Annotated in this window: 33 protein-coding genes; 4 read left to right on the plus strand and 29 right to left on the minus strand. The window is 64.4% G+C overall.

Features of this window, described 5'->3' with window-relative positions:
- The 5 genes from Q8N40_RS05015 to Q8N40_RS05035 all read right to left on the minus strand — a co-directional run.
- On the minus strand, window positions 1-391 hold a 391-nt coding region (locus tag Q8N40_RS05015; RefSeq protein WP_371135618.1), incomplete at its 3' end, for a branched-chain amino acid ABC transporter permease.
- Window positions 392-616: 225 nt separating this feature from the next.
- Window positions 617-1,822 carry an ABC transporter substrate-binding protein gene (locus Q8N40_RS05020; protein WP_305711035.1) on the minus strand — a complete coding sequence of 402 codons (1,206 nt, stop codon included), beginning with the start codon at window positions 1,820-1,822 and terminating at the stop codon, window positions 617-619.
- Between the two features lie 27 nt (window positions 1,823-1,849).
- Window positions 1,850-2,434 carry an amino acid synthesis family protein gene (locus tag Q8N40_RS05025; protein WP_305711036.1) on the minus strand — a complete coding sequence of 195 codons (585 nt, stop codon included), beginning with the start codon at window positions 2,432-2,434 and terminating at the stop codon, window positions 1,850-1,852.
- A 27-nt stretch (window positions 2,435-2,461) separates the two neighbouring features.
- On the minus strand, window positions 2,462-3,382 hold the full coding sequence (locus tag Q8N40_RS05030) for a UPF0280 family protein (protein WP_305711037.1): 921 nt from the start codon (window positions 3,380-3,382) through the stop codon (window positions 2,462-2,464).
- Window positions 3,379-4,836 (minus strand): 6-hydroxynicotinate reductase, encoded by a 1,458-nt coding sequence (locus Q8N40_RS05035; protein WP_305711038.1) that lies wholly within the window; start codon window positions 4,834-4,836, stop codon window positions 3,379-3,381. The genes Q8N40_RS05030 and Q8N40_RS05035 overlap by 4 nt, the downstream gene beginning before the upstream one ends.
- A gap of 338 nt (window positions 4,837-5,174) precedes the next feature.
- On the opposite strand from Q8N40_RS05035, the gene Q8N40_RS05040 reads away from it, so the two are divergent.
- From Q8N40_RS05040 to pncB, 3 genes are all read left to right on the plus strand, one after another.
- Complete coding sequence (locus Q8N40_RS05040; protein WP_305321217.1) at window positions 5,175-5,657, plus strand: (2Fe-2S)-binding protein; 483 nt, start codon at window positions 5,175-5,177, stop codon at window positions 5,655-5,657.
- Window positions 5,657-9,214: a molybdopterin cofactor-binding domain-containing protein gene (locus tag Q8N40_RS05045; protein WP_305711039.1), complete on the plus strand. Its 3,558-nt coding sequence runs from the start codon at window positions 5,657-5,659 to the stop codon at window positions 9,212-9,214. The genes Q8N40_RS05040 and Q8N40_RS05045 overlap by 1 nt, the downstream gene beginning before the upstream one ends.
- Window positions 9,215-9,275: 61 nt before the next feature.
- On the plus strand, window positions 9,276-10,580 hold the full coding sequence (pncB, locus tag Q8N40_RS05050; protein WP_305711040.1) for a nicotinate phosphoribosyltransferase: 1,305 nt from the start codon (window positions 9,276-9,278) through the stop codon (window positions 10,578-10,580).
- 24 nt (window positions 10,581-10,604) lie between these two features.
- On the opposite strand, the gene Q8N40_RS05055 is transcribed toward pncB, so the two are convergent.
- The 22 genes from Q8N40_RS05055 to Q8N40_RS05160 form a co-directional block, all read right to left on the minus strand.
- Window positions 10,605-11,672 carry a YeiH family protein gene (locus tag Q8N40_RS05055; RefSeq protein WP_370870905.1) on the minus strand — a complete coding sequence of 356 codons (1,068 nt, stop codon included), beginning with the start codon at window positions 11,670-11,672 and terminating at the stop codon, window positions 10,605-10,607.
- A 131-nt stretch (window positions 11,673-11,803) separates the two neighbouring features.
- Window positions 11,804-12,025, minus strand: a complete 222-nt coding sequence (locus tag Q8N40_RS05060) for a hypothetical protein (RefSeq protein WP_305321214.1) — start codon at window positions 12,023-12,025, stop codon at window positions 11,804-11,806.
- A 254-nt stretch (window positions 12,026-12,279) separates the two neighbouring features.
- Window positions 12,280-13,878 carry an isochorismatase family protein gene (locus Q8N40_RS05065; RefSeq protein WP_305711041.1) on the minus strand — a complete coding sequence of 533 codons (1,599 nt, stop codon included), beginning with the start codon at window positions 13,876-13,878 and terminating at the stop codon, window positions 12,280-12,282.
- Window positions 13,879-13,900: 22 nt separating this feature from the next.
- Window positions 13,901-14,749 carry an MBL fold metallo-hydrolase gene (locus tag Q8N40_RS05070; protein ID WP_305321211.1) on the minus strand — a complete coding sequence of 283 codons (849 nt, stop codon included), beginning with the start codon at window positions 14,747-14,749 and terminating at the stop codon, window positions 13,901-13,903.
- A gap of 30 nt (window positions 14,750-14,779) precedes the next feature.
- Window positions 14,780-15,679, minus strand: coding sequence for an amidohydrolase (locus tag Q8N40_RS05075; protein WP_305711042.1), 900 nt, complete (start codon window positions 15,677-15,679; stop codon window positions 14,780-14,782).
- Window positions 15,676-16,794, minus strand: coding sequence for a VWA domain-containing protein (locus Q8N40_RS05080; protein WP_305711043.1), 1,119 nt, complete (start codon window positions 16,792-16,794; stop codon window positions 15,676-15,678). The genes Q8N40_RS05075 and Q8N40_RS05080 overlap by 4 nt, the downstream gene beginning before the upstream one ends.
- Window positions 16,791-17,672, minus strand: a complete 882-nt coding sequence (locus Q8N40_RS05085; RefSeq protein WP_305321208.1) for a MoxR family ATPase — start codon at window positions 17,670-17,672, stop codon at window positions 16,791-16,793. The genes Q8N40_RS05080 and Q8N40_RS05085 overlap by 4 nt, the downstream gene beginning before the upstream one ends.
- Before the next feature lie 10 nt (window positions 17,673-17,682).
- Entirely contained in the window at window positions 17,683-18,708 is a 1,026-nt protein-coding gene (locus Q8N40_RS05090; RefSeq protein WP_305321207.1) for a xanthine dehydrogenase family protein molybdopterin-binding subunit, read from the minus strand.
- A 1-nt stretch (window position 18,709) separates the two neighbouring features.
- A complete protein-coding gene (locus Q8N40_RS05095) occupies window positions 18,710-20,392 on the minus strand; it encodes a xanthine dehydrogenase family protein molybdopterin-binding subunit (RefSeq protein WP_305711044.1) in 1,683 nt (560 codons plus the stop codon).
- Between the two features lie 10 nt (window positions 20,393-20,402).
- A complete protein-coding gene (locus Q8N40_RS05100; protein WP_305321205.1) occupies window positions 20,403-20,885 on the minus strand; it encodes a (2Fe-2S)-binding protein in 483 nt (160 codons plus the stop codon).
- An 11-nt stretch (window positions 20,886-20,896) separates the two neighbouring features.
- Window positions 20,897-21,721 carry a xanthine dehydrogenase family protein subunit M gene (locus Q8N40_RS05105; protein WP_305711045.1) on the minus strand — a complete coding sequence of 275 codons (825 nt, stop codon included), beginning with the start codon at window positions 21,719-21,721 and terminating at the stop codon, window positions 20,897-20,899.
- Between the two features lie 8 nt (window positions 21,722-21,729).
- Window positions 21,730-22,173, minus strand: a complete 444-nt coding sequence (locus tag Q8N40_RS05110; RefSeq protein ID WP_305711046.1) for an SRPBCC family protein — start codon at window positions 22,171-22,173, stop codon at window positions 21,730-21,732.
- A gap of 3 nt (window positions 22,174-22,176) precedes the next feature.
- On the minus strand, window positions 22,177-22,614 hold the full coding sequence (locus Q8N40_RS05115) for an SRPBCC family protein (protein WP_305321202.1): 438 nt from the start codon (window positions 22,612-22,614) through the stop codon (window positions 22,177-22,179).
- Window positions 22,615-22,618: 4 nt separating this feature from the next.
- Complete coding sequence (locus Q8N40_RS05120; RefSeq protein WP_305321201.1) at window positions 22,619-25,498, minus strand: flotillin family protein; 2,880 nt, start codon at window positions 25,496-25,498, stop codon at window positions 22,619-22,621.
- A gap of 39 nt (window positions 25,499-25,537) precedes the next feature.
- Window positions 25,538-26,371, minus strand: a complete 834-nt coding sequence (locus Q8N40_RS05125) for a phosphoenolpyruvate hydrolase family protein (RefSeq protein WP_305321200.1) — start codon at window positions 26,369-26,371, stop codon at window positions 25,538-25,540.
- An 11-nt stretch (window positions 26,372-26,382) separates the two neighbouring features.
- Window positions 26,383-28,644 (minus strand): ABC transporter permease, encoded by a 2,262-nt coding sequence (locus Q8N40_RS05130; RefSeq protein ID WP_305321199.1) that lies wholly within the window; start codon window positions 28,642-28,644, stop codon window positions 26,383-26,385.
- Complete coding sequence (locus tag Q8N40_RS05135; RefSeq protein ID WP_305711051.1) at window positions 28,631-29,413, minus strand: ABC transporter ATP-binding protein; 783 nt, start codon at window positions 29,411-29,413, stop codon at window positions 28,631-28,633. Before Q8N40_RS05135 ends, Q8N40_RS05130 begins: the two co-directional genes overlap by 14 nt.
- Window positions 29,414-29,436: 23 nt before the next feature.
- The gene (locus Q8N40_RS05140; RefSeq protein ID WP_370870904.1) at window positions 29,437-30,498 is read right to left on the minus strand and encodes a branched-chain amino acid ABC transporter permease; all 1,062 of its coding nucleotides are present in this window, start codon (window positions 30,496-30,498) and stop codon (window positions 29,437-29,439) included.
- A 2-nt stretch (window positions 30,499-30,500) separates the two neighbouring features.
- Entirely contained in the window at window positions 30,501-31,517 is a 1,017-nt protein-coding gene (locus tag Q8N40_RS05145; RefSeq protein WP_305711047.1) for a branched-chain amino acid ABC transporter permease, read from the minus strand.
- Between the two features lie 140 nt (window positions 31,518-31,657).
- Window positions 31,658-32,494 (minus strand): AraC family transcriptional regulator, encoded by an 837-nt coding sequence (locus Q8N40_RS05150; protein WP_305321197.1) that lies wholly within the window; start codon window positions 32,492-32,494, stop codon window positions 31,658-31,660.
- Between the two features lie 136 nt (window positions 32,495-32,630).
- The gene (locus Q8N40_RS05155) at window positions 32,631-33,686 is read right to left on the minus strand and encodes an iron-containing alcohol dehydrogenase (protein WP_305711048.1); all 1,056 of its coding nucleotides are present in this window, start codon (window positions 33,684-33,686) and stop codon (window positions 32,631-32,633) included.
- 112 nt (window positions 33,687-33,798) lie between these two features.
- Window positions 33,799-35,064, minus strand: coding sequence for an ABC transporter substrate-binding protein (locus Q8N40_RS05160; RefSeq protein WP_305711049.1), 1,266 nt, complete (start codon window positions 35,062-35,064; stop codon window positions 33,799-33,801).
- A 562-nt stretch (window positions 35,065-35,626) separates the two neighbouring features.
- On the opposite strand from Q8N40_RS05160, the gene Q8N40_RS05165 reads away from it, so the two are divergent.
- On the plus strand, window positions 35,627-36,814 hold the full coding sequence (locus tag Q8N40_RS05165) for a MalY/PatB family protein (RefSeq protein ID WP_305321194.1): 1,188 nt from the start codon (window positions 35,627-35,629) through the stop codon (window positions 36,812-36,814).
- Between the two features lie 709 nt (window positions 36,815-37,523).
- On the opposite strand, the gene Q8N40_RS05170 is transcribed toward Q8N40_RS05165, so the two are convergent.
- Window positions 37,524-40,634, minus strand: coding sequence for a tetratricopeptide repeat protein (locus tag Q8N40_RS05170; protein WP_305711050.1), 3,111 nt, complete (start codon window positions 40,632-40,634; stop codon window positions 37,524-37,526).
- A gap of 289 nt (window positions 40,635-40,923) precedes the next feature.
- Window positions 40,924-41,052 (minus strand): hypothetical protein, encoded by a 129-nt coding sequence (locus Q8N40_RS05175; RefSeq protein ID WP_305321192.1) that lies wholly within the window; start codon window positions 41,050-41,052, stop codon window positions 40,924-40,926.
- Window positions 41,053-41,334 lie beyond the last annotated feature (282 nt).

Here is a 41,334-nt window from a genome sequence, read left to right on the forward strand (position 1 = left end):
CCTTGAAGCCGGGCGCGCGGCGACCGAGCAGATCGTTCGGTCCCCAGATCATCACCACCAGATCCTGCACCATCAGGGTCAGCCCGAAGGTCGCCAGCAACTGGAACAGTTCGGGCGCGTGATAGATCCGCCGCAGCAGCACCATCTCGACGAGAACGCCGACCACCGCCACGACCAGCGATGCCAGCACAATGCCGGCCCAGAACCCGAGTGCGCCGGAAAAGCGTTCCGTCAGCGTGAACGCAACATAAGCGCCGAGCATGTAGAAGGCGCCATGGGCGAAATTGACGATCCGCGTCACGCCGAAAATGATCGACAGCCCCGACGCCACCAGGAACAGCGACGCCGCGCTGGCAAGACCGGTCAGGAACTGGACGAAGTAAAAGGCCATGGGCGGTCCGGGTCAGCGCATTTTTGTTCGGTGGCTTTCATCTCTCGAGACGCGCCAGAGCGCGCTGCCCAGGATGAGGTCTCTTCACCTCTCCCGCTTGCGGGGGCGGTCGCCGTGCGCAGCACGGCGGGTGGGGGAATTCTATCGGCGAGCCGAATTCGTTGAGAGGCCCCCACCCCGACCCTCCCCCGCAAGAGCGGGAGAGGGCGAAGAAGAAGAAAGTCCTCAGTCCTTCGGGCGCATCTTCGAAACTTCGGCGTCGCTCGGCAGATAATCCTTGCCGTTGCGATAGACGGAATTCACCATGATGCCCTTACCGTCCTTCACCGCGGTCTTGCCGACGTAAGCGCCGAGTGTCGACTGGTGATCGATCTTGCGGAAGGTGATCTCGCCGAACGGTGACGGCATCGACAATCCCTCGGCCGCGGCGATCATCTTCTCCGGATCGTCGGAATTGGCCTTGGCCAGGATGGCCGCGGCCGCCTTGATGGTCTGATATCCGACGATCGAGCCGAGCCTCGGGTAATCGTTGAACTTGGCCTGATAGGCTTTTGCAAATTTGTCGTGGTCAGGGGTCTTGATGTCGTACCAGGGATAGCCCGTCACGATCCAGCCTTCCGGCGTTTCTTCCTTGAGCGGGTCGAGATATTCCGGCTCCCCGGTGAGGAAGGAGACCACCGCGCGGTTCTTGAACAGGCCGCGGGTGTTGCCTTCGCGCACGAACTTGATCAGGTCGGCGCCGAAAGTAACGTTGAGGATGGCTTCCGGATTGGCGGCGGCGACAGCCTGCACCACCGGGCCGGCGTCGATCTTGCCCTGCGGCGGCCACTGCTCATCGACCCACTGAATGTCGGGGCGCTTTTCCGACATCAGTTTCTTGAAGACCGCCACCGCGGACTGGCCATACTCATAGTTCGGCGCAATCGTCGCCCAGCGTTTGGCCGGCAGCTTGGCCGCCTCTTCCACCAGCATCGCCGCCTGCATGTAGTTGGAAGGACGGAGGCGGAAGGTATAGCGGTTGCCCTTCGACCAGGTGATGGCGTCGGTCAGCGGCTCGGCGGCGAGGAAGAACACCTTCTTCTGGTTGGCGAAGTCGGAGACGGCCAGACCGATGTTGGACAGGAACGTGCCCGTCAGCATCACCACCTTTTCGCTCGACACCAGCTCGTTGGCGGCGGTCGTGGCGTCGGCGGGCTTGCCGCCGTCATCCTTGGAGACGACCAAGAGCTTCTTGCCGTTGATGCCCCCGGCGGCATTGACTTCCTCGAGCGCCAGCTGCCAGCCCTTGCGATAGGGCTCGGTGAACGCCGGCAACATCGAGTAGCTGTTGATTTCGCCGATCTTGATCTCGCCGCTCTGGGCCAAAGCGGACTGCGCCATGCCCGCGACCATGATCGCCAATCCCGCGCCTAACAAATATCTGCGTCGCATCCCTTAACCCTCCACTGTGAGAAAAGATTACCGTAGACCGTCTTCGCCCTTGACTTCCGCGACCGTCAATCCGCCGACCCGCGGCAGGGGCCTGCCAGAGTCGGTGACCGCGACCGCGACCATGATCTCGTTGGCACGCGGCGCGTCGTTGATCATGACTTCCATGCCGTCGAAATGGCTGCGCACGAACGCCGCGTCCTTGTGGCCGAGCGGAATGTCCAGCGTCGTGCCGGGCCCGCCGCGCTTCTTCGAGGACGGAATCAGCGCCGCCCCCTTGCCCAGCACCTTGCGCACCGGCGCACCCATCTTGGGATGCAGGATCGCCGCAGCGTGTTCGAGCTCGCCGTTCTCGCCGACCGCCGCCGCCTTGCCGTAACTTTGCGCCGTGGCGCCATCAATGCCGAGTGCGGCAACGGCCTTTTTCGACAGCAGTTCGCCGAGCTCCTCGCCAATCGCAATCAGGGGCGAGAGATCTTCGACGTAGCGGCCGGCAAAGGGATTCTCGATCACGGCAATCGCCGCGGCGCGCCGGGTCGGCGGCGAGACGGTTCGGCCCATTTCCAGAAAGGTCTCCTCGACCACGGTGACGATCTTGCGAATGACCGCGCTCATTGCATCTGGCCTCGTTCTCGAACTCGCCTACGCATGCATCAACCTTTCCATCGCGTCCACCGCGCTCGCAGGGGCCGTTGCGTGCGATCCCGCCGGTTCGACCAGGTCCGTCGACACCACGAGAGTCTCGCCATGCAAGCGCAATATGGCGCCGTCGATCAACCCCATCGCGAGCAGCCTGCGCGCACACGCCGCACCGGCTTCTAGCGCCGCCGCAATCTCGTACCCCGACAAGTTGCCGACGTCGCGGGTGACAGGCCGCGCACCGAGGTCGCTGTCGGGCTGCAAATCCTGCGCCGGGCAGCGGGTGACGGCGGGATGTCCCGGCAGATCGACGGCATTGGCGATGATGGTAGCGGCGGCGTCGGCCTGGGACGCGGTCCGCGCCAGGACGGTTACCGCATCGGCAATCCCGAGCGAGAAACTGCGGCCGTGGCGTCCCGAAGTCGCAATCCCCCGCGAGGGATCATCGGCATCGATGGAAATCGTTCGCAACGTTCCCAAGGCGTCCGGCCGATCCATCAGGCCGACCGAAAAACGTTCGCCGTCGGCGAGATGCAAAGCGATGTCGCCGCCATTGTTGACATAGCCGCGCTCAAGGCGCGCCGCACCGGTCATCGCAGCCAAAATCTCCTCGGCGACGGAGCCCGCGACCGCCGCCATCGGCGTAATGAAATGTGCGCCGGCAAACGGCGCCACCGCCGCATGCATGCGGCGCGCGACCACGCCTTGCAGCAGGCACCGTTCCGGATCGGCCGCCTGCCGCAGCAGCGGCAGCTCGCCGCAGAGTTCGTCGAGCAAGCCGGCGAAGCGTCGCACTGCCGCGTCATAGGCGACGCGGCTGTCGGCCTCGCTGCCGACAGCCTCCACGATCAGGTCGATCGGACCGTCCTGCAAATGCAGCCGCCTGCCATCCGCCAGCCACCGGATCTGCGGAACGCGCGTCATGGGCGCGGCTCTCCATTGGATTGCAGCGAAGGCATCGCGCGCGTTTCCGTGCTGTCCTTCAATGAAGTCAGCGGCCGCACGTGGTCCATATGGCCGCCGAGCGCGGCATAATCCGAGAGTTTCAGGGTAAACTCGATCGGCGCCACCAATGCGGGTGTCGGAACATAGCCGAAGGCCCCGGCCGGCAATCGCGTGACATCCACCATGAAGGTGATGCCGCCGCCGGGCCAGACATAGACCGGCGCGCCGCCGCTGGTGACCCGTGTCAGCGCATCCTTGACCGATCGCGTCAGCCGCACCGGATTGTCGGTGACCCCTGCGCGCAGCGAGCCGCCCGCCCCGCCCATGAACAGCACGGTGCACAGCGCCGGCTCGCAATTCTCCTGGATCCGTTCGACCGACAGCTGCAAATCCATCGGCATCAGCTTCTCAACTGGCTTCAGCGTCGCGTCGAGTTCGTAATAGGCGGCGTGCTCGCCTGTGGTGGAAACCATCAGCATGGTCATGCCCGGGCGCGCCTTCTTCGCATCGAACGGACCGAGCACCGATAACGGATCGGAGATCTTGGTGCCGCCCCAGCCGGTGCCGGGCTCGGCGACTTGAAAATAACGGCCCGGCGTCGAGCGCCGCCCCTTCATCTTGATGCCGCTGTCGGGGATATCCAGCACCTTGCCGGCCTGGTGTTCACTGAGCACGCCGGTGATGTGGTCGTCGACCACGACGACTTCATCGACCTTGCCGTGCCATTGCTTGGCGAACATGCCGATGGTCGCCGAGCCGCATCCCACCCGCATGCGCTCTTCCGGCACGCCATTGACGATCGGCGGATAGCCGGCCTGCACCACCACGGTGGCGCCGCCGTCGATCGTGAGTTCGACAGGCTTGCAGTTGCTGAGGTCCATCAGCGCGTCGCAGGTGACCCGGCCTTCCTTTTTCGAACCGCCGGTGAGGTGGTGCACGCCGCCCAGCGACAGCATCTGCGAGCCGTATTCGCTCGTGGTGACGTGGCCGATCGCTTCGCCCTGTGCGCGGACCGTCGCCGTCTCCGGACCGAGGTAGCGGTCGGTGTCGATCTTCACCTTGACGCCGCAATAGCTGAAGATGCCTTCGGTCACCACGGTGACCATGTCGACGCCGTCGACCTCCGAGGAGACGATGAAGGGCGCGGGCTTGTAGTCGGGGTAAGTGGTGCCGGCGCCGATCGCGGTGACGAAGACATCGGGCTCGTGAACCAGCTTGCCGTCCCAGTCGCCGCCGGCCTGGAACGGCACCAGTCGCCCGCCATGCGACACCGTTCGTTCCAGCACGATGTGGGGATCGACCCGAACCAGCTCGCCATTGTGATTGGCATAGCGATCGCACGCGCCTGCCGCACCGGGCTTGATGTAGCACATGACCGGACAAGCATCGCAGCGGATCTTGTCGTCGGCAGCGCTGGTCGGTTCAGTCAGCATGAACAAGCTCTCGAAGCCAGCGTCAAACTGTCGGAGATCAGGTGCGGCATATCGTCAACGGAGTTGCGGCAGCGATCCTGTCGTGTCTCTCGCCGTCCGGCATCTTGTTCGTATACGAACAATGTTGCGCGCGCCGCCGAAAGCTGTCAAGCGCCTGCGCATGCGAAAACCACCGCTGCCGACAAAAACCGCAGCTTGCCTCGCCGTCTTGTTCATAAACCGGACAACGGATTTGACCGGATGACGGTGCGCTTGCACGTTTGTATGCAAACGGTATCTTTGCCTCGGCTTTCAAGGCGATGTTTTTGCAGCGCAACCGTTGCAGCGGGACCACTGACATGATGCAGAGCACGATCCGCCTGACGGTCAACGGCCGGATCCACGAAGTCGGTGCTGCGCCCGATACCGCGCTGCTTTATGTCCTGCGCAACGACCTCGAACTGAACGGGCCGAAGTACGGCTGCGGGCTAGGCGAATGCGGCGCCTGCGCCGTGCTGATCGATGGTGTTGCGGCGCGATCCTGCGTGATCCCGATCGAGGGCTGCGTCGGGCGCGACATCGTGACGCTCGAAGGTCTCGGCTCGCGCGACCGTCCCGATCCGGTGCAGCAGGCCTTCATCGCCGAACAGGCCGCGCAATGCGGCTATTGCCTCAACGGCATGATCATCAGCACCAAGGCGCTGCTCAATCGCACGCCTGATCCTTCCGAGGCCGAGGTGACGGAAGCGCTGCGCTATCATTTATGCCGGTGCGGCGCGCATATCGAAATCATGCGCGCGGCAATGCGGGCGGCCGGTCACGTCACCGAGGCGGCGGACTGATGACGGATCCGGATGCTCCGATGAATGGTCTGCCCGGATCCTTGTCGGTGGTTCGGCCCGCAGGCTCCGGCGCGAGCGGCGGCTTCGAAACGTTCATAAAAATCACGGCAGACGGTTCAGTCACGGCCTTCAACGGCCATGTCGACCTCGGCACCGGCATTCGCACCGCGCTCGGGCAGATCGTCGCCGAGGAGCTCGATGTGTCATTTGCCCGTGTTGTTGTCGTGCTGGGCGATACCACTCTCGTTCCCAATCAGGGCGCGACTATCGCCAGCGAGACCATCCAGATCACGGCGGTGCCGCTGCGCAAGGCGGCGGCGCAGGCGCGGCATTTCCTGGTGGCGCGCGCCGCCGAGCGGCTGGGACTTGCGATCGAGGATCTCACCATCGAGGATGGATTGATCCGCGGCAGGGATAACCGCAGCGTCTCCTACGGCGAATTGATATCCGGCGAGACCATCCGCCTCGAACTTGCCGACGACGTCGCGGTGAAAGCCGTCGGCACCTACAGCATCGTCGGGCAGTCGGTGCCACGCACGGACCTGCCGGCGAAGGCGACCGGCGAGTTGGTCTATGTCCACGACGTGCGCGTGCCCCTGATGCTGCACGGCCGCGTGGTGCGTCCGCCCTATGCCGGCGTCGATGTCGGCGCGTTCGTCGGCACCAGCCTGATTGCCGTCGATGAAGCGTCGGTTCGCGATATCGCGGGACTGATGGCGGTAGTGCGAATCGGCGATTTCGTCGGCGTGGTCGCCGAACGCGAGGAGAACGCAATCAAGGCCGCTGCCCAGCTCAAGGTGAGCTGGAAGCCGACCCCAACGCTGCCTGACCTGAAAGACATCGAGAAAGCGCTGCGCGCCAATCCATCGGCGCCTCGCGTGCTGATCGACAAGGGCGATGTCGATATGGCGATTGCTTCCGCCATCAAGCCGATGCAACGCACCTACATCTGGCCGTACCAGATGCACGGCTCGATCGGTCCATCCTGCGCGGTCGCGGACTACAAGGACGGCCACATCCGGGTGTGGTCCGGCACACAAAACCCACACATCCTGCGAACCGATTTGGCGCTCCTGCTGCAAAAGCCGGACAGCGAGATCGACGTGATCCGGCTGGAGGCCGCCGGCTGCTACGGCCGCAACTGCGCCGACGACGTGACTGCCGACGCGGTGCTGCTGTCGCGCGCGGTCGGCCGCCCGGTGCGGGTGCAACTGACCCGCGAGCAGGAGCACGCCTGGGAGCCCAAGGGCACCGCGCAACTGATGGACGTCAATGGCGGGCTGAACGCCGACGGCGGCGTCGCCGGCTACGATTTCGCCACGCGCTATCCATCGAACGGTGCGCCGACACTGGCGCTGCTGCTGACGGGTGCCGTCGCGCCGGTCCCGGCGGTATTCGAAATGGGCGATCGCACCGCGATTCCGCCCTACGATTACGACGCCATGCGGGTGGTGGCGCACGACATGCCGCCGATCGTGCGGGCATCATGGTTTCGCGGTGTCTCGGCGCTGCCAAATACCTTCGCCCATGAATCCTACATCGACGAACTCGCCACCGAAGCCGGCGTCGATCCGATCGAATACCGGCTGCGCTATCTCAAAGACAAGCGCGCAATCGACCTGGTCAACGCCGTTGCCGAACGGGCTGGCTGGCCCCCTCGTCCGGTCTGGAAAGAAGCTGAAGCCGAAGGCGATATCGTGCGCGGGCGCGGTTTTGCCTATGCGCTCTATGTCCACAGCAAGTTTCCGGGATATGGCGCGGCGTGGTCGGCCTGGATCGCCGACGTCGCCGTCAACAAGGTCACCGGCGATGTCAGCGTCACCCGCGTGGTGGCCGGGCAGGACTCCGGGTTGATGATCAATCCGGACGGCGTGCGCCACCAGATCCATGGCAATGTGATCCAGTCGACCAGCCGCGCGCTGATGGAAGAAGTCTCGTTCGACCGCCATGCGGTGACGGCGCGCGAATGGGGCGCCTACCCCATCATCAAATTCCCCGACGTGCCCAAAATCGACGTGTTGATGCTGCCGCGGCAGGACCAGCCGCCGCTCGGCGTCGGCGAATCCGCTTCGGTGCCGAGCGCCGCCGCCATCGCCAACGCCATTTTCGACGCGACCGGCGTGCGCTTTCGCGAACTGCCATTCACGCCGGAGCGCATCCTGGCGGGATTACGCGGCGGGCAGAATGTAGCGCCAGCCCCGATGCCGCTGGCGCCGCCGCAACCGCCCGCTGATATCAACCGATGGAAAAATCCGTTTGCCGGACGGCGCGGCACTTTGGCGACAGCCGCGGCATTATGTGTTGCCGTGGTCGGCGTCGCTACGGCAGTGCTGCCATGGCGGGCGATCGCGCCGATCGCGCGGCCGGACCCGTCGACCTATTCGGCCGCCACCATCGCGCGCGGTCAACAACTCGCCGCGCTCGGCGACTGCGCGGTCTGCCACACCGTGGTGAACGGCGTCGTCAATGCCGGCGGCCGGGCGATCGAAACGCCGTTCGGCACCATCTATGCCACCAACATCACGCCCGATGTCGAGACCGGGATCGGCGCGTGGTCGTACCCCGCCTTCGAGCGCGCAATGCGCGAGGGCATCCATCGCGACGGAAGGCATCTCTATCCGGCGTTTCCCTATACCCACTTTGCCAGGACCAGCGATGCCGACCTGCAGGCGCTCTATGCGTACCTGATGGCGCAGCCGGCGGTGCGCGCCGAGACGCCGGAGACCAGACTGGCGTTTCCCTTCAACTGGCGGCCGTTGATGGCGGGATGGAACGCGCTGTTCCATCGACCCGGCACCTTCCAGCCGGACGCGACGAAATCAGCGACATGGAATCGGGGCGCCTATCTGGTTGAGGGCCTCGGCCATTGCGGCGCCTGCCATTCGCCGCGCAACGCGCTGGGCGCGGAAAAGCCAGGCGCCTATCTCGCTGGCGGTTTTGCCGAGGGCTGGGAGGCGCCGCCGCTGACGTCGCTGTCGCAGGCGCCGATCCCGTGGAGCGAAGACGAGCTCTATGCCTATTTGCGGACCGGCGAATCCCGCCTGCACGGCGTGGCCGCGGGGCCGATGGCGCCCGTGGTGAAGGAACTCGCCGCCCTGCCCAACCAGGACATCCGCGCCATGGCGGTTTATCTCGCGTCCTTTAACGAGGCTGCGACCAGCCAAGCGGCGCAGGCCGCGCTCGCCGCCCGGCTGGAAAAGGCGACGCTTTCCAGGATGGCCTCCTCATCGCCGCTCGGCGCGCGGCTCTATGAAGGCGCCTGCGCGGTGTGCCATGCGGTCGGCGGCGCGCCGCTGTTCGGCAGCCGGCCGTCGCTGGCGCTGAACAGCAATCTGCACAGCACGGTCCCCGATAATCTGATCCAGGTGATCCTGCACGGCATCGCAACACCCGCGACCGGCGACCTCGGCTACATGCCGGCCTTCAAGGACAGCATGAATGACGACCAGCTTGCCGAGCTGGTGACCTTCCTGAGGCAGCAATTTGCGCCGGAAAAGCCCGTCTGGACCGGGGTTCGGGCAGCCGTCAGCCAGGCCAGGCTGCGGATTTCGCGCTGAGCTGCCATGCCGGGCCGAAACGGTACTGGTTGCGGGGCTCCCGGCGGGCTAGGGTTCCCCTATGGCAGTTACCGACATTGCATCCCGAACCTACAATCATGGCTGGCGGCTCGATCCGATCGTGCGCAGCCTGCTCGATACCGATTTCTACAAGCTGCTGATGCTGCAGATGATCCGGGAATTTTATCCGGACCAGCAAGTCACCTTTTCGGTGATCAATCGCAGCCGCCACGTCCGGCTTGGCGAAATCATCGACGAGCAGGAATTGCGCGCCCAGCTCGATCATGCCCGCTCGATCCGCTTCGCCAAGAAGGAGCTGATCTGGCTCGCCGGTAATACGTTCTACGGCAAGACCCAGATGTTCTCGCCCGATTTCATCAACTGGCTGGCGGCATTCCGGCTGCCCGAATACGAACTGCGCAAGGTCGACGGCCAGTACGAACTGCACTTCCATGGGCCCTGGACCCACACCACGATGTGGGAGATTCCGGCGCTCGCCATCCTCAACGAGTTGCGCTCGCGCCAGGCGATGAAAGGCCAAGGCCGCTTCGCCCTCGACGTGCTCTATGCCCGCGCCAAGGCCAAGCTGTGGACCAAGGTCGAGCGCCTGCAAAAACTGGACGGCTTGCGGCTGTCCGATTTCGGAACGCGGCGGCGCCACGGCTTCCTGTGGCAGCGCTGGTGCGTCGAGGCGGTCAAGGAAGGCCTGGGATCGTCCTTCACCGGCACCTCGAACGTGCTGCTGGCGATGGACAACGACCTCGAGGCCATCGGCACCAACGCCCATGAATTGCCGATGGTCGCGGCGGCGCTGGCTGACAATGATGACGAATTGCGCTGGGCGCCGTACCGGATTCTCGATCAGTGGCGCCATACCTATGGCGGCAATCTGCTGATCGCCCTGCCCGATGCCTTCGGCACCAAATCGTTCCTGCGCGATGCGCCGGAATGGGTGGCCGACTGGACCGGCTTTCGACCGGACAGCGCGCCGCCGATCGCCGCCGGCGAGGAAATCATCAAATGGTGGAAAGAGAAGGGCCGCGATCCCAGGGAGAAGCTCCTGGTATTCTCCGACGCCATGGACGTCGGATCGATCGAGGAAACCCATCGTCATTTCGCCGGCCGCGTCAGGGTCAGCTTTGGCTGGGGCACCAACCTGACCAATGATTTCACCGGCTGCGCGCCCGACGGTTCGGCCAACCTCGATCCGATCTCGATCGTCTGCAAGGTGACCTCGGTCGACGGCAGGCCGGCGGTGAAACTCTCGGACAATCCGGAAAAGGCCACCGGCAACGCGCCGGAAATCGAGCGCTATCTGCGGGTGTTCGGCAGCGCCGGTCGCGTGCGGAGTCCGGTTCTGGTGTGATCGCTGGGAGCGAGCAGCGCCGGTTTACGCAATGTAGCGAACCAGGCCAAGGCTGGCGACAATCAGAAACAACAAGGACAGCGTCACCGCCGCGGTGACCCTGCCGCCGACCCGGCCGATCACGCGCAGGTCGACGCCAAGGCCAAGTGCGGCCATCGACATGATGGTCAGAACGTTGGCGACCTTCCGGATCGGGAAGATCGCCGCTTCCGGCAACAGCGACAACGAGCGGAATGTCGCCAGCACGAAGAACGCCACGATGAACCACGGCACGGTCTGCAAGAATTTCGTCCGCCACGAACCGTCCGGCGTTCGATCGCCGCGGAGGCTTCGTCCAAATACCGCGATGCATGCGACCAGCGGGCCGAGCATCATCACCCTGATCAATTTGACCAGCGTGCCGATTTGCGTGCTGACAACGCCCGCCGGCACTGTCGCAGCGAGCACCTGCGGAACGGCATAGACCGTCATCCCCGCCAGAATGCCGTATTGCGTTTCCGTCAACTGCAGCAGCGGAATCAGCAGCGGCAAACCCAGCACAACGATGACGCCCAGCACCGCGGTGAACGAAATCGACGAGGCGACATCGTCCCTGCTGGCGCCGATCACCGGGGCGACCGCGGCGATGGCCGAATTGCCGCAGATCGAGTTGCCGCAGGCGACCAGGATCGAAAGACGAACCGGCAGACCGAGCGTCCGACCGATGCCATAGGTGACCGCGAGCGAGAGAATGACCAGCACTGCGACCGAAGTCACCAGGGCAAGGCCGGAGGCGCCGATCGCGGCAAAGGTCAGGGACGCCCCGAGCAGCGCGACCGCAACCTCCAGCATTTGCTTGGCGCTGAAGGCGATCCCGGCATGCCATCGGGGACCCGGCTCCCAAACCGAGCGAATGGCGGTGCCGAGCAGAATGGCGATCACGATGGCTTCGATGTAGGGGTGCCCGAGGAGGCGCTGTTCGACGGCCTGAATTGCCACCGAGGCAACCGTGACCAGGGCGCAGAGCGTTATCCCCCAGAGCAGGGGGACGGCCTTTCGGATCGTTCCGGCGGGGGGCCTGACTTCGTCCGGGGAATCGAACCGATTTGGCACGCGACATCCTTCGAGGAGAAGGAATTATGCGTCAAGCCGGCCTGAATAGACAATATCAATTGCGAAAGGCGCGGATGAAAAAACTTTGCCTCTCAACGGGGCGATCGCGTTCGTTGAGCTTGATCGCACCGTTAGCGCGTGAACGTGTGCTTCACATCGGCCGAGGCGCCGACTTCGAAAGCAGGCGCCGCCGGATAGGAGATGATCCGGACCGACACGATAACGACGACAAGCAGCCAGAACGCGTATTGGCCGACGCGGCCCAGCATCGCAGATGCAGCCGTTGCCGTCTCGGGCTGACCACCCGCGGCATCCGGCAGCACCTGACCATAAGCGTCGAACTTCTCGGTCAACATCGCGGTTCCGGCATCATTCCCATGACAATTTATGTTTATGTCGCAAGACCTGCCGTCAAAACAATGGTCGGAACTTTCAATGTTCGGCCGGGAACGGAAGCTTTGTCTTGTTTATGGCCGCCGGAAGATGGTTTTGATATCCCGGTCCGGGATTCCGGTTCCGGTCCGTCGATTGCTCAACAATGCGAGGCGGTATCGCCGTTGCAAAAAACGACGGCCAAAGACCAGAAGCGAGCTCTCCTGCCACCTGATCACGACAAGGCAGCAATCAGATCGTCGGCGCGGGTCACCATCGCCACGTTCTGGATCGCGTAGTTCACCGCGGCGATGTGCCACTCCGCGTTCATCGTCGAACAGCAATCCTCCGGCACGATCATGTAGAATCCCTTGTCGGCGCCGGTGCGGGCGGTATGTTCGATCGACATGTTGGTCCAGGCGCCGGTGACGATGACGAAGTCGCGCCCTGCCGCCTTCAGCATCGCCTCCAGCCGCGTGCCTTCCCAGGCACTCATCCGCATCTTCTCCACCACCTGGTCGCCGGCGTGCGGCTCCAGCCCCGGCACCGGCGCGGCGCCCCAGGTGCCGCGCACCATGGCCTTGGCATCGATCAACCCCTCGAACAGCGGCGCGTTCGCCGTCACGCCGGGCGCGCCCGGCTCGACCACGAACCATACGTGAATCACCATGACACCGCGGGCACGCGCGGCTTCCGCCAGCCGCTTCGCATTGGCGATGGCGTTCTGCTCGCGGCAATGCGCCGGCGAGCCGGACGAGGCGAAGGCGCCGCCGTCCATCACTACATCGTTCTGCATGTCCTGGATGATGATCGCGCAGCGCGTGGGATCGACCGAGTAGCCCGGCTCGGCGAGCTTTGCGCCAGACCGGCTGACCGTCGCTACCGCTGCCGGCGCCGGCTGCACCGCTGCCGGTGCGTGTTGGCCGGTTCGCATATAGGGCTCGGCGCGCGGCCCGACCTTCACCGGCACGGCATAGACCGAATGAGTCGCCGTAATATAAAGCGTGCGCCAATCCGGCCCGCCCCAAGTCAGGTTGCTCACCAGTTCGGGAAGCCGCAGCTTGCCGATCAAGCGGCCGTCCGGCGCATAGACCCAGATTCCACCCGGCGCAGAAAGCCAGACATTGCCGAGCGCGTCGCATTTCATGCCGTCCGGCACGCCGGGCTCGGTGGCTGAAACGATGTTGGATGCGAACACCCGGCCGTTGCCGAGGCCGCCAAGCGCATCGACGTCGAACACGCGGATCAGGTGCTTGACGGTGTCGTTGACGTAGAGCCGCGTCTCGTCTGGCGAAAAGCACAGCCCGTTCGGCTGATCGAACAGATAGCGGTCGACCAGCAATTGCGGCGCACCGCCGCCGGGCGGCACGCGATAGACGCCCTGGAAGCCGAGCTGGCGCGGCCGCTCGACGCCGAAGACCGGCATTCGGCCGTACCACGGGTCGGAGAAATAAATCGCGCCGTCGGATTTGACGCAGACGTCGTTCGGCGAATTCAGCTCCTGCCCGTCGAAATGCGACGCCACGATCTCACGCCGACCGTCGGGGCGCTCGCGGACCAGCGTTGAGGTCGCGTGCTCGCAGACGATCAGGTTCAGCTCGGCATCGTAGGTCATGCCGTTGCACTTGTTGGCGGGTCGCATCGCCTCGCGAATGCCCTGCCCGTCGAAACGGCGGCGCACATCGCCCGGCATGTCCGAGAACAGGAGATCCTGCGCCTTGGGGTGCCAGATCGGGCCTTCCGTGAACTGGAATCCGGTGCCGACCTGCCGGACCGGCGCCCACAGATCGATCAGTTCGGCGAAAGATGGCCGCAACGCAATATGCGTGGTCATCGCTAATCTCCGCTAGCGCCGTTCACGCCGCAAACCAGTTGCGAGACGGCAACGATTGCACGATCGGTCCCGGCACCGCCATGTCGAGCCGCGCCACCACCTGGCCGTGCTCGATCTTGGCGGGCTTGTCGTGCACCGGCAGCAGGAAGCGCGAACCCGAGAGCAGCCGCTTGATCGCCGCCTTCTCCTCGCGTTTGGTGTTGCCGTGGTTGCCGGTGGTGCGGGGCTCGTTGTGATGCAACTCGTGGAAGGGATTCACGATCTGGTCGTTAAAATCATAGATCACGTCGCCGCATATGGTGGCGCGGCCCTCGGCGGTCTCGACATGGACGTTCATCGATCCTTCGGTGTGGGCGCCCGCTGCATCAATGGTGACGCCGGGGCAGACCTCGATCGGGCCGGACAGTTCGAGATCCTCCAGCCGCAACGCGTGGCGGGTATGCAGCCGGTCGATCAGATGCTTGATGTCGGGCGCCGGATATTGCGGATGCATCAGGCCCGAAACCGAATATTCCAGTTCGCGCCGGTTCAGCAGAACCGTCGTGTTCATCGAGAACAGCTCATCCTTGCCGGCATGGTCGATGTGGAGATGGGTGTGCATGACGTAACGCACATCGCCCATTCGCACGCCATGCTTCGCAAGCTGGTTCTCGATCATATTTTCATGGTGCTGCAGCCCGCGCATTCCGAGGCTCTCCATGATCTGGTTGTGACGATAACCGGTATCGACCACCATCGGCCAGGGACCGCCGAGGATCAGGAAGCCGTAAGTGTAGACCCGCCTGGTGCGCCCGCAATCGCGTCCCAGCACGAGGAAGCTGGATTCCAGTTCGATGTCGCCGTAGTCCAGGATCTTGATCTCAAGCGCCATGTGGTTATTCCTCTCGTTGGATCGTGTTGATCAGGTCAGCCGGTAGATGCCGGCCGCGGTATCGTGAAAAATCGCCTGCCGGTCCGCGGCCGACAGCGTCTGCGTCGCCGTGCGATAGGCTTCGACCAGCGCGTCGTAGCGGGTCCAGAGTTTCTCGATCGGGAAGTTCGAGCCGAACATGCAGCGGCCGGCGCCGAACTGCCGGATGGTTTCGCCGACCACGAAACCGATATGAGCCGCATCGTTGCGATGCAGGAAGGTGCCGAGGCCGGACAACTTCACCACCACGTTAGGCCGCTCCGCCAGCAGCGCCATGCCGGCGCGCCAGGCCTCGAGTCCGGCCGGCGACACATCCTCCAGCATGCCGGCGTGCTGCAGCACGAAGCTGACACCGGGACAGGCATCGGCAAGCTCGGCCGCGCCCGCCATCTGTGGCGCGAATACCTGCAGGTCGAAAGCCCAGTCATACTCGCTCAGTCGCGCGATGTTACGCCGGAGCGTCGGATCGCGCGCCAGATCCGGAGCTGATGCGAAGCGGTATTGCGGATTGTCGTGCCAGTGCAGCTGCATCCTGACGCCGCGCACCAGCGGGAACGCCGCCAACTGCTCGAGCTGCGGCCGCACGTCGGCCGCGGTGAAATCCGCGTAGGCGACAATGGCATGCGGCCAACCGGTTTCCCGCGCGGCATCGCTGACATAGCGGACCTCGTCGAGGAAACGCTCTTTCGCCCAGTTCGCCTGTACGTAAACCGAACGCGTGACGCCGGCCGAAGAGACATCCGCCAGATATTCCGCGATGGTGTAGTCACGGCGGATCGGCTCGTAGGGTCCGAAGATCCGCGGCTGCATCGGCCCAAGCAGCCAGGGCAGGTCCTGCTGGCGCCAGATGTGATGATGCGCATCGACGCAGCCGGGCGCAGGCTGAATCATCGGGCGACCCTCCGTCGTGACAGGTCGAGAACGTGCCGACACAGCCGCTCCGTCGTCGCGCCATTGGTGACGCTGTCGAGCATCGGCAGCACCGCGCGCAACGCCGCGGTTTCCGGGCGATAGTCGGCCGACGCGGCGAGCGGCGTCAGCCAGTCGATCCGCCAGGCGCGCGCGGCGAGATGCCCAACGGCGCGAACCATCTGCGCCGGGTCACCGCGTTCGAGTCCGTCGGACAGCACGAGCACCAGCGCGCCGCGGGCATAGCCGGCGAAGCGCGGCACCGCGAGGAAGGCGGCCAGCGCATCGCCGATCCGCGTGCCGCCGTCCCAGTCGGCCACGAGGTCCGCAGCGACGGCTAACGCCTGCTCGCGGTTCTTCAGCCGCAGGGCGCGGGTCAGCCGCGTCAGCCGCGTGCCGAACGTGAACACCTCGACGCGCGGCGCCGCGTGGACCAGCGCGTGAGCAAAGCGCAGATGCGCGTCGGAGCGCGCCTTCATCGAGCCCGACACGTCGATCAGCAGCAGGATCCCGCGCGGCCGCAACTGGCGTTCGCGGCGGCGCAACAGGATGAGTTCGCCATCGGTGCGGATGGAGTCCCGCAGCGAGCGCTGCAAGTCGAAGCCAGCGCCGCGCTTCGCAGAGCGCATCCGGTAGCCGCGGCGGCGGGGCAGCCGGGCCGGCAGGTGCCGGCTGAATCGCGCCAGTTGCTGGCTGTCGTCATCCGGTCGCAGCGCGCGCCGTGACAGCGCCTCGCGCGCGGTTGCCGCCTGCCCGGTTTCGTTGATGTCATCCGACAGCGGCGCGTCGTATCCGGCGCCTTCGTCCTGAACCTGCAGTTCCTCGTCGATCTCCGTGACCTGATCGGACAGCGCACCGGCAAGGCCGAGAAAATGCATATCAAACAGCATGTCGAAATCGGGTTGCCGCTCGAACGGTGGCGCCAGGGTGGCGACGCCGGCGCGGCGAATGTCCTCGATGTCGCGCGGGCCGAGCAGCTCGATTGCCCGCAGAAACGACAGGCTCTGTTCCGGCGCGACCGAAAAGCCATTACCGCGCAGCAGCGCGATGAAATCCAGCAGCGGCCTGGCCGCGTGTGGCAAAGCGAGCGCCGTCATGCCGCGACCTCCGCGATGATGGCGTCGAGCCGCGGGGCGATGAAGGCGAGATCCTCCTCATCCTTCAGCGCCACGCCAATCGCGCGGCGGAACGCGTCCGGCCACGGCGCGCCGGTTTTCGCCAGCAGCGTCGCGGCTTCCGCCCAATCGATCGCCTCGGCGACACCGGGAGGCTTCGTCAACGGCTCCTGCCGCAGCCGCCCGACCGCCGTCACGATCGCGCGCGCGGTGGACTCGGCAACGGAGGACGCGCGCATCATGATGATCCGCGCCTCGCGCCCCGGATCCGGATAGGCGATGTAGTGATAGACGCAGCGCCGTCGCAGCGCCTCGTGCAGATCGCGGGTGCGGTTCGAGGTCAGGATCACTACCGGGCGTTCATGCGCCCGCAGGGTGCCGCGCTCCGGGATCGAGATCGAGAAGTCCGACAGGAATTCGAGCAGGAACGCCTCGAATTCCGGATCGGAGCGGTCGATTTCGTCGATCAGCAGCACCGTCGACTCCGGCCGGCGCAACGCCGCCAGCATCGGCCGCTCGATCAGGAAATCGTCGCGATAGATGTCGATCGGCTGATCGCCGGCCTGCCGGATCGCCAGCATCTGGCGCGGATAGTTCCACTCGTACAGCGCGGCGGCGGCGTCGATGCCCTCGTAACATTGCAGCCGGATTAGCTGGCGTCCCAAGATCCCGGCGATCGCCTTGGCGGCCTCGGTCTTGCCGACACCCGGCGCGCCTTCCAGCAGTAGCGGCTTGCCCAGCGCGAGCGCGAGATAGCCGGCGGTGGCGAAACCGTCATCGGCGAGGTAATAGGCCGCGCGCAGCGCCTCGGCCAGTTTCTCCGGCCGATCGATCCCCCCGACACTTCCGCGCACCGCCATTCGATGTTCCCTATGCGCGCCGGACTTGCGGCCGCGCGCCGCCCTGCGCCTTCAGCGCGCGCAGGATCTTTTCCGGAGTGATCGGCAGCGTGTCGATCCGCACACCGATTGCGTTGAAGATCGCATTGGCCACCGCCGGCAGCACCGGATTGGCGCACATCTCGCCGGGGCCCTTGCCGCCGAACGGACCGTCCGGCGCCGGTCGCTCCAGCACCGTGATGTCGTGCGGCGCGATGTCGCCGGGGCCGGGCATCAGGTATTCGTTGTAGTCCCGGCCGCCATGTTCGGGATTGGGATAATACGGCTCAGGCGTCTCGTAGAGCGCGTGGCTCATGCCCATCCAGGCGCCGCCCACCAGTTGCTGCTCGACCATTTTCGGATTGAGCGCGCGGCCGAGTTCATAGGCGCTGGTCATCTTGTTGACCTTGACGTCGCCGGTTTCGTCGCAGACCTCCAGATCGACGACGAGGCAGGCATGGGCATAGGCGGTGACCGGCGACATCTCGCCGGTCTCCGGACTGACATTGGACAGCGGGATCAGAAAGATGCCGCGGCCTGCGATCGTCTTGCCCTGCTTGAACTGCGCCGCCTGCGACGCGGCTTTCACGGTGATCGATTTCGACGCCGCGCCGCGGACATGGATGTTGCCTTTGCCGTCGGTGACGAGGTCGTCGGCATTGACCTCGAGTTCCTCAGCCGCCGCCTCGAGCAGAACGCCCCGCGCTTCCTTCGCGGCGACGATCACCGCGTTGCCGACACGGTGCGTACCGCGCGAGGCGAACGAGCCCATGTCGTGCGGACCGGTGTCGCTATCGGCGGTGTCGACGTAGACATCCTCGATCGGCACGCCCAGTGTCTCCGCCGCGATCTGCCGGCTGACCTGCTTCATGCCCTGTCCGAGATCGATCGCCGACAGCGCCACCGTGAATTTGCCGTCTGGATTGGCATGCACCAGCGCCTGGCTGGGATCGCCGCCGAGATTCATGCCGATCGGGTAGTTGATGGAGGCCATTCCGCGCCCCTGGTGCCGTGCCATCTCAGCGCCTCCGTGTGAACACTGATGAGAAACGCGCCGCGCCGTGCTGAGGCGTCGCCGGTGGATTTGGAACCGGTGGTATCGGAGCAGGTGGCGGCGCAACGGCTGCCGGCTGCGATGGATGATTCGGCAGCGGTGCGCCCGGCTGATGCGCCGGAGGCAGCTGATAGATCGGCACCGCCGGTGGAGACTGATAGGCCGGCAGCGGTGCAGCCGCGCCCGGCGCCAGCTGCGGCGGCGCCTGCCGCGTCTCCGGTCGGCCGATCCGGCCGCTCTCATCGGTCACCGTGGGCGGAATCGCCGCGCGTGGACCGCCGCCGCCGCTCAGCGACGAGGCGCGACGCGCCGTCTCGCTCAGCGGCCAGTTCACCTTCTGCGCCGCGACCTGCACGCATTCGATCAGCGCGGTATTGTGGGCGACGCGGCGATGCGCCTTCATGTCTCCGTCGCGATAGGCATTAAGAATGCGAAACTCCATCGGGTCGATGCCGACCAGATGCGCCAGCTTGTCCATCTGCACTTCGATCGAGAAGTCCACCCCGGTGACGCCGAAGCCCCGCATCGCAGTAGCGGGCACGCGGTTGGTGAAGACGCAATAGGCGTCGCCGCGCACATTCGGGATCGTGTAGGGACCCGGCATGTGGGCGACACATTTGACCACGCCATAGCTGGTCAGCCGCGTATAGGCGCCGGCATCGAAATAGGAGGTGATCTGTCGCGCCACGATACGGCCGTCACGCATTACGCCGTCCTTGATGACATGCCGCTCGGCACCGCGCGGCGAGCCGAACTGCATCTCCTCCTCGCGCCCCAGCACGTAGCGGACCGGCCGGCCGGTGAGGATCGCGCCGAGCACCGCCAGCGGCTCGGTCAGCGAATCGACCTTGCCGCCAAAGCCGCCGCCGACGGTGCCACCGATGAAATGCAGCCGGTTGGATTCCAGCGCGAGAATCTTGGCGGTGGTGCCGAGCGAGAAGAACAGGCCCTGGGCGCAGGAATGCACGACGTAGCGGTTGTTGGTCTCGGGCGCGGCGATGGTGCCGTTGGTTTCGGTCGAGGCGTGCTCGATCGGCGACATCTGGTAGCGCTCCTCGAGCACGTGATCGGCAGTGCGAAACGCCGCCTCGACATCGCCGAATCGCAGCTTCTGATGGTCGTATTTTTCGTGATACTCGAAATAGTTTCCCGGATAGGTCTCGTTGACGACGACCGCGCCCGGCTTCAGCGCCTCCTGCACATCGAACACCGTGGGCAGCGGATCATAGCTGACGCGAACCAGTTTTGCGGCGGCCATGGCCTCCGCGTCGCTGTCGGCGATGATGGCGACGATCGGCTCGCCCTTGTAGCGGACCTTGTCGACGGCGAGCGTCGGCTCGTCGTCCTTGCCGAATCCGATCAGGCTGAGCAGCGTGTTCTTGTTGAGCGGTACGTCCTGTCCCCGGATCACGCGCTTCACGCCAGCTGCGCGTTCGGCGGCGGAAACGTCGATGCTCCGGATTCGTGCGTGATGATGCGGCGAGCGCACCACCTTCAGATGCAGCAGGCCGCCAAAGCCGTGATCGTCGAAGAAGCGGGTGCGGCCGGTGACATGCCCCAACATGTCCTGGCGCTGCTCACCCTTGCCGATCACGTTGAGATTGTCGTCGCGCTCGTCGGCGAACAGATCCTTGCGAAACTCCAGCATCGGGATTCCCTCAGGCGCGGCGGGCGCCGCGCTGCTGCGCGGCGGCCAGAATGGCGTTGATGATCGGCTCATAGCCGGTGCAGCGGCAGATATTGCCGGCGATCGCTTCGACGACCTCGACACGAGTCGGGTCTGGATTGCGGTCGAGCAGCGCCTTCGCCGCCATCAGCATGCCCGGCGTGCAGAAGCCGCATTGTGCGGCAAAATGTTCCATGAAGGCGACCTGCAGCGGATGCAGGGTCGGCCCGTCGGCGAGCCCGCTCGCGGTTTCGATCGATCGCCCCTCGCAAGTCACGCTGAGCGTGAGGCACCCAAGCCGCGGTTCGCCATCCACCAGCACGGTGCAGACGCCGCAAGTGCCCTGGCCGCAGCCGAACTTCGGGGCGAAATCGCCGAGCCCGCGACGGATCGTGCCGAGCAGGGTTTCCGCAGGCTCGACGAACACCGCACGATCGGAGCCGTTGAGGCGAAACTGGACAGGCATCCGGGCCATTCTGCGTTCCTTCAGGATGTTTCGCCGGCAAGCAGCCGGCCGAGATGCACGGGCAATACTTCGCGGCGATACCATTCCGAGGCGATGGCATCGGTCCCAGGCATCGTGCCCTCGAGCGCCGCGGTCTTCGCGGCAGCAATGGTGGTTGCGTCCAGGCTGCGGCCCTCCAGCACGCGCTCGACCGCCTTGGCGCGCAACGGCGTCGGCCCCATCGCGCCATAGGCGATCCGCGCGCCGCTGATCCGTCCCGCGTTCTGCGGCAGATGCGCCGCGATCGATAGCACCGAGATGCCCTTGGGCCGCACCCGCGCGACCTTGAGGAAGCGAAATGCATCGGCGCCACCGGGACGATTGAAGCCGACCGAGGCCACCAGTCCGACCCCACCCCGCGCCCGGTTCGCCAGCATCTCCTCCAGCGGCATCATCCGCGCTCCCCCGATTCCGGCATGCAGCGTGACGACGGCGTCGAGCGCCAGCAACGCGGTGGTAAAATCGCCATAGGGGGTCGCCGCGAACAAATTGCCGCCGATGGTCGCCGTGGTCCGCACCGCAGGACCGCCGATGCCGCGCGCCGGCGCGTGCAGATAGGACAAATCGCGGTTGGCCAGCACCATCGCCATGGTGACCCCGGCACCGAGCTCGATCCGCGCGCCGCCGGTGTTGATCGCCAGCAGCACCGGATCGACCGCGCGCAGCAAGGTGCCCTCCGTCATCACGCCCTCGTTGAGGTCACGCACCAGCAGCGTGCCGCCGCCAAGCAGCTGCGCGCCGCGGTCGCTAGCCAGGATTTCTGCGGCTTCCTGCAACCCTTGCACAATGCGGACATTGACGGGCATGGCGTTTCCTAACTTGCGAGTTCGGGCAACTGGCGGACCGCCGCAATGCCATTTGAATAGACGTCGTTGCCAACGAGTTCGGCGAGCTCGGTCTCACGACCCGCCGGCGTGGTGAACCGCCCCTCCCAATGCCAGAAGCTGCGATTGCCATCGGTGACGGGCAACAGCCGGACATGGGCGACATAGTTGAACAGCGGAATTGGCGTCTCCAGCAGGCAATAACTGAACGTCATTTCCAGGTCCGACAGTGCCAGCAACTGCTCGCGCAATTCGGCGCCGTCCTGCATCGTGAAGCGGCGGACGCAGCCGATCTTGTCGGAAGGATAGCCGCGCTCGATCGTGCTTTTGGCGACGATCGGATGCCAGGCTTCATGACCGTTGAAGTCGCGCAGCACCGCCCACAGCCGCTCGACCGGCGCGTCGATGATGGTGCTGCGAACCACCCGTGGCATCGCTCAGGCTCCAAAGGCGCGGTTGAGCGCGTCAAAACCGGTCTGGAACACATTGCCACCGACCCCGCTGACCAGTTCCGCTTCCAGCTCCGGCGCGCAGTCGAAATCGGCGCTCCATTCGATGAAGGTGCGGTCCTGGTCGGTCACCGGGGTCAGCCGCAGCGAGGCGACGTAATTGGTCAGCGGCATCGGCGAATCCAGGATCGAATAGGTGCAGAGCATGTCGAAGTCCGACAGGCCGAGCAGCTTTTCGCGTAGCCGGTCGCCATTGCGCAGCGCGAATGCCCTGACACAGCCGACCTTGTCGGCCGGCTCGCCATTCTCGATCCGGCTTTCCGCGATGCCGGGATGCCAGTTCGGCAGACCGTTGAAATCACGTACGCGCGCCCAGACCTTGGACGCCGGTGCATTGATGACGCTGGATACATAGACGCGGGCCATCCGACTACTCCTTGCCCTTGCCTTTGCCGCCCCGGCCGGACGGCTTGGGCTCGTCGGGTCCCGCACCCGCGGGAACAGGCCCATCGTCCTTCGGCCTCGGCGGCTGCGCTTCCTTGCCGACGCGCTGCAGGTCACTGGCCTCGCGCATCAACCCGCCCATCTTGGCGAGGCTGCCGCCCTCGATCCCGATTTCTTTCAGCACCTGATCAATCAGCGGCGCCTGCACCCGGTAGCGCAGCGCCGATTCGATTACCTCGTCGGTCGGCGTGCGCGAGTTGCCGCTGCCGCCGCCACCGGCCATGCCCCCGAGCCCGTCGACATGCAGGATCCGGATGCCCTCGATCTTCTCCATCGGCTTGACGCTTTCGCGGACGATGCCCTCGATCCGGTCCAGCAGCCGGCGCCGGAACAAGCCGTAGCGCGCCTCGTCGGTGAGCGCATTCTCGGCTTCGTAGAGCAGCTTCTGCGCTTCCGCGTCGACCGCGGCGCGGATCGCATGAGCCTCGGCCTCGATGCGCTTCTCGTCGGCGTTCTTCCTCGCCAGCATGATTTCGACCGTGGTACGCCGCTTGGCGTTCTCGCTTTCGCGCACCGTCTTGACGATTTCCTCGGCCTCCACCGCCTTGGCTTTCGCCATCTCCGCCTTCACCTGGGCTGCGGACTCCAGCAGCGACTTCTCGAAAATCGCGATCGCCTTGTCCATGACAGCGCTCTCGACCTCCCGCTCGCGATCGACCTCAAGCTTGCGCAGATCGCGGTCGCGGCCGACACGGGCTTCGTCGAGGCCGCGCTCGGAAGCGATCCGCGCACGTTCGATCTCCTCGCGCGCGGCGATTTCGGATTCCTGCAGCGCCTGGTTGCGCGCGATATCGAGCTGTTCGAGCGCCTTGCGGCGCTCCAGCCGCGCTACCTCCAACTCACGCTCGCGCGTGATATCGACCTTTTCGACCTCCTGGCGCGCATTGATCTCGGCCGCGCGCACGGCGCGGTCGGAATCGACCCGCTCGATCCTCCGCGCGGAGGTCGCGATGACACGTTCCTCCTCGGCGATCTCGACGGTCTTCTTCTGATCGATCTGCAGCACCTCACGGCTCTTCGACGCCGCGATCCGTCCCTTGTCGATCGCAAGCTCGGCCTCGATGCGGCTGACCTCGACTGCATCGCGCTTCTTGATCTCGGCGGTCTCGATCGCCCTGGAGCGGTCAATGTCGAGGCTGCGGATTCCCAGATCGGAAGCGATCCGGGCAGTCTCGGTCGCCTCGCGGGCGGCGATCTCGGCCCCTTCCAGCGCCTGCGTCCGTGCGATCTCCTGCGACCTGGTTTCCTGTTCGGCGAGGATGCGATGCGCCGCGATTTCCTTTTCGTTGGAAATTCGCGCCGCCTCCACCGCATGCAGCGCGGCGATTTCAGCTTCGTCGATAGCCTGGTTGCGGGTGATGGTCAGTGCGCGGACCCGCTCCTCCTGGAGGATGCGTGCGGACTCCACCAGCTCCTTCGACGCGATGGTCTCCTGCTGGACGGTGCGGTCGCGGACGATCTCGCGCGCCAGCCGCTTTTCCTCTGCGGCGAGGCGATTGGCGATGATGGCGCTGTTGCGGGCGATTTCCGCGGTTTCGGTGGCGAGCCGCGCGGCGATGTCAGCCTCCTCGATCGAACGCCGCTTCGCGATGTCGAGGCCCGAGATCCGCTGCTCGTTGGCGATCCGGTCGGTGCTGACGGACGCTTCCTGGGCGATCCGGGCGCGCTCGGTGGATTCGCGCGCGGCGATTTCGGCGGCCTGCAGCGCGCGCACCTGTTCGATCTCGCGCTCGCGGATCTCGCGATCTGCGGTAATCCGGAACTCCTTGATCAACTGGTCGTTGGCGATTCGCGCCTTCTCCACCGTCTCGCGCGCGGCGATCTCGGCCTGGTCGACGATCTGGCTGCGTTCGATCTCGCGCTGGCGAACGTCGCGCTCGGAGGAAATCCTCGCCTCGCTGATGGCACGCTCATTGCCGATCCGCGATTTCTCGATTTCCTCACGCGCACTGATCTGGGCCTGCTCGGCCTCGGTGTCGCGCATCGCGCGCTCGCGGGCAATTTCGGCGCGCTGCACGGCGCGGCGCACCTCGACGTCGCGCTGCTGCTCCAGTCGCGCCACCTCGCTCTCGCGCTCGATTTCGAGCGACTGCTTCTCGGCCTCGAGATTGCGCGAGCGGATCCGGATCATCGAATCCTGCTCGATGTCGTTGCGCGTCTTGCGCCGACCCTCGATCTGCTCGATCAGATGGGTCAGGCCTTCGGCGTCGAAGCGGTTCGAGGCGTTGAAATATTGCAGGTCGGTCTGGTCGAGATTGGTCAGCGCCACCGATTCCAGTTCGAGTCCGTTCTTGGCGAGCGCTTCGGCCGCGGCTTCCTTGACCTTGGCGAGATAGACCCCGCGCTGCTCGTGCATGTCCTCCATCGTCATCTCGGAGGCGACCGAGCGGATCGCCGAGACGAACTTGCCCGACAACAGCGCGTGCAGCGTCTCCGGCTGCATGGTACGGCGGCCGAGCGTCGAGGCCGCCAGCGACACTGCTTCTGGGGTGGCGCGAACGCGGACGTAGAAGTCGGCGTCGATGTCGACCCGCATCCGGTCGCGGGTGATGATGGCGTTTTCCTGGCCGCGATGCACCCGCATCTGCAGCACGTTCATGTTGACAGGCGTGATGTCATGGATGAACGGCAGCACAAAGGCGCCGGAATCGATTACCACTTTTTCACCGGCGAGACCGGTGCGGACGAACGCTGCCTCCTTCGACGAGCGCCGGTATAGCCAGTTCACCACATAGACGACGATCGCGATCACAATGACCGCGACGATCAGCCAGAGAATGAGCGCTCCGATCAGCTGGCCTGACATATCTGTTCTCCCTCCACGAAGTGCTGTCGCATGTTCCGTTCAGCTGCGGCTGATGGCCTTGAATTTCCGGGTCTGTTCGCGGATCGCGACTTCGACCGGCAACCGCTCCATCGAGGAGGCGCCGTAGAAGCCGTGGCAATGCCGCGAGGTCTTGAGGACGAATTCGGCGTCCGCGGGTTCTGCCACCGGGCCACCATGTACGAGAATGATCGCGTCGGGATTCACCGCGAGCGCCGCCGCAGCCCAGTCGTCAAGCATGGCCGGAACGTCGTCGAGCTTCAGCGCAGTCCGTGCCCCGATCGCGCCGCCAGCGGTCAAGCCGAAATGACAGACGATGATGTCGGCCCCGGCACCCGCCATCGCCGCGGCGTCGTCGGCCGAAAACACATAGGGCGTCGTCAACAGGCCCTTGGCGCCGGCCAGCGCGATCATCTCGACTTCGAGCGCGTAGGACATGCCGGTTTCCTCCAGCCCGATGCGGAAGCTGCCGTCGATCAGCCCGACCGTCGGAAAATTCTGCACGCCGGAAAAGCCCGCGGCTTTCACCTCGTCGAGAAAGCGATCCATGCTGCGAAACGGATCGGTGGCGCAGACGCCGGCCAGCACCGGAGTCTTCTTCACAACCGGCAGCACCTCGGCGGCCATCTCCATCACGATCGCATTGGCGTCGCCGTACGGCATCAGGCCGGACAGCGAACCGCGCCCCGCCATCCGGAAGCGGCCGGAATTGTAGATTACGATCAGGTCGATGCCGCCCGCCTCTTCGCATTTGGCGGACAGGCCGGTGCCGGCGCCGCCGCCGACGATCGCTTCACCACGCGCGATCATCGCGTGAAACCTGCCAAGAAGAACCTGTCGATCGATCGCTGCCATGCTGTGATCCCTTACCGGCCCGCCGCGCGCGAACGCGGCCGGGCGCCTTGCAGCGCACGAAAGTGCTGCGTCAGCGCGGCCGCAAATGCCGGACTGTTGATATGATGCGGAACGCGGACAAGCTGGCGCAGCGCCGTCTGCCGCACGCTCGCCTCCAGCGCACCGAACAGCGCGTCGCGCGCGGTTGTGTCGAAGAACGGCTTGCCCACCTCGTCGAGTGCCGAGACCCCGCCCTCCGGCAGCAGGAAGCGCACCGGGCCTTCCATCAGATTGAGCCGATCGCCGATCCAGCGGCCCATCGCGGCATTCTCCGCAGGATCAGTCCGCATCAGGGTCACCTGCGGATTGTGCTGATGCAGCAGCCGGCCGCGGTAACGCTCGGGAACGGTGTCGGGCGCACCGAAATTGACCATGTCGAGCGCGCCGACCGAGCCGACATAGGGAATCCGGGTACGGATGATGGCACCGAGCCGGTCTTCGGTCGCCGGAAACGCGCCGCCGAACAGCAGGTCGGCGATTTCGGTAGTCGAGACGTCGATCACTGCCGGCACCAGACCGCCGTCGACCAGTTTCTCCATCGACTGGCCGCCGATGCCGGTGGCGTGGAACACCAGGCATTCGTATTCGTCGCCGATCAGCTTCGTGACCTGCTGCACGCAGGGTGTAGTGACCCCGAACATCGTGAGGCCAACCAGCGGCCGGTCCTCGCCGGCGCGGCGGCGCGGCGCCGGCGCCTTGCTCGCCTCCAGCCGCGCCTTCGCCATCCCGGCCATTGCCTGTGCGCCGTTCGCCAGCACCTGTCGCGAGATCGCGTTCAGGCCCTGAATGTCGGTGACGGAATACATCATCATGATATCGGAGGGGCCTACATAGGCCCGCGTGTTGCCGGAGGCGACGGTGGAGATCATCAGCTTAGGCACGCCCACCGGCAGCGCCCGCATCGCCGGTGTCGCCAACGCAGTGGCGCCGGAGCCGCCGGCGGAAATCAGGCCGAGCAGCCTGACGCCGTCGCTGCCGGATTTTCCCTTCACCCAGGCTTCAAACGCCTCCGCCATCGCCGCCACAGCAGCGCCGCGATCGGCGTTGAATATTCCGGCGGAACCACGCGGGTGATGCAGCGCGATCTCCAGCGGCGGCACGTCCGCGCCCGAGATCCGGCCCGTGGTCGACAGATCGACCAGTTTCACCGGCAGCCCCGCCGCCTTGATGATGTCGGCGATGAAGCGCAGTTCCTCGCCCTTGGTGTCGAGCGTGCCGGCCACGGCGACGAACGGCTCGTTGAGACCGCCTACGCTGCGCCCGACCTTGCGGTCGGATGCAGCGATCGCGGCGGCGACTGGCGCTCGCGTCATGGTACGCGCGGACGCCTCGATCCGCGCCGCCGCAACATCAGCGCTCCAGCGGGTCGGTATCACCGGGTTCGAGAGATAGACCCGGATCGGCGCATCGCTGCGCGGCGGCGGCGCTGCTGTTCCCCGACCGCCGGGTTCGCTCGCGGCCACGGCCGGCGGTTCAGCCTCCTCATGGCCATGGCGGCCGACGCCGAGCAGACGCTGCTGCAGGTCGCGATCGGCGGCCAGCCGCGCCGACTCGATGACGCGGTTGACGCGGCCGTTGACCATGATCGCGACCGTGTCGGAGATCTCGGTCGCCACGCCGATGTTCTGCTCGATCACGAGGATGGCGACGTCGCCCTCCTCGCTCAGCCGCACCAGCATGTCCTCGACCTGCGCGACGATGACAGGCGCGAGGCCTTCGGTCGGCTCGTCCATGATCAAGAGCCGCGGATTGAGCAGCAACGCCCGCGAAATCGCCAGCATCTGCTGCTCACCGCCGGAGAGTTGCGAGCCGGCATTGTTCTTGCGCTCGGCAAGCCGCGGAAAGGAGTCGTAAATCCGCTCCGGAGTCCAACTGCCGCGTGGCCCGCGCTGCGCCAGCCGCAGATGCTCGTCGACACTCAGCGATCGCCACAGCCGCCGGCCCTGGGGTACATAGCCGACGCCGAGCCGGGCGATGTCGGTGGTGGAGCGACCGATCAGTTCCTCGCCAAACGCACTGATCGAACCGCTCGACACCGGCACCAGGCCCATGATCGCCTTGCACAGCGAGGTCTTGCCCATGCCGTTGCGTCCGACCAGGCTGAGCACACCATCCTGCAAGGTGAGATCGACGCCCTGCAGCGCGTGCGAGCGGCCGTAATACAGGTTCAGCCCGCGAACCTGCAGCGCCGGCGGCGTGCCGCGCGGCTGGGAAACGCGGTCAGTGGTGGGCATGACCGCCTCCGAGATAAAGCTCCTGAACTTCCGGATCGGATTCGATCTCGTCGGACCGGCCTTCCTTGAAGATCCGGCCGTTGTGCATCATCGTCACGCTTTCGGCGACACGCAGCGCGACATCCATGTCGTGTTCGATAATGATGAAGCCGATGTGCGCCGGCAGCGAGGTCAGAATCGTCACCAGATCGGCGCGCTCGGTCGGTGACAGCCCGGCCGCAGGCTCGTCGAACAGCACGAAGCGCGGCGCGCCGGACAGCGCCAGCGCAACTTCAAGCTGCCGCTGCTGGCCATAGGCCAGTTCGCCGACCAGGCGGTCCTTGTCGTCGGTCAGGTGCACAGCATCGACCAGTATTTGCGCTGCGTGCACGAGTGCATCGTCGAGGCGGGGCCGGACCAGCGAGAAACGGTTTCGCGAAACACCGCAACAGGCCAGGTAGACATTGTCCATCACGCTCAGCCCGGTGAAGAGCGAGGATATCTGGTAGGTGCGACGCAAGCCCCGGCGGATGCGCTCATGGGGCGGGAACACCGTCACATCCTCGCCAAAAAACCGGACCAGGCCCGCTGTGGGCAGAAAATCCCCGGTGATGCAGTTGAACAGCGTGGTCTTGCCCGCGCCGTTCGAGCCGAGAACGGCCCGCCGTTCACCCGGTTTCACCGAAAGCGTTACGTCCGAGATTGCGGCCAGCGCGCCGAACATCTTGGTGATGCCGCGCAGTTCCAGCGCATTGCCGGAGCTGGCATTGCCAGCCACTGGCAAGTTCATCCGGGACGACACGACGGGCGCGTTCATGCCCCGGCTCCCGTCGTTGCGCCCTTGCGCGCCACCACTCGCGCGCGCCAGCGATCCCACAGGCCCAGCACACCATCCGGCGAGAACAGCACGATCGCCAGGAAGCCGATCCCGATGATCAGCTTGAAGCGATCCGCCGAGAATCCAAAAAAACCGAGAATGTCGGTCGAAAACACTTGCAGCAACACGTAGATGAAAGCGCCGATAAACGGTCCGAGCGGACGGCGAATACCGCCGACTACCGCGACCACGAGCACATCGATCGCCGAGGAAATGCCGATCGTGCCCGGCGCGATCTGCGCATTCTGCCAGACCAGAAGAATGCCGCCCGTAGAGGCGAAAACGCTCGTCAGGGCGTAGGCCGCCACGCGATGCGCGGTCACGTTGAAGCCCAGTGCCGCCATGCGGCGCGGGTTATCGCGCACGCCCTGAAGGGCGAGCCCGAAGGGAGCACGCGCGAGATAGACGACTGCACCGTAGCAAAGAGAGGCGCAGGCAAGAGTGAGATAGTAGAACGGCAGGGGATCGCGCCAGTTCACGCCGAAAACCTGCGGCGGCAACACGAGGTTGAACCCGGAATAGCCATTGAAGACCGAGTAGTTCTGTCGTGTGAAATAGAAGAAGGCCGCCGCGATCGCAAGCGTGATCATGATCGTGTAGATGCCATCCGTGCGCACGGCGAGCGCGCCGGATATCGTGGCGAAAAGAGCCGCGATCAGGAAGGCGGCCGGAAGCACGATCCACCAGGAGAGGCCGAGACTGACATTGGCCGCGCCCGACGGCCCAAGGATTGCGACCATGTAGCCAGCCATTCCGGCAATCGACATTTGCAGCAGGCTCACCATTCCGCCATAGCCGGCGAGGAACATCAGGCTGAGCCCGATCATGCCCAGAATGAAAGTCCAGCCCATGATCTGGAATAGCCAGAAATTGTTGGCCACGATCGGCAGCAACAGCAGGATCAACCCCAGGATCCACCAGGGGGCGGGAATGCGCTCGGACCACATCCGCTGGTCGACGGGGCCGGCGAAGCGAGGGGCTTGATCGGCGACCGACATTGCTATCGCCTCGTTCCCAGAAGGCCTTGCGGCCGAAACGCCAGCACCGCCGCCATGATGAGGAAGGTGAGAACGATCGAATAGGTCGGCGCGTAGACAAAGCCCATCTGCTCGGCCACGCCGATGATCAGCGCGCCCAAAGCCGCGCCGACGATCGACCCCATGCCTCCGACGATCACCACCACGAGGCTAGCCAACAGGAAACGCGTATCCTCGCCCGGCGACAGCGACTGAAACGTGGCACCGATGATCCCCGCAATACCGGCAAGCCCGGCGCCGAAGCCGAACACCGCCAGAAACACCAGGTGGATGCGCACGCCGGAAGCGGCCAGCATCTCACGATCATCCACGCCCGCACGGATCAGCATGCCGAGCGCGGTGCGGTTCAAGACGATCCACATCGCGATGCCGATCACGATCGCCGCGACCAGGATCCAGATGCGCACGGACGGGTAGCGCAGCCAGGTAACGGCGCCGGTCGAGTCGTTGACGTTGCTCACGATGGGCAATTCCATCGGCCCCTGCAGGAATTGCGGGGCGAGGATCGAATACGATTGCCCGCCCCACCACCAGAGCATGAGGTCGGCAAACACGATCGAAAGCCCGATGCTGACCAGCGTCTGGCGAAGCTCTTCCCCTTCCATTTTCGAGAAGATGAAGAACTGCATCAAGAGCCCGATCAGCGCCACGAGGATGAACACAATCGGAAATGCCAGCAGCCACGAACCCGAGGCGGTCGAGACCTCGTAGCCGAGATATCCGCCGATCAGGAACAGTGAGCCATGGGCGAGATTGACGACGCGCATCAGGCCGAAAATCAGCGTGAAGCCGGCTGCCACGAGGAAATAGAGCGCGCCAAGCGTGATGCCGCCCAGAAGTGCATTCAGGAAGATTTGCTTGCGGCCCCAAATCGCCACCAGTTCGGGTGGCCAGGGCGCCAGCACAAGAAACAGGAACGCTGCGGCCAGGAGGACGAAAACCAGGCCCCAGAGCGGATAGCGCTTGATGAAATTGTCCATCTCAGAACGGCCCGGCAGCTTCCCGTGGCGGACCTTCGCCACCGTTAGAATGAAGGCTAGATTGAAGTTCCCGGCCTGTCTTTTCCCGAACGTCTGTTCTCTAGCCCGAACGTCTCTTCTTTGGAGTCCAGCACCTCTTTTCAGTGCGTGAGGCCGGCGACGCTGCGCCGGTAAGCGCTCGGCGGCACGACGCCATTGGCGATGAAGAACCGCGAGAAGCTCGCCGGGGTCGCGAAGCCGAGATCAAGCCCGATTTCAGAAACCGTTTCCGTGCCTCTGGCCAATCGCTCGATCGCACGCTCCATGCGCAGGGCGTTGAGGAAAATCGTGGGGGGCAGACCCATCTGCTCGCGAAACAGCTTGAAGAAATGCGGTCGCGAAAGGCCGGCGTTCCGCGAAATCTGTGCAAGATCAATGGGTTCACCGAGCCTCTCGCTCAGGAGACTGATCGCGCGCCTCAGGCGGAAATCACGCAGTCCCGAGCATTGGGCAGCCGGCCTGTCCGCCGCGCTCGTCCACTGCCAGGTTTGATCGAAGGCCGCCTGGGTCAGGGCACTGAGCCGGTCTTCGAAAGAGCCGTCGCTACCGCCATGGGCGGCGAGAAGCCGTGCGGTTTCCGTGACAAGCCGAGTAATGTGGTCGCTCATTTCGACGGTTGAGCGGCCGAATCGCAGGATTTCGAAGGCCGTGTGGCTCGCATTAACAAACCAGCCCGGGCGGATATAGAGTACGAGCGTCAGCGTCGATTCCTGGCGGTCAATCGGCGCGAAATAATGCGGTTGCCATGGGCTGATTGCCGTTGCGCTCCGGGTCGTGAGCGGCAGGATTTTGCCATCAACAACCACGCTGGCGACCGGTCCGCTGACGTGAAAGATCAGATGACCCTCGCGATGGGCATGCGGCACCATCGGTCGATCCAGCTCATAGAGGCAAGCGCGCCCGAACGCACCATGTGCGACCGCGTGAGCAATACTCATCGGTTTCCTCCCCGCCCATCTTTGTGCGCGGTAATGGAAGAATGTATAAGGAGATCGCGTTGTGACAACAGGCAAATTGCCCCGGCCGCCGCCGGTCCAGGCCGTTTGCCTCGCGCCGGGTGTCCCTCATTCGTGTTCACCAGGCGGCCTCGAGAATGCGGCGGCAGTCGCCTGGGGTCAGCCGTCGGGGATTGGCAAGGGCCCCGGGGTCGTTCGCTGCCATTTCCGCGAAACGGTCGAACCGAGCCGGATTGATCCCGATCTCGCGCAAGGAGGTCGGCAGGCCGATGGCGCGGGCGAAAGCTCCGATTGCAGTGCTGAAATGCGGCTCCCGCGTTGTTCTGGCGAAGCTTTCGGCCATCGTGGCATATCGATCGCCCACCGCTTCAGTGTTGAAGTCGGCCATGGCCGCCATCAACGGCGCATGGAGATCGCCATGCAGGACGCCAGGTCCAAGTTCAGCTTTGATCGGAAGCGCAAGCGCATCGACACCGCCAACCGCTTTTTCCAGCGCGAGTCCGGCCGTCAGTGCCGCAGCCATCAATTCGCGTTGCGCTTCCCGGTGAGAGGGCGAAGCAAGAGCAACGGGCAGCCAGCGCGTGAGCCGCTTTGTGGCCTCCAGCGCAAGCGCGTCTGCCGGCGGGTGGTAGACGGGGCTGGCATAGGCTTCGATGGCATGGACCAGCACCTCCATGGCCGCAGCGGCGAGGCAGCGGGAGGGCGCTCCCTCAAGTACCGTCGGATCGGCGATTACCCGGTCGGGACGAGGACAGGTGATCGGCTGGCCTTGTCCCAGGCGCACCCGCCGAGCTAACCCGAAATCGCAAAGGCCGGCGGGAACCGCGATCAGCGTGAGGCTTTCTCCCCGCCGGATGGCTTGTTCCGCAGCGAGCCGCGCCTGCCCGACGGCCACAGCCCCACCCACGGCGATGAGCGTGTTCGTCCGGATGTCGCTCATGGCGCTCAGTATCCTGAGGGTTGCTTCTTCATGAGGGGTGGCACGATCGGCCCGCGCCAGGCTGATCGCCGTCTGGCTGAGCGACTCCTGCACCCGAGAGCAAACGGCCGCGCTTCCCGGCTCGTTGTCAACGAGTACCAGCGCCCGAGCGAGCGGCCCCACCTCCTCGGGAAGCGCGTCCTCGATCGCAGCTTCTGCGAAATGGGTGCGCGTGAGATAGTCGATGAGAGTCATCGGAGACGCTCCCGGCGCCTTCGCCGTATGGAATCCGCAATGGCGTATTCCCCAAGGAAGCGGCGGCCGGCTGAGAGCGTCGGCCGCCGAAGATGACATCGGGCACAGGCGCTCAGCCGCCAGCGCGCAGCTTGGCGCAGTCGACCGCGGTGCGCGACGGCAACCCGATGGCCCGGAACTGATCCGCCGTCATGCCGAGTGTCTGGTTCACGTTCTCGGTCTTGGCCACCATCTTGCTGGTCATGTTGCCGTCCGGACCATCGACCACTTCGTTGACGAAGACCGTTCCGGTCGCCTGCCGGTTTTCGTTCAGTGTGATCTTGCCGACAGGGCTGTCGAGCTGAAGCTTGTTCAAAGCCTCCTTGAACTTTGCCTGCCCGTTCGATAGATCGCCCTCGGCCGCCTGGAGTCCCTTGATGGCGGCTAGCGTGGCCGTGTAGTAGCCCAGACCGAATAACGAAGGCGACGGGAGGCGCTTGTCTGCAGGGAAGCTGTCCTGATAGAGCTTCACATACGAGGTCCAGGCCGGGTCCGTATTGTCGGCGGCGAAGGGGCCGGAAGTCGGCGTGCCCTTCAGAACGTCTTTCGCGCGACCTTTCGCCGTCAGAACCGTCTGGTCGGCCATGATGGTGCCGCCGATCAGGCGGGTTTTTTCACCGGCCTGCTGATATTGATTGAGGAAGTTGATCGCGTCTGTGCCGCCAAGGCCGAGATAGATCGCATCCACATTGTCCGGCAACTGCGCGATGATTCCGCCGAAATCCGATTGGCCGAGCGGCTGCCAGAAGCGCTGGACGATGTCGCCGCCCGACTTGCAGAAATCCACCGCAAAGCCCATGAAGTTCGTGTAGCCGAACGAGTAATCGGCTGCGATCGTTGCCACGCGCTTCCAGCCTTTCTTCGTCACGACGTAGTTGCCGAGGCCGAAGCCCCATTGCGAGCCGTCGAGGTTGAAGCGGTAGAAGTTCGGCGCGGGATCGACCCAGGTCGTCTCCAGCGCGCCGGAAATGCCGTTGATCACCACCTTGTCCGGGATGGTCTTGGCGAAATCGCGCATGGCAATACCTTCCGAGCCGGAAAGCGGGCCGATGATAAGGTCGACCTTGTCCTGCTCTACAAGTTTGCGAGCCATACGGATCGTTGTGTCGGGTTTGGTATCCGTCGGAGCGACGACGGTTTCAATCTTCTTTCCGGCAATGGTGTTGTTCACCTGCTTGAGTGCCAGTTCGACATTTCGGACGCCATCCTGGCCGCCGGTCGCGAAGGCGCCTTCCAGCGCCACCAGAATGCCGATCTTGATGGTGCCACTTTGGGCGAGAGCTGCGCCGGGCAGCATAAGGGCGGCCATCGCGACGGCGCCAAGCAAAGACTTGCGCATTGTTGTTCCTCCCTGTGACGCGGAAGAAAGAGTCCGGCAACCACGCCGGACCTTCCTCATGTGCGTCTCGTAACGCGCCCCTTGCGGGCGCCTTCAGGAAAGCTGCCGATCAAAGCCCAAGCCGCCAATATCCAAGCGTCTCATTTTCGCGGGGCTTTCATGTGCGGGGGATCGCCTTAACGCCTGACCCAGGCGTGACCGGCGGCCACCAGCATACTTCGATTGCTTGTCTCGCAAGAGGAAGCGATTCATTCTCCGCCCCGATGCCAGCGAGACCAACGATCCGGTCGATTCCCGCAAGGACCTCCCCGTCCTTGACCGTTGTCGCCTCGAATGCCAGAAGCTCCGTGCCAGCGCGGCTCCGCCAGCCGGGCGAGATCATCCGGGCATCCCGGGCGGCATCGTCGGAATCCCCCATGCAAGCAACGAGAGCCCGCGTCAGCAGCCAGGCGCCGCATCCCGACCAGGGCGGCGGCGATGGTCGATGCGTCCTCTGCTTCATCAGGCAGCATGCGCCATCGCATTCTGAGGATCAGGCGATAACGACAGGAACTGGGTGAAAATGTTCGACTTCGACCGTGTGATCGACCGCCGCGGCACACATGCCACCAAGTGGGACAACATGGCGAAGCTGTCGGGCATCGACGCGCCGGACGCGATCCCGATGTGGGTCGCCGACATGGATTTCGCAGCACCTCCCGGCGTCACCGAGGCGCTGACGGCCATGGCCCGGCGCGGTGTCTATGGCTACTACGGCGACACCGGGAGCTGGGCCGCCGCGTTCGCCGAATGGATGCAACGCCGGCACAATCTCGAGGTGGACCCCGCCTGGGTGAGTCCGACGCCGGGCGTCGTCGCGGGTCTAGGCCTCATCCTGCAGGCGGCGAGCGCACCGGGCGACGAAGTGGTGGTGTTCCCGCCCGCTTACCACGCCTTTCGCCGGATCATTGTTGCCAACGAGCGGCGCATTCTCGATGCGCAACTGGTCGAGCGCAACGGCCGCTACGTCATGGACCTCGAAGCGCTGCGCACCAAACTGACGCCCAGAACCAAAGTTGTGTTCTTCTGCAGCCCGCACAATCCCGGCGGCACGGTCTGGACGCCCGAGGAGATCCGCGCACTGGCCCGCTTCTGCATCGAGCACGATCTGTTGCTGGTGTCGGACGAGATCCACTGCGACCTCGTATTCGCCGGCGCCAGGCATACGCCCACCCTGACCGCTGCGCCCGAGATCGCCGACCGTCTGGTCTCCACCTTTGCGGCGACCAAAACCTTCAACCTGGCTGGCGCCCATGTCGGCGCCTGCGTCACCTCCAACGCGGCGCTGAAGCACGCCATCGACGCGCGCATCATGGCGAGCGGGCTAGGCTCCTACAACAGCTTCGGGATGATCGCGACCGAGGCGGCCTGGCGCACCGGCGATGCGTGGCTGGACGCGCTGCTGGCGTATCTGACGGCAAGCCGCGACCTGTTCGACCGGCGCATCGAAGCCGCGGCTCCCGGCGCCCGCTCGATGCGGCTCGGCGCCACCTATCTGGCCTGGGTGGATTTTTCCGGCACCGGCCTGCCGCCCGACGACGTCGCGGACCGCGTCAAGAGCCGGGCGCGGATCTTTGCGAGCCCCGGTCCCCAGTTCGGCCCGGGCGGAGACGCCTGGCTGCGCTTCAACTTTGCCACGCCGCGGCCGATCCTGGAGCAAGCGCTAGGCCGGCTCGAAGAGGCCTTCAGCGATGTGCGGTCCGGCAGCTGACAGATGCTTTTGCACCTAAATCTATCTTGCTGATTTAACTGAAGGATTTGGTGGGCGCACCAGGGCTCGAACCTGGGACCCGATGATTAAGAGTCTCGTGTTTACAACGAGATATCAGAGACTTAGATGTAAACCTCTTAGTTTTGAGACCTAATGAAATCAATGCGTTACACATCAATTGTAAATCGCTTTGACGCCCCGCAAGACTCTACATCCAATTGAGAAGTGTGAACCTGAAGGGATATGCGCAGCATGTCCCTCTGCGCGAATCAATCATGCCAAGCAATTCGTTCATCCACCAGGACGAGATGCTGATAGATTATTACGGCATCGGCTCGCACTTGTTTGACGTCCTCCAGAAAATTCGGCCACTTCTGTTCTTGAGTTAGGCCGCAGTGCATGGACCGATCGTAAAGGCGATGTTCGCTTCGGATCCAGCCTGTGTGGAAACTCCTCCCATGCTAAGATTCCCTTACTGAATCGGCGGGGGATTTGATGGCGGGCGTCCCTGGAGGATTGGGCCGACGAAAACAATTCCGTGCCTGGGTCAAAACCGGTCCTGACGGTTCCTGATCGCCGCTTCCGGTCCAATCCCACGGACATCATCGGACCGACCCGGCAGATCCGTTTGGTGCCGACGGCCGACATTGTCATCATTAAGATGAAGGTTTTGCCGGCGGTCGAGCGCGCGCGATGGCACGGCGTCGACTCATCGTGGCTTGGCCGGTTCGCCCACGACGACAAAGGGCGCCCACAGGCGCGGGTGAGCATCGTCATCGGTGTTTGCATTATCGATCAGCGCCAGCATCGATTGGCGCAGCGCCTCCCCATGCGAGAGCTTCGTATCGCTTGCGCTGGCCTGGAATGTGCCGGTCATCAGCCGCGCTGTCGCCTCATCGGCCACCTCCCAGTGCGAAACAATCAGCGATCTGGCTCCCGCGTAGAAGAATGCGCGCGCAAGTCCGGACAGCGCCTCTGCGCCGGGCTTGTCCTCGGCGGCCGTATTGCAGGCCGAAAGCACGACCCAGTCGGCATTCAGCTTGAGCTGGGCTATTTCGCTGGCGGAGAGCAGACCATCGTCAAGATCGGTAGCCCTGTCCGGAATCGACAGGGCCAAGGCTGGTTCGGCCTTGCTTTCGGTGAACTGCGCGAGCTCACCTGCAACAAGCCCGTGCGTCGCAAAGTAGATGATGCGATACTGATCTAGTCTTGCTTGCTTGGCCGCCGTCTCTGTCACCGCCAGACCCAGCCTTATGTCGCCAGGATCTGCGTGCAGCGCCTTTGCGATCGCCTGCACTTCCGTGCGCGTTCCAGGCAGCTGGGGCAGCCGTTCCCTGAGCGAGGCGATGTCGATCTTTGTCCCGCTGTAGAAAGCGGTGATGCTTCGCATCGCGACCTGTCGTAGTGCTTGCGCGCGCGCGGTCCGGGAGAACACAGGGTCGCCGAAGGCGATCATGGGCTTCGCCGCCGATGTGGTCGCGGATGCGGTGCGCAATATCTTCAGGCTCGAGACGGACGGCAGGATCGTGACCGCATGCGAACGGATCAGCCAGTCGACGTCTTTCAGCTCCTTGCCGCCTGGCTCTTTGGTCACCAACAGTGCGGGCGGCAGGCTGGTCAGCGCGCCATTGGACACGACCGATAGCCGTTTCTTCGCTGCAATTCTGTCCGCGAACGCGCCAAATGTCTCCCGATAGATCTTGAAGGCAAGCTGCGGATCAAATGGCTTGTTCCCAGCGAAGGTCAGCGACTGACGTAACGCCCTGACCTGGCTATCGATATCTTTGGCCGAAACCTGCAGCTCTACCCAATCGGCATCCGTGCGTGTGACGATCCAGGCATAGCTCGTGGCATCAAAATCGAGGACCACGAGCGCTTCATCGTCGGCGAGCAGTGCCTGCGTCTGTTTGAGGGACAGCGGTTGAGGTTTGGAGAGCGCGACGTAATCGGGAAAGCGCTGGTTGAATATCTCTTTTAGCTTGTCACGCTTCGATTCGATTGCATCGATACGCTTGCGAATCTGGTCGTCAGCCGCCGCATTGCGCTCGGCAGGTGGCTTTGATATGGCGGCGATCAGGCCTTTGTCCAGCCGCTCCGCTTCCGCTGTCAAATCCTGGTCCTCGCGCACGAGATCGGCGAGTGGTCCGGCTCCCGCCGCAAAACGTGCCGCGAGTTTGGACACCGCATTTGCCGCAGCCGATGATGAGGCACGCTGTACGGTGTCGTAGCTGTCATCAAACGCGCTGGCAACGTTAACGAGATTTTGGCGCTTCGCTTGAAATAGCACGGGGAAAGTAACAGCTTTGCTGGCGCGCCCCCGAGCGATGGTCCTGCGTACCAGTGGCAGCGCCTGAGCGTAGCGGCGTTGGGCGTAGTACAGCAACGCGAGATCGTTCAGCAAATCCGCAACATCGGGATGATCGGGACCGAGGGATTTTTCGAGGATGGCCAGGCCTCGCTTGTAGAGCGGCTCGGCGTCCGAATACCGACCCTGCCTTCGGTTCAGCACCGCAAGGTTGTTCAGCGCCATGGCGACACCCGGATGATCGGGACCGAAGGATTTCGCCCAGATCGCCAGCGCGCGCTTGAAGCGCGGCTCGGCGTCCGCATAGCGGCCTTGATCTCGATCGAGATTGGCCAGATTGTTCAGCGAATCAGCGACATCCGGATGATCGGGACCAAGCGCCTTCTCCTTGATCGCCAGCGACCGCCTGTACAGCGGTTCGGCATCCGCATGGCGGCCTTGAACGCGATAGAGGATAGCCAGATTGTTCAGCGCTGCCGCGACCTCGGGATGGTCGGGTCCGAGCGCTTTCTCCCCGGTTGCCAGCGACCGCTTGAATAGCGGCTCGGCATCCGCATAGCGGCCTTGAACGCGGTAAAAGTTGGCCAGATTATTCAGCGATGATGCGACATCGGGATGATCGGGACCAAGCGCCTTCTCCCGAATTGCGAGCGACCGCTTGTACAGCGGCTCGGCGTCTGCATGTTGGCCTCGATCTCCGTGGAGGTTGGCCAGATTGTTCAACGCCGTCGCGACGTCCGGATGATTGGGACCCAGCACCTTCTCCTGGATCGCTAACGACCTTCTGTAAAGCGGTTCGGCGTCCGCATAGCGGCCTTGGTCCCGGTAGAGGATGGCCAGATTGTTCAGCGATGCCGCGACATCCGGATGATCGGGACCAAGCGCCTTCTCCCGGATCGCCAGCGACCGCTTGTACAGCGGCTCGGTGTCCGCATAGCGTCCTTGATCTTCGAAGAGGTTGGCCAGATTGTTGAGCGATGTCGCGACATCCGGATGATCGGGACCAAGCGCCTTCTCCCGGATCGCCAGCGCTCGCCTGTATGGCGGCTCGGCTTCCGCATAACGGCCTTGATCCCGGTAGAGGATGGCCAAATTGTTCAGCGATCCTGCAATGTTGGGATGATCGTAACCGAGCGCCTTCTCCTCGAGCGCCAGCGATCGTTTGTACAGCGGCTCGGCGTCCGCATAGCGGCGCGACACATGGTAGAGGTAGGCCAGATTGTAGAGCAAGCCCGCGACGCCGGGATGGTCGGGACCAAGCGCCTTCTCCTGGATCGCCAATGCTCTCTGCTGCAGCGGGATGGCTTCCGTGTATTTCCCGGCCTTCGCGAGCTCGTTGACCTGCTTATTGAGTATCTGAACTTCTATTACGGTCTGAGGAGGAGCCGTCTGCGCCAACGGTGGCGAGATGAGCGGCACCTGAACCATCGCCGCGACGAGAGCGATACAGGCGAAGCGAACGAATACCTTGCGGGACATGATCGCTCTCACCGCCACGCGCGGCAAATTGGACATCGGCACCGATCCGTTTCCGTCTTGCACGCCGGATACGCAAAAAGCGACACTTAGCCCTTCATGGGCTACCGTCGTTGATCTAGCGCAAGCGTCTACCCACGCCGTCAACCGGCCCGAAGCGGCTCGGGCGGAAATCGCGCCGGATCCGAATACGTGATTCGGTGGATGAGTGCGTGTACTCATAAGATGGACGACGAACCTGTCCCCTGGCCTCCCGGAAGCAGACAAAGATGTTCTGCAGATTTGTGAACAGGGGCCCTACTACAGACTAAAGAGGACCCGTTCGATCCTACTTCCTGATCGCGGTCCACGGGCCCTTGCAGCCGTCGACGCGGGTGTAAGTCCCGGTACCCGTGGCGCCGGAGAGGCGACCGACCGCAACGGTGGCCTTGCCAAATACGGTGAACGAAGCGCGCATCGAACCCCCTGAACTGACTTGGCCGCTGCCACCCGAACTGCTGATCGCACCTCCCGAAATGACCCCGTACTTCGTGCCTGCACCACACCCTGCCGCTATGAAGGTCCATCTTCCATCGAATCTTGAAACGCTGCCGCCTTCGCCTCCGCGCGCCGGTGCCCGCTGCGCCTCGGACTTGGGCTTGGGCTTTCTCCTGCGCTCCGGCTGCTCTGACTCCGAGCCCCGAGTACCAGACACCGACTTGTCTTCCTTGCCGATCGTCCCGCCCACACTGCCTTGCGC

This window comes from Bradyrhizobium sp. (assembly GCF_030693485.1).
In the GTDB taxonomy this organism is placed as follows: Bacteria; Pseudomonadota; Alphaproteobacteria; order Rhizobiales; family Xanthobacteraceae; genus Bradyrhizobium.

Coding starts and splice junctions, on each gene's coding strand:
- Q8N40_RS05160 (WP_305711049.1), bottom strand. CDS start 35,064: ATGCGCAAGTCTTTGCTTGGCGCCGTCGCGATGGCCGCCCTTATGCTG.
- Q8N40_RS05120 (WP_305321201.1), bottom strand. CDS start 25,498: ATGTCAGGCCAGCTGATCGGAGCGCTCATTCTCTGGCTGATCGTCGCG.
- Q8N40_RS05165 (WP_305321194.1), top strand. CDS start 35,627: ATGTTCGACTTCGACCGTGTGATCGACCGCCGCGGCACACATGCCACC.
- Q8N40_RS05095 (WP_305711044.1), bottom strand. CDS start 20,392: ATGCTGGAGTTTCGCAAGGATCTGTTCGCCGACGAGCGCGACGACAAT.
- Q8N40_RS05100 (WP_305321205.1), bottom strand. CDS start 20,885: ATGGCCCGGATGCCTGTCCAGTTTCGCCTCAACGGCTCCGATCGTGCG.
- Q8N40_RS05035 (WP_305711038.1), bottom strand. CDS start 4,836: ATGCTGACTGAACCGACCAGCGCTGCCGACGACAAGATCCGCTGCGAT.
- Q8N40_RS05105 (WP_305711045.1), bottom strand. CDS start 21,721: ATGCCCGTCAATGTCCGCATTGTGCAAGGGTTGCAGGAAGCCGCAGAA.
- Q8N40_RS05150 (WP_305321197.1), bottom strand. CDS start 32,494: ATGAGTATTGCTCACGCGGTCGCACATGGTGCGTTCGGGCGCGCTTGC.
- Q8N40_RS05145 (WP_305711047.1), bottom strand. CDS start 31,517: ATGGACAATTTCATCAAGCGCTATCCGCTCTGGGGCCTGGTTTTCGTC.
- Q8N40_RS05110 (WP_305711046.1), bottom strand. CDS start 22,173: ATGCCACGGGTGGTTCGCAGCACCATCATCGACGCGCCGGTCGAGCGG.
- Q8N40_RS05020 (WP_305711035.1), bottom strand. CDS start 1,822: ATGCGACGCAGATATTTGTTAGGCGCGGGATTGGCGATCATGGTCGCG.
- Q8N40_RS05075 (WP_305711042.1), bottom strand. CDS start 15,679: ATGATTCAGCCTGCGCCCGGCTGCGTCGATGCGCATCATCACATCTGG.
- Q8N40_RS05025 (WP_305711036.1), bottom strand. CDS start 2,434: ATGAGCGCGGTCATTCGCAAGATCGTCACCGTGGTCGAGGAGACCTTT.
- Q8N40_RS05030 (WP_305711037.1), bottom strand. CDS start 3,382: ATGACGCGCGTTCCGCAGATCCGGTGGCTGGCGGATGGCAGGCGGCTG.
- Q8N40_RS05140 (WP_370870904.1), bottom strand. CDS start 30,498: ATGTCGGTCGCCGATCAAGCCCCTCGCTTCGCCGGCCCCGTCGACCAG.
- Q8N40_RS05130 (WP_305321199.1), bottom strand. CDS start 28,644: ATGCCCACCACTGACCGCGTTTCCCAGCCGCGCGGCACGCCGCCGGCG.
- pncB (WP_305711040.1), top strand. CDS start 9,276: ATGGCAGTTACCGACATTGCATCCCGAACCTACAATCATGGCTGGCGG.
- Q8N40_RS05115 (WP_305321202.1), bottom strand. CDS start 22,614: ATGGCCCGCGTCTATGTATCCAGCGTCATCAATGCACCGGCGTCCAAG.
- Q8N40_RS05125 (WP_305321200.1), bottom strand. CDS start 26,371: ATGGCAGCGATCGATCGACAGGTTCTTCTTGGCAGGTTTCACGCGATG.
- Q8N40_RS05040 (WP_305321217.1), top strand. CDS start 5,175: ATGATGCAGAGCACGATCCGCCTGACGGTCAACGGCCGGATCCACGAA.
- Q8N40_RS05045 (WP_305711039.1), top strand. CDS start 5,657: ATGACGGATCCGGATGCTCCGATGAATGGTCTGCCCGGATCCTTGTCG.
- Q8N40_RS05170 (WP_305711050.1), bottom strand. CDS start 40,634: ATGTCCAATTTGCCGCGCGTGGCGGTGAGAGCGATCATGTCCCGCAAG.
- Q8N40_RS05155 (WP_305711048.1), bottom strand. CDS start 33,686: ATGACTCTCATCGACTATCTCACGCGCACCCATTTCGCAGAAGCTGCG.
- Q8N40_RS05090 (WP_305321207.1), bottom strand. CDS start 18,708: ATGGCACGGCACCAGGGGCGCGGAATGGCCTCCATCAACTACCCGATC.
- Q8N40_RS05080 (WP_305711043.1), bottom strand. CDS start 16,794: ATGACGGCGCTCGCTTTGCCACACGCGGCCAGGCCGCTGCTGGATTTC.
- Q8N40_RS05175 (WP_305321192.1), bottom strand. CDS start 41,052: ATGCGCGCTTCGTTCACCGTATTTGGCAAGGCCACCGTTGCGGTCGGT.
- Q8N40_RS05085 (WP_305321208.1), bottom strand. CDS start 17,672: ATGGCGGTGCGCGGAAGTGTCGGGGGGATCGATCGGCCGGAGAAACTG.
- Q8N40_RS05070 (WP_305321211.1), bottom strand. CDS start 14,749: ATGGCGCTTGAGATCAAGATCCTGGACTACGGCGACATCGAACTGGAA.
- Q8N40_RS05065 (WP_305711041.1), bottom strand. CDS start 13,878: ATGACCACGCATATTGCGTTGCGGCCATCTTTCGCCGAACTGATCGAT.
- Q8N40_RS05135 (WP_305711051.1), bottom strand. CDS start 29,413: ATGAACTTGCCAGTGGCTGGCAATGCCAGCTCCGGCAATGCGCTGGAA.